64 protein-coding genes (1 of these 64 cut by a window edge) are annotated in these 52492 nt (G+C 68.0%); 23 read left to right on the plus strand and 41 right to left on the minus strand.

The window, feature by feature from the left end; genetic code table 11:
* The 5 genes from VGL85_RS09205 to VGL85_RS09220 form a co-directional block, all read left to right on the plus strand.
* Positions 1-395 (plus strand): hypothetical protein (locus tag VGL85_RS09205; RefSeq protein ID WP_331588321.1); only part of this gene is annotated, 395 nt, incomplete at its 5' end.
* A 335-nt stretch (positions 396-730) separates the two neighbouring features.
* A complete protein-coding gene (locus VGL85_RS09210) occupies positions 731-1624 on the plus strand; it encodes an ABC transporter substrate-binding protein (protein ID WP_331588323.1) in 894 nt (297 codons plus the stop codon).
* Positions 1625-3097 carry a hypothetical protein gene (locus VGL85_RS09215; RefSeq protein WP_331588325.1) on the plus strand — a complete coding sequence of 491 codons (1473 nt, stop codon included), beginning with the start codon at positions 1625-1627 and terminating at the stop codon, positions 3095-3097.
* A complete protein-coding gene (locus tag VGL85_RS22155) occupies positions 3090-3818 on the plus strand; it encodes an ATP-binding cassette domain-containing protein (RefSeq protein WP_414695213.1) in 729 nt (242 codons plus the stop codon). Before VGL85_RS09215 ends, VGL85_RS22155 begins: the two co-directional genes overlap by 8 nt.
* Positions 3809-4648: an ABC transporter permease gene (locus VGL85_RS09220; protein ID WP_331588327.1), complete on the plus strand. Its 840-nt coding sequence runs from the start codon at positions 3809-3811 to the stop codon at positions 4646-4648. The genes VGL85_RS22155 and VGL85_RS09220 overlap by 10 nt, the downstream gene beginning before the upstream one ends.
* Positions 4649-4959: 311 nt before the next feature.
* Here the strand turns inward: VGL85_RS09220 and VGL85_RS09225 are convergent, their stop codons facing one another.
* The 4 genes from VGL85_RS09225 to VGL85_RS09240 all read right to left on the minus strand — a co-directional run bounded on the left by VGL85_RS09225 (position 4960) and on the right by VGL85_RS09240 (position 10347).
* Positions 4960-5859: a plasmid partitioning protein RepB C-terminal domain-containing protein gene (locus VGL85_RS09225; RefSeq protein ID WP_331588329.1), complete on the minus strand. Its 900-nt coding sequence runs from the start codon at positions 5857-5859 to the stop codon at positions 4960-4962.
* Positions 5849-6742, minus strand: coding sequence for a plasmid partitioning protein RepB C-terminal domain-containing protein (locus tag VGL85_RS09230; protein WP_331588331.1), 894 nt, complete (start codon positions 6740-6742; stop codon positions 5849-5851). Before VGL85_RS09230 ends, VGL85_RS09225 begins: the two co-directional genes overlap by 11 nt.
* Complete coding sequence (locus VGL85_RS09235; RefSeq protein WP_331588333.1) at positions 6739-8304, minus strand: recombinase family protein; 1566 nt, start codon at positions 8302-8304, stop codon at positions 6739-6741. Before VGL85_RS09235 ends, VGL85_RS09230 begins: the two co-directional genes overlap by 4 nt.
* A 519-nt stretch (positions 8305-8823) precedes the next feature.
* On the minus strand, positions 8824-10347 hold the full coding sequence (locus tag VGL85_RS09240) for a hypothetical protein (RefSeq protein WP_331588335.1): 1524 nt from the start codon (positions 10345-10347) through the stop codon (positions 8824-8826).
* 322 nt (positions 10348-10669) lie between these two features.
* Here VGL85_RS09240 and VGL85_RS09245 point away from each other — a divergent pair, with 322 nt between their 5' ends.
* The 3 genes from VGL85_RS09245 to VGL85_RS09255 all read left to right on the plus strand — a co-directional run bounded on the left by VGL85_RS09245 (position 10670) and on the right by VGL85_RS09255 (position 12267).
* Positions 10670-11185 (plus strand): phage tail fiber protein, encoded by a 516-nt coding sequence (locus tag VGL85_RS09245; protein WP_331588337.1) that lies wholly within the window; start codon positions 10670-10672, stop codon positions 11183-11185.
* Positions 11186-11672: 487 nt separating this feature from the next.
* On the plus strand, positions 11673-11909 hold the full coding sequence (locus tag VGL85_RS09250) for a hypothetical protein (RefSeq protein ID WP_331588339.1): 237 nt from the start codon (positions 11673-11675) through the stop codon (positions 11907-11909).
* A 91-nt stretch (positions 11910-12000) separates the two neighbouring features.
* On the plus strand, positions 12001-12267 hold the full coding sequence (locus tag VGL85_RS09255) for a hypothetical protein (RefSeq protein ID WP_331588341.1): 267 nt from the start codon (positions 12001-12003) through the stop codon (positions 12265-12267).
* A 10-nt stretch (positions 12268-12277) separates the two neighbouring features.
* On the opposite strand, the gene VGL85_RS09260 is transcribed toward VGL85_RS09255, so the two are convergent.
* Positions 12278-13204 (minus strand): pyridoxal-phosphate dependent enzyme, encoded by a 927-nt coding sequence (locus tag VGL85_RS09260; protein WP_331588343.1) that lies wholly within the window; start codon positions 13202-13204, stop codon positions 12278-12280.
* Positions 13205-13257: 53 nt separating this feature from the next.
* Between VGL85_RS09260 and VGL85_RS09265 the strand changes: the two genes are divergently transcribed.
* From VGL85_RS09265 to VGL85_RS09275, 3 genes are all read left to right on the plus strand, one after another.
* Positions 13258-14331 (plus strand): hypothetical protein, encoded by a 1074-nt coding sequence (locus VGL85_RS09265; RefSeq protein ID WP_331588346.1) that lies wholly within the window; start codon positions 13258-13260, stop codon positions 14329-14331.
* Entirely contained in the window at positions 14321-14788 is a 468-nt protein-coding gene (locus VGL85_RS09270) for an NUDIX domain-containing protein (RefSeq protein WP_331588348.1), read from the plus strand. The genes VGL85_RS09265 and VGL85_RS09270 overlap by 11 nt, the downstream gene beginning before the upstream one ends.
* A gap of 155 nt (positions 14789-14943) precedes the next feature.
* The gene (locus VGL85_RS09275; protein ID WP_331588350.1) at positions 14944-15201 is read left to right on the plus strand and encodes a DUF6356 family protein; all 258 of its coding nucleotides are present in this window, start codon (positions 14944-14946) and stop codon (positions 15199-15201) included.
* A 47-nt stretch (positions 15202-15248) separates the two neighbouring features.
* On the opposite strand, the gene VGL85_RS09280 is transcribed toward VGL85_RS09275, so the two are convergent.
* Both VGL85_RS09280 and VGL85_RS09285 read right to left on the minus strand, forming a co-directional pair.
* Positions 15249-17399: a M13 family metallopeptidase gene (locus VGL85_RS09280; protein WP_331588352.1), complete on the minus strand. Its 2151-nt coding sequence runs from the start codon at positions 17397-17399 to the stop codon at positions 15249-15251.
* 126 nt (positions 17400-17525) lie between these two features.
* Positions 17526-18020, minus strand: a complete 495-nt coding sequence (locus VGL85_RS09285) for a pyridoxamine 5'-phosphate oxidase family protein (RefSeq protein WP_331588354.1) — start codon at positions 18018-18020, stop codon at positions 17526-17528.
* A 293-nt stretch (positions 18021-18313) separates the two neighbouring features.
* Between VGL85_RS09285 and VGL85_RS09290 the strand changes: the two genes are divergently transcribed.
* From VGL85_RS09290 to VGL85_RS09300, 3 genes are all read left to right on the plus strand, one after another.
* Positions 18314-18847, plus strand: coding sequence for a thioredoxin family protein (locus VGL85_RS09290; protein WP_331588356.1), 534 nt, complete (start codon positions 18314-18316; stop codon positions 18845-18847).
* 97 nt (positions 18848-18944) lie between these two features.
* Complete coding sequence (locus tag VGL85_RS09295; RefSeq protein WP_331588358.1) at positions 18945-19145, plus strand: hypothetical protein; 201 nt, start codon at positions 18945-18947, stop codon at positions 19143-19145.
* Positions 19138-19938: a hypothetical protein gene (locus tag VGL85_RS09300; RefSeq protein ID WP_331588359.1), complete on the plus strand. Its 801-nt coding sequence runs from the start codon at positions 19138-19140 to the stop codon at positions 19936-19938. The genes VGL85_RS09295 and VGL85_RS09300 overlap by 8 nt, the downstream gene beginning before the upstream one ends.
* Before the next feature lie 27 nt (positions 19939-19965).
* On the opposite strand, the gene VGL85_RS09305 is transcribed toward VGL85_RS09300, so the two are convergent.
* Genes VGL85_RS09305 through VGL85_RS09315 form a run of 3 tightly spaced genes read right to left on the minus strand, consistent with a single transcriptional unit; the run spans position 19966 to position 21191 of the window.
* Positions 19966-20250 (minus strand): hypothetical protein, encoded by a 285-nt coding sequence (locus VGL85_RS09305; protein ID WP_331588361.1) that lies wholly within the window; start codon positions 20248-20250, stop codon positions 19966-19968.
* A 34-nt stretch (positions 20251-20284) separates the two neighbouring features.
* Complete coding sequence (locus VGL85_RS09310) at positions 20285-20659, minus strand: cupredoxin domain-containing protein (RefSeq protein ID WP_331588363.1); 375 nt, start codon at positions 20657-20659, stop codon at positions 20285-20287.
* Positions 20660-20675: 16 nt separating this feature from the next.
* Entirely contained in the window at positions 20676-21191 is a 516-nt protein-coding gene (locus VGL85_RS09315) for a DUF4142 domain-containing protein (RefSeq protein ID WP_331588365.1), read from the minus strand.
* A 119-nt stretch (positions 21192-21310) separates the two neighbouring features.
* Between VGL85_RS09315 and VGL85_RS09320 the strand changes: the two genes are divergently transcribed.
* Together VGL85_RS09320 and VGL85_RS09325 are read left to right on the plus strand one after the other, a co-directional pair.
* Positions 21311-22012: an RNA polymerase sigma factor gene (locus VGL85_RS09320; RefSeq protein WP_331588367.1), complete on the plus strand. Its 702-nt coding sequence runs from the start codon at positions 21311-21313 to the stop codon at positions 22010-22012.
* A 50-nt stretch (positions 22013-22062) separates the two neighbouring features.
* Entirely contained in the window at positions 22063-22323 is a 261-nt protein-coding gene (locus VGL85_RS09325) for a hypothetical protein (RefSeq protein WP_331588370.1), read from the plus strand.
* A 41-nt stretch (positions 22324-22364) separates the two neighbouring features.
* On the opposite strand, the gene VGL85_RS09330 is transcribed toward VGL85_RS09325, so the two are convergent.
* The 9 genes from VGL85_RS09330 to VGL85_RS09370 form a co-directional block, all read right to left on the minus strand.
* Complete coding sequence (locus VGL85_RS09330) at positions 22365-24032, minus strand: amidohydrolase (RefSeq protein WP_331588372.1); 1668 nt, start codon at positions 24030-24032, stop codon at positions 22365-22367.
* 41 nt (positions 24033-24073) lie between these two features.
* Positions 24074-26608 carry a TonB-dependent receptor domain-containing protein gene (locus VGL85_RS09335; protein WP_331588374.1) on the minus strand — a complete coding sequence of 845 codons (2535 nt, stop codon included), beginning with the start codon at positions 26606-26608 and terminating at the stop codon, positions 24074-24076.
* A gap of 29 nt (positions 26609-26637) precedes the next feature.
* Positions 26638-27276 (minus strand): hypothetical protein, encoded by a 639-nt coding sequence (locus tag VGL85_RS09340; RefSeq protein ID WP_331588376.1) that lies wholly within the window; start codon positions 27274-27276, stop codon positions 26638-26640.
* 1 nt (position 27277) lies between these two features.
* Positions 27278-27601 carry an autorepressor SdpR family transcription factor gene (locus tag VGL85_RS09345; RefSeq protein WP_331588378.1) on the minus strand — a complete coding sequence of 108 codons (324 nt, stop codon included), beginning with the start codon at positions 27599-27601 and terminating at the stop codon, positions 27278-27280.
* Positions 27602-27671: 70 nt separating this feature from the next.
* On the minus strand, positions 27672-29084 hold the full coding sequence (locus tag VGL85_RS09350; RefSeq protein ID WP_331588380.1) for an alpha/beta hydrolase family protein: 1413 nt from the start codon (positions 29082-29084) through the stop codon (positions 27672-27674).
* A gap of 112 nt (positions 29085-29196) precedes the next feature.
* The gene (locus VGL85_RS09355) at positions 29197-30210 is read right to left on the minus strand and encodes an SPFH domain-containing protein (RefSeq protein WP_331588383.1); all 1014 of its coding nucleotides are present in this window, start codon (positions 30208-30210) and stop codon (positions 29197-29199) included.
* Complete coding sequence (locus VGL85_RS09360) at positions 30207-30587, minus strand: GntR family transcriptional regulator (protein ID WP_331588386.1); 381 nt, start codon at positions 30585-30587, stop codon at positions 30207-30209. Before VGL85_RS09360 ends, VGL85_RS09355 begins: the two co-directional genes overlap by 4 nt.
* A gap of 93 nt (positions 30588-30680) precedes the next feature.
* Positions 30681-31604 carry an MBL fold metallo-hydrolase gene (locus tag VGL85_RS09365; protein WP_331588388.1) on the minus strand — a complete coding sequence of 308 codons (924 nt, stop codon included), beginning with the start codon at positions 31602-31604 and terminating at the stop codon, positions 30681-30683.
* A 4-nt stretch (positions 31605-31608) separates the two neighbouring features.
* Positions 31609-32901, minus strand: coding sequence for a hypothetical protein (locus tag VGL85_RS09370; RefSeq protein WP_331588390.1), 1293 nt, complete (start codon positions 32899-32901; stop codon positions 31609-31611).
* 118 nt (positions 32902-33019) lie between these two features.
* Here VGL85_RS09370 and VGL85_RS09375 point away from each other — a divergent pair, with 118 nt between their 5' ends.
* A complete protein-coding gene (locus VGL85_RS09375; RefSeq protein ID WP_331588392.1) occupies positions 33020-33634 on the plus strand; it encodes a hypothetical protein in 615 nt (204 codons plus the stop codon).
* A 119-nt stretch (positions 33635-33753) separates the two neighbouring features.
* On the plus strand, positions 33754-34113 hold the full coding sequence (locus VGL85_RS09380; RefSeq protein ID WP_331588394.1) for a copper resistance protein CopC: 360 nt from the start codon (positions 33754-33756) through the stop codon (positions 34111-34113).
* 4 nt (positions 34114-34117) lie between these two features.
* On the opposite strand, the gene VGL85_RS09385 is transcribed toward VGL85_RS09380, so the two are convergent.
* From VGL85_RS09385 to VGL85_RS09415, 7 genes are all read right to left on the minus strand, one after another.
* A complete protein-coding gene (locus tag VGL85_RS09385; protein WP_331588396.1) occupies positions 34118-34468 on the minus strand; it encodes a DUF3147 family protein in 351 nt (116 codons plus the stop codon).
* Between the two features lie 27 nt (positions 34469-34495).
* Positions 34496-35098, minus strand: coding sequence for a hypothetical protein (locus tag VGL85_RS09390; protein ID WP_331588398.1), 603 nt, complete (start codon positions 35096-35098; stop codon positions 34496-34498).
* An 88-nt stretch (positions 35099-35186) separates the two neighbouring features.
* Entirely contained in the window at positions 35187-35711 is a 525-nt protein-coding gene (locus VGL85_RS09395; RefSeq protein ID WP_331588400.1) for an RcnB family protein, read from the minus strand.
* A 103-nt stretch (positions 35712-35814) separates the two neighbouring features.
* The gene (locus VGL85_RS09400; protein ID WP_331588402.1) at positions 35815-36099 is read right to left on the minus strand and encodes a hypothetical protein; all 285 of its coding nucleotides are present in this window, start codon (positions 36097-36099) and stop codon (positions 35815-35817) included.
* An 11-nt stretch (positions 36100-36110) separates the two neighbouring features.
* The gene (locus tag VGL85_RS09405; RefSeq protein ID WP_331588403.1) at positions 36111-36680 is read right to left on the minus strand and encodes an isoprenylcysteine carboxylmethyltransferase family protein; all 570 of its coding nucleotides are present in this window, start codon (positions 36678-36680) and stop codon (positions 36111-36113) included.
* 4 nt (positions 36681-36684) lie between these two features.
* On the minus strand, positions 36685-37131 hold the full coding sequence (locus tag VGL85_RS09410; protein ID WP_331588405.1) for a VOC family protein: 447 nt from the start codon (positions 37129-37131) through the stop codon (positions 36685-36687).
* A 58-nt stretch (positions 37132-37189) separates the two neighbouring features.
* Positions 37190-37381: a hypothetical protein gene (locus VGL85_RS09415; RefSeq protein WP_331588408.1), complete on the minus strand. Its 192-nt coding sequence runs from the start codon at positions 37379-37381 to the stop codon at positions 37190-37192.
* 151 nt (positions 37382-37532) lie between these two features.
* Here VGL85_RS09415 and VGL85_RS09420 point away from each other — a divergent pair, with 151 nt between their 5' ends.
* Positions 37533-37979: a hypothetical protein gene (locus VGL85_RS09420; RefSeq protein WP_331588410.1), complete on the plus strand. Its 447-nt coding sequence runs from the start codon at positions 37533-37535 to the stop codon at positions 37977-37979.
* A gap of 3 nt (positions 37980-37982) precedes the next feature.
* Here the strand turns inward: VGL85_RS09420 and VGL85_RS09425 are convergent, their stop codons facing one another.
* Complete coding sequence (locus VGL85_RS09425; RefSeq protein ID WP_331588413.1) at positions 37983-38861, minus strand: alpha/beta hydrolase; 879 nt, start codon at positions 38859-38861, stop codon at positions 37983-37985.
* A gap of 21 nt (positions 38862-38882) precedes the next feature.
* A complete protein-coding gene (locus VGL85_RS09430) occupies positions 38883-39671 on the minus strand; it encodes a CPBP family intramembrane glutamic endopeptidase (protein WP_331588415.1) in 789 nt (262 codons plus the stop codon).
* Positions 39672-39888: 217 nt separating this feature from the next.
* Here VGL85_RS09430 and VGL85_RS09435 point away from each other — a divergent pair, with 217 nt between their 5' ends.
* Together VGL85_RS09435 and VGL85_RS09440 are read left to right on the plus strand one after the other, a co-directional pair.
* A complete protein-coding gene (locus VGL85_RS09435) occupies positions 39889-40515 on the plus strand; it encodes a response regulator transcription factor (RefSeq protein WP_331588417.1) in 627 nt (208 codons plus the stop codon).
* 57 nt (positions 40516-40572) lie between these two features.
* Positions 40573-40725 carry a hypothetical protein gene (locus VGL85_RS09440; RefSeq protein ID WP_331588419.1) on the plus strand — a complete coding sequence of 51 codons (153 nt, stop codon included), beginning with the start codon at positions 40573-40575 and terminating at the stop codon, positions 40723-40725.
* Between the two features lie 44 nt (positions 40726-40769).
* Here the strand turns inward: VGL85_RS09440 and VGL85_RS09445 are convergent, their stop codons facing one another.
* The 6 genes from VGL85_RS09445 to VGL85_RS09470 form a co-directional block, all read right to left on the minus strand.
* Entirely contained in the window at positions 40770-41189 is a 420-nt protein-coding gene (locus tag VGL85_RS09445) for a helix-turn-helix domain-containing protein (RefSeq protein WP_331588420.1), read from the minus strand.
* Between the two features lie 74 nt (positions 41190-41263).
* A complete protein-coding gene (locus VGL85_RS09450) occupies positions 41264-43087 on the minus strand; it encodes an ATP-binding protein (RefSeq protein WP_331588423.1) in 1824 nt (607 codons plus the stop codon).
* Complete coding sequence (locus tag VGL85_RS09455) at positions 43084-43683, minus strand: response regulator transcription factor (protein ID WP_331588425.1); 600 nt, start codon at positions 43681-43683, stop codon at positions 43084-43086. Before VGL85_RS09455 ends, VGL85_RS09450 begins: the two co-directional genes overlap by 4 nt.
* 109 nt (positions 43684-43792) lie before the next feature.
* On the minus strand, positions 43793-44839 hold the full coding sequence (locus tag VGL85_RS09460) for an amidohydrolase family protein (protein ID WP_331588427.1): 1047 nt from the start codon (positions 44837-44839) through the stop codon (positions 43793-43795).
* Between the two features lie 405 nt (positions 44840-45244).
* Positions 45245-45403, minus strand: coding sequence for a hypothetical protein (locus VGL85_RS09465; protein WP_331588429.1), 159 nt, complete (start codon positions 45401-45403; stop codon positions 45245-45247).
* A 152-nt stretch (positions 45404-45555) separates the two neighbouring features.
* A complete protein-coding gene (locus VGL85_RS09470) occupies positions 45556-46053 on the minus strand; it encodes an FKBP-type peptidyl-prolyl cis-trans isomerase (protein WP_331588431.1) in 498 nt (165 codons plus the stop codon).
* Positions 46054-46186: 133 nt separating this feature from the next.
* Between VGL85_RS09470 and VGL85_RS09475 the strand changes: the two genes are divergently transcribed.
* On the plus strand, positions 46187-46396 hold the full coding sequence (locus VGL85_RS09475; RefSeq protein ID WP_331588433.1) for a hypothetical protein: 210 nt from the start codon (positions 46187-46189) through the stop codon (positions 46394-46396).
* A 44-nt stretch (positions 46397-46440) separates the two neighbouring features.
* Here the strand turns inward: VGL85_RS09475 and VGL85_RS09480 are convergent, their stop codons facing one another.
* The 3 genes from VGL85_RS09480 to VGL85_RS09490 all read right to left on the minus strand — a co-directional run bounded on the left by VGL85_RS09480 (position 46441) and on the right by VGL85_RS09490 (position 48319).
* Positions 46441-47511 (minus strand): alpha/beta hydrolase, encoded by a 1071-nt coding sequence (locus VGL85_RS09480; protein WP_331588435.1) that lies wholly within the window; start codon positions 47509-47511, stop codon positions 46441-46443.
* A gap of 235 nt (positions 47512-47746) precedes the next feature.
* Complete coding sequence (locus VGL85_RS09485) at positions 47747-47869, minus strand: hypothetical protein (protein ID WP_331588437.1); 123 nt, start codon at positions 47867-47869, stop codon at positions 47747-47749.
* A gap of 246 nt (positions 47870-48115) precedes the next feature.
* Positions 48116-48319 (minus strand): hypothetical protein, encoded by a 204-nt coding sequence (locus tag VGL85_RS09490; protein ID WP_331588439.1) that lies wholly within the window; start codon positions 48317-48319, stop codon positions 48116-48118.
* A gap of 199 nt (positions 48320-48518) precedes the next feature.
* Between VGL85_RS09490 and VGL85_RS09495 the strand changes: the two genes are divergently transcribed.
* The gene (locus VGL85_RS09495; protein WP_331588441.1) at positions 48519-48905 is read left to right on the plus strand and encodes a nuclear transport factor 2 family protein; all 387 of its coding nucleotides are present in this window, start codon (positions 48519-48521) and stop codon (positions 48903-48905) included.
* Between the two features lie 7 nt (positions 48906-48912).
* On the opposite strand, the gene VGL85_RS09500 is transcribed toward VGL85_RS09495, so the two are convergent.
* The 4 genes from VGL85_RS09500 to VGL85_RS09515 form a co-directional block, all read right to left on the minus strand.
* Complete coding sequence (locus VGL85_RS09500) at positions 48913-49557, minus strand: hypothetical protein (protein WP_331588444.1); 645 nt, start codon at positions 49555-49557, stop codon at positions 48913-48915.
* A gap of 91 nt (positions 49558-49648) precedes the next feature.
* Complete coding sequence (locus VGL85_RS09505) at positions 49649-50407, minus strand: hypothetical protein (RefSeq protein ID WP_331588446.1); 759 nt, start codon at positions 50405-50407, stop codon at positions 49649-49651.
* 257 nt (positions 50408-50664) lie between these two features.
* A complete protein-coding gene (locus VGL85_RS09510) occupies positions 50665-51756 on the minus strand; it encodes an acyl-CoA dehydrogenase family protein (RefSeq protein ID WP_331588449.1) in 1092 nt (363 codons plus the stop codon).
* A gap of 146 nt (positions 51757-51902) precedes the next feature.
* A protein-coding gene (locus VGL85_RS09515) for an acyl-CoA dehydrogenase family protein (protein ID WP_331588451.1) crosses the window boundary here: on the minus strand, positions 51903-52492 show its final stretch. It continues 613 nt past the right edge of the window; 590 of the gene's 1203 nt are visible here — the last part of the coding sequence; the start codon falls outside the window, past its right edge; the stop codon is at positions 51903-51905.

Below are 52492 nucleotides of genomic sequence, written 5' to 3' on the forward strand. Positions count from 1 at the left end.
CAATCATCGTGTCGCCTGCGGAGGTTTATGATCGCTGTTTCAACAACCGCCCTGAACAGAAGATCCCAGACATTACGATCTCCTGCCAAGTCGCCGCCGACCTGATCGGCGCCACCCAGCAATTCATCTCGGCTGCTGCAAAGTCAGGCTATCTCGCCGGGCAAGTGGGACCTCGAAATTCCGCGCTCACGCTCGCGGGAGTCCGCGATTTCCTGCGCCTCTATGTTCTGCCGGACGAACTGGGTGAACTGTTGGGTGAGGCCAAATTTGGGGCGGGTCTTCGACTGCAGCGAGACCACGTCACGCCGGCGGTCATCATCAATCGCTGTCGTGTCTGGCTACGATCCGATGTCGAATGCTGGCTTCAGAGCCAACCGGAGCCGTACCAGTCCTAGCTAGTTTCGTTCGCTTGGCGCCGTCTCGATAGTCTTCGCAAAGTCTGCACTGCGCCAGGAACAGTCACTGAGACAACTCTAGCAGCCCAACATTCGGCGAGCGAACGAGGGTCGATGCCGGAGGGCTCGCCCTCTTCCCGCGCAGGTTGCCCGATCGCAAAACTATTCACCTCGGTTTAGTCGTAGCGAACTACCGGGTAAGTCGATAACGTCGCTATGCAACCGTGGGGGTGGGTGCGTTGAAGCCACGTTCAATCGCTATCGTTTGCCTCTTTGCAGGCGCTTTGGCCGCGGGTGCCTGGTGGCTATCGGGACATCGTCAGGCCTCAGCGCAATTGACCACCGTCCGCGTTGCTCAGACGGGTGACTTTCCACTCTACGCCGGCTTGTACGTGGCCAAGGATGCAGGGCTCTTCGCGAAACATGGCCTAGACGTTTCGATCACGAGCACCGGCGGCGACGAGAAGTCGGCTGCGGCCGTGATCTCGCACCATGCCGAGTTCGCGATCGGGGATCCCACGTTCGCCGCCATCGCCAACCAGCGTGGCCAGAATTTGAAGTTCGTCGCCAGTGTCGTCGACGGCGCGCCGTTCTGGGGGATTACCTTCAAGTCCACCGTCGCGGACTCCTACGCACGAAAGGGCCTTGCCGGCTTGCGCGTTGTGACTTTCCCCGCCCCCTCCACCGCCTACGCGCTGCAGCGCGAGATGTTCCTCAGCCAAAAGCTCCAGCCCAACATTCAAGAAGGAGCCTTCGGCAGTGTTGAAGGCGTGTTGGAAGCGGGACGGGCAGACATCGCACTAGAGCTTGAGCCGAACGTGTCCATGGCAACGGCGCGTGGAGGCCGGGTGCTTTATTCCATGGCCCAGAGAGCTGGTCCATTCGCCGTGACCGGCGTGGTTGTGGACGGCAATTGGGCAAGGTCGCACGCCTCGATCATTGGCGCGTTTTGCGCTTCGCTTGACGAAGCATTTCGGATCATCCGGTCCGACCAGGGGCGAACAAACGCCATCCTCGTCAAGAGATTTCCGACCGTTCCCGCGCCTGTGATGCAAGCGGCGCTGTCCCGGTCCGTTTCGGAGGGGGTGATCCCATCCACATCAGCGATCGATTCCGCAGGGTGGGACAACGCGCTCCGCCTGAGGGCCGCCGTCGGCGACGTAGCGAGCGTAAGTGCTGGCCGCGCCGCCGCGGACGCGAGCTATTGCGGCTCCAAGAAGGCCCTCTGAATGCTTACGTTCAAGGTATGGCTGGCGACCGATACGCTTCTCTACCTCCCGATCTACGCCCTCGCCGATTTGGGGATACTTGCCCGCGTTGCCCCCACCGCTGGCCTGGGCACTGAGGTCGCAATCGAGATCCGGACCGCCCCTGGTGAGGGTGACCGGGCAGCCATCAGTCACATGCTCAAGCAAAGCGAGGCCGCTTCAGAATCGGAGATTCACATCGCGGTTTGCGATCCGCTTGCGGCGTGGCACGTCGACAAATCCGGAAAATCCGCGGTGCTGATGGGTGCATTCATCAAGCGTCCGACGTTCTGGGTCCTTGGGCGCGATGTCTCGGCTGGACACGAGAACATCGATCACAAGTGGGTCTACTACGAGGAGAAGTTCGTCACCGGAAACTACCTCGGCAAGATACTTGCCGCGGAACTAGATGAACCCTTCCGCCAGCGTTGCTCGATGGGGGATGAATTCAAGTACTTCCAGGAGGCGGAGGCCGTTCCGGGGACCCTTCGGGTGTTAACCGCCGACATCCATGGGATGGTTCTGTGCCAGCAGGCAGACCCATCGGTACACGTCAAAGACAAATTGATGGACGACCCCCGCTTTTCTCATTTTCTCACAACGGGCATCCTGACTCATCGTCGGCACTACAAGCAGCAAGCGAAGGCAATGTCGGTCTTCATGGAGGCCGTGCGTTCGTCGTGCGTACTGCTACGAACGGCGGAGCAACCTGCCGCTGCGCTAATCCGCCAGTTGCTGGAGCGCGGCTCTGAAACGAAGCCCGCGCTGGACGACGACGTGACTGCAAAAATTTCCAAGGAAACCATTGCTAATCGTGTGGCCGCAAGACTGTTCGACGATCGAGTCTATAGCGAAAGCCTTGACGTGGAATTCCAGGATTGGGCCAACGCCGTACACGCGGGATCGTGGAAAGACAAAAAGGCGGCGCAGAAGCTCTTTTACAAGATCTACGAACCACGAGAGGCCAACCGCCTAACCGGAGAGTGGCTGATCAAATCCTTCAAGGACTACGGGCGGTTCGTCAGAGAGGCACGTGCGCTCCGAGGCGGCGTGGCTGCCGCACTGGCGGCATTGGCGACGTCACAAATCGCGCTCTCAATGATGGAACGGGAGGTGCCGGCGCATAAAGGTCCTCTCGGTGCGACCACTTGGGTCTACCTACTCTCGGTGATGCTGGCGGCCGGCGCTCTCTGTTGGGTCACGGTGAGCATTACGATGGTGAAAAGCCGTTTCCTGCTGCCCCTCCAGCGGTTCCTCTCTGCGGACGAGGACGCAACGCGGGGACTTGTGACATCCGTTGCTATGGGCTTCTTGGCAGTGGTGACGCTGTGGGCGGGAGAGAAATTCTTCAAGCTCCGTATCATGGAAGATCACGTGATCCTTTGGGCGATTCCCATCCTCACGGGAGCTGCAGACTATGTCTACAAGCTGATACGCAAATCCCGGAATGCTTGAGTTTCAGAATATAAATATCGGATACCTTTTGGACTCAGAGTTCTTGCCTGTAATCGCCCAGCTATCGCTGCGCGTTTGCCCAGGAGATGTTGTTGGGCTGATTGGGCCCAGCGGATCAGGTAAGAGCACTGTCTTGAAATGTGCAGCGGGGCTTCTGGTGGCAAACCGGGGCCAAGTCTGTATTTCGGACCAGGTCTGGTACATGCCCCAGGCGCCGGCGCTACTTCCGTTCCGCACTGCACTCCAGAATGTCCTCCTCGGCGTCGAGTTTGACCGAAGATTGCGGGCGGCGGATGTTGAGCGAGGCCGCCAGGCACTATCTGCTGTCGGTCTTCAAGCCAGCCTGGGCCGGAGACCTTCGCAACTATCCGGTGGCATGCGCCGTCGCGTCGCCGTTGTTCAGGCCCTGGTGAGCGGCCGCAAACTCGTCGTACTAGACGAACCCATGGCCGAACTAGACCTTGGGGCTCGTAAGGCGATTGAGATGGCCATCGGTGAAGTCGCAAATGAAGGGCGCGCCTGCCTATTCGCTTCTCACGAAATCGACTCCGTCGCGGCCGTCGCGACGCAGGTCGTTGTTCTCGAAGGAGAGAGACCCGCCAAGGCCGTCCTCCACGATCTAAGCGTGGACTTCCCACCTGGCTTGTCTGCCCTGGAGCGACGCTCGCATCCCCGGTTTACCGATGTCGTTGCCCGACTGCAGCGAGAGGCGTGGCGGTGACCAAAAGCGACCTCAAATGGCGGGTCTTCCTGGTCGCAGCGACGCTCATGTTGATCTTCGCATTCATGGTGTGGTGGGAGTGGTCGAGCAGCCAGTCCAGCAGCGTACGATTCTTCTTTTCATCGCCGACGGCCGTGGCGCGGTCGGCCGCAGAGCGCTGGAGGAGCGGGGAACTCCCCAAGGACTTCTGGTGGAGCGCCAAGGCGACAGTATTGGGTCTGTTGATTGGTGCCATCATCGGCGCGGCGACAGGATCGGTTGGCCTCCTGCTCACCAGGGTGAAACCCATCGTCCGGAGCCTCGTTGCGGCGCTTACTGCGCTTCCGATCCTGGCTGTGTCGCCGATGTTCTTGGTCTGGTTCGGAACGGATTTGGAACTCAAGATCGCGATCGGTGCCATTCTGTCCGGATTGGTTTTTGCGGCCAATGTCCTTGGCGTTGATGATCTCGTGGATCCATCATGGGGGGAATACCTACGGGGCAGTCGGATCCCCAAGATCCCGACGCTCGCAAAGGTCGTCCTCCCGCTTGGGACGGAGCAGGTGTTGGCCGGATTTCCAGCGGCCGCGAACGCGGCATTCCTTGGTGTCTTTGTCGGGGAGTTTGTCGCGGCGGATCACGGGCTGGGCTATCGAATTCTCAAGGAGGGCGGCACGTTCAAGATCGACGTCGTGCTGGCGGAAACCGTCGCGGCCCTGGTGCTTTTGCTTGGGCTTCAGATCATAGTCCACTTGCTTCGCACACTTGTAGTTTGGGTCGTGCAGAGACTGTCCATTGATCCGCTATGCCGGACTCCAATCATCGTTTTCGGCCGGACAATTGGCGTTTAATGCGGCCGGTGGTTCTTGCTGACGCCTCCATCACTTCGCAGCGCCCATGAGTCCGCCGGCTGACCTAGGCAAAGCGCGCTGAGGGGCAGCCCTTCGGGCTCAGCTAGACAGGGACTTGAATTCGCCGTCGTCGGGCTGGCCGTTCCCGGCCAGCCCGCAGTCGGCCTGATGACGGCCGACCTAGCGGGCTCTGAACGGGGTCGCCGCCGTTCCCGCCACCGCCCTTGATCCGCCCCACGCGGCGGCTTCTCCAACGGTCCCGGCGCTTATCGGGTCCCGGTCCCCTTCAACTGTTCCGTAGCTCCGAGATCTCATGCCGCCGCGGCGGTGGTTTGATCCAGCGAGGCAGCGGCTATGACGGATCGAAAGTTGTCCAAGACTTCTGGGTGGTGGTTGGCCAGGAACCTCTCGATCTCTGGCTTGGATACCAGCCGTTCGATGAAACCCGCGGCGATCACGAGCACCAACATGTCATCGCCGTAGGAAGCCTCCAGCTCACGATAGTCGTTGGAGACGGACGCCATTTCTCTCTCCAGCCGCGCCATCTGTTCGGAGGTCAGGCCCGTAGCCTTCTTCAATTCGTCCGGCCGCAAAAGGTCGGCGGGCTTCGTGGTCGCGAGCAGGGCTCGGGCGTAGTTGGAGCTGTAGTTGTTGGCCGACACCATGAGTTCGGCGACCTCCAATTGGCGGATTGGTTTCATCTTCCGCAGGCGTTGCAGGGCGTGGTGGCCGACGGGCTTGTCCTTGAGGAGCTCAGCGACTTCAGGACTGATACCGGCCAGCAGGTGTCGTCGCTGGCGGATGACTTTGACGTCGACATCTAGAGCTCGCGCCAGCTTTTCCTCTGACACGCCGCGATCCAGCGCCCGGACGATCATGTAGTGCTCTTGGATCGTGGCCAGCCGGTTCACCCGCTTGTTGTAGGTGAACCCCTCATCGTCATCGGCGATGAGACATCGGGCCTCCGACGAGCCCTGATCGCGCAGCGCGCTAAAGCGGACGTGACCATCCAAGAGCATGTATGGCCCGCCGGCCTTTGAGCGCGCGACGACCAGCGGCTCGATTAGACCGAGCGCGGCGACCGATGCGGCGATCCGCTTGTATTTGGCGGACTCCTTCAGCGCGGGCGGCAACATCTTCGAGGGAAGGATGTCGTTGAGCCGCAAGATATGAACCTGACGTTCAAATGCGATTTTCACCTCATCGGCCATGGCTCGCCCCGCCCATGCCGATCCGCTCTGCAAGCGCCGTCGGTAGCGACTGCAGGCCTTCCGCTCGCAGCAGGGTCACGAAGTGATCGTCCTCCAGGAGCTTCTTCATCGCGCTCGTGACGAAGAGCAGGCGACTGCGGGTGAGCGAAGCGCGTTTGACGAGCTGGCGTTGGCGCTCGGTTTCTCGCTGATAGGCGCGGATCAGCGCCTCGGACGTCACGCGCCGGGTGGATCGTTGCGGGCCGCCGCGCTGGCGCAAACCCTTACCGCTGGTGTTGCGCTGTTCGATGATCTGCCGGATCGCCAGGACCTGGTTGCCGGGCAGCGCCTTTTCTTCGTAGGCCTGTGCCAAGGCTTGCTGGACTTCCCCCTCCTTTGCCTTGGCGATCTCCATGGCGATCGTGTGGGGGATCACGCCGCGTTCGACGGCGTTGATCAGCTTTTCCTCTCCATTTTCAAGAAGATAGCAAATGGCGTAGACGTACTCTCGGGTGAAATCGACCTTGGCCGCGATGTCACTGTGGCTGTAGCCACGCTCACGAAGGGCGCCGATCGCGCGCACCAGTTCCAGCGGGGAGTGTTGGCGGCGCGCAAGGTTCTCGACCAAGCTCATCACGAAGCAGTCGTCCTCGGTCGCGTCGATGACGATGGCTGGAATCTCGGCTTGTCCGAGAGCGATGAACGCTTCGAGCCGACCTTGCCCACAGGCTAAGTCATAGCGCGCGCGGCCAGGTCTCTGGCTGACCGTGATCGGCTTCTTCAGGCCCAGATGGGCAATGCTGGTCACCAGCTCTTGGAACACCCGCTTGTTGCGGACACGTGGGTTCAGGACGGTGATTGCGTCCACGGGCACCATGCGGATTTCGGGGGCTTCCTGGGTCATGCGGCGCGTAGCCGAGTGCGGCGCGTCAGGTCGAAGAAGGCATCCAAGGTCTCGAACCTGTAGGCGTCGAGCAGGATTCCGTTCTCCGGCGCCAGGCGCAGATTTGGCGACGTCCCGACATCGAGCCAGGGCAGAAGGTAGTAGTCGCGGACGGCGATGTTGTTGCCGTCCATGCGCACGGCGATGGTGATGTCTGGCCTAAGGCCGTTATCCAGCCGCACCTTCCATCGGCGTCCGCCGGCGGGTGTCGTGTGGCAACGCACGATCACCACGGACGCGGAAAACTCTTCATTGATCCGGAGGAGGTCGGAAATCGGATCACGAAGGACCTGTCCGCCCGCAGCGCCGATGTCGGTCACGACCTGATTGACGACCTCGGGATGGAGGGCGCGCAGCGCACGGTTGGTTTCGATGTAGCGAAAGTCTCGGCCAGGGGAGTAGCCAACGAGCTGATAGGCGCGGACCAGGCTGCCGAACCGATGCCGGAACGTCGAGCTCGACGGCATGTCTTCGATCTCGTCGATCACCAGTCCAGACAGCCAGCCCTTCTTCGCGAGCAGGGCCGAGAGATGATCCAGAAGATCCTGGTCACTGAACCGTCGGCTGCGATCCTGGATGATCCGCTGCGCCGCCTCGAAGAAGTCTGGCTCAACGATGCCTTCGAAGGCGCCGTCCGCCCTAACCCAGGCCTTGGGCGCATTCACGACGCGCTTGGTCTTCAGCTTGAATGAGACGCGGTTGTAGACGTTGTTGCCCACGTACTTCTCATTGGTCAGGACTTGATGGACGACACCGCGCGTCCACGGCCGACCAAGATCGCTGAGAACGCCCTCGCCATTTAAGGCCGCGGCGATCTCAGCCTCAGAGCGCTGCTGGACCACGAACATGCGGTAGAGGCGTCGGACGATCTCGATCTCCTGCGGCGGCCCGGGGACCAGGATCACCCGATCGGTCTGCAAGCTCTTGTGCTCGCCGCGGGCCAGCTCGGCTTTTGGCGTGCGATTTTCGTCGACGAGCTGGCGGCGCAGCCCATAGCCAGCAGGCCCGCCTTGTCGGAAGCCTAGGGTGATCAGGCGGCATTGCCCGGTGAAGACCTTGACCGAAAGCTCCCGGCTGTACTCACCAGCCATGGCGCGCTTCAGGCTCTTGATGAGCGTCGCGCCGATGCTGCCATCGTTCTCAAACTGCTCGGCGCAGTAATGGACGTCGATGCCGGCGGCGCGACAGATGAACTCGTAGTGGGCGGGCTCGTCTGCGTCCTGGAAGCGACCCCAACGACTGACGTCATAGACCAGGATGGCGGTGTAGTCGGCTGTGCCGCCGTTGACGTCCGCGATCAATCGCTGAAGCGACTGCCTGCCATCTAAGCGCAGGCCGCTTTTCCCCGCATCTTCGTACGTTCGGACGATCTCAAAACCGCGCTCGGCCGCATACTTAGCGATGACGTCCGCCTGGTTCTCGGTCGAGTATTTTTGATGCTCTGTGCTCATGCGCACGTATTGAGCGGCGCGGATCAATTTCCGCCCGGCGTCACCGCCTTCGATGGGGACGACTGCCTGCATTTGAAACGCCAAGATCGATCTTGGCTGAGGGGCCAAGATGCCAAGGAGCGGTCAGCCTATGGCGACAAAACAGGAAAGTCGTTTCACAAATTGGACTGAACTTTTCAGTCCAAAAAAGGAAAATCTTTTCACGTCGAGCGGGTGAATATTATGCGGCCATTCGCTGAAACGATCGCCACGGCGATGCAAGCCGAGTGGGGTACGACGCCATCGGCTCGAAAGGAGGTAGGTCGGATCACCAAGGCCAACGAACGGGCGGTCCGAAATTGGTTCGAGGGAAAGAATGGTCCAAGCGGAGAGAACCTGGTGCTCCTGATCCGTCACTCCGACGCGGTACTAGAGACGGTCCTGGAGCTCTCAGGGCGCCAGGCGCTGATGCCGGCGGCGCGAATGCTTGGGATTAGGGATCGCCTCAAGGAGGTGGTGGATGCGATCGACGGCCTTCAGCCGCACTAGGATCCGCCTATGTACTTGGCCGCTCGTGCGGCGGCTTCGAAACTGGGCGCGCCGAAAGCGCGTTCACGAGCGCGTATTGGTGAGATGCCTTCCAACATGAGCGACGATAAGCTTGCCTCGCGCCTGATCCGGCAGGAAGTGGATCGAAGCGCAAGTGTCGGCCGCGCCGGCGCCGAGTGTCACGTGCCACTCGAACAAGCGGGGTTCGCCGTCGTAGGTGAAAGTGTAGTCCGCGCCCCACTTTCCCTTTGACGTCTGCGAGATGAAATTGCTGACGCGCTTCCCAAGTCCCGCCTCCTTCAACATCTGGCGTAGGTCCGCACCCCCCTGGTTGCGCCCCCAGACTTCCGCGACCTTGTTCATCATCGAAAGTGCCTCGTAGACTTCGCCCGGCCGCTTGAATGGCGACGCTTCAGCAGAGGACCGGCAGCTATCGAGGAAGAGTAGGCGCGGGCAGTCCTCGATGGCGAATTCCACGGCCTCTGAAACAGTGGTCGGCTGCCTTGCAACCGACACCTCATCCTCGTCTTCTTGCTCCTCCGACTGTGCGGAGAAAGCGAACAGTACGCTCTGATTAGCCCGCAGGTTTTCGTTTTCGGCGTTGAGCGCGTTGAGTTCGGAAAGAGCCGTGTCCAACTTGTCGGACATCTCAAGCGCGTACTGTTCCCAACTAGTGTCGCCTTGCCCCACTGCCTCGTGGGCTCGTTCGGCCCGCAGGGCCGCCTCGCTCCTGGCGATGATCGCGCCGATCCTCGCGTCGGGAGCGAAACGGAAAGCCGCGACCGAGAATATCGAGCGCTCAACCCGGCGCGCAGCGTGCTCGGGGCCGAGCATGGCAATGCGCGAGCCCAGCAACAGGGGATGGCGACGCAGATCGTCGCCCTTCCGAAAGCCGGGCCAGTAGATTCGCACGCCGCCGTGGTAGCAGCCGAGCCGATCGAGCCGCTCGGAAAGAGCCCGAGTCGTGTCCGGAGTGTCTGCCTCTGTGACAATAGCTACGCCGGCTAGGTGGTCAGCGAGCGAGCGGGCATCGAGGTCGCAGGGCTCCCCGTTTGCGAACGGCGTGAGCAGCACTATCGGTAGTCGGCGCTCTTCGGCCTCAAGAAGGCCGACAAACTGATCCACCCCCTCTGCCTGCAACGGGTACACGGCGGCACGCACATGCATGTCGCCGACAAGCACGTCTTGCTGGCAGATGGTACGAACGACCGCCGGAGCGCCCACCGAATAGCCAGCGGGCGTGACCAGATATTCGACCGAGGTGATCTCCACGCGATGCTCGACCGCGCAGCGATCGGCTATCTGAGCCGTACGCACTAAGTTGCGCCAGACAAGACCCTGTTCTCCAGGGAACGACCATTCTATTTCCGTCGCGATGCCATCCGCATCATGCCGGCGTATGGCGAGCAGGTGCCCATCAGGCAGTCGCCCCGAGACCTCCCCCGTGGCTAGGTCGGGGCTGACTGACGTCTGGAAGGACTTGCGATAACGCTCGGAAATCCAGCGCTGATACCGGGACCGAACCGTCGTGTCCCAGGCACCTTGGCCGGGGACATCAAACCTGCATCCGTAGACCAACCGCCCCACGCCGCGTCCCCCTTCCTGGCAGGCTATAGCTGGAGTGCCGGCACGCCAAGCGGGATGCAGCCAGCGCCGGCAAACCGTGTGTTGTCCCGAGCCGCGCCTCGCCCCCGCACTTCGAGTCCCGCCCGCCGACGCCTCAAAACCCCATATTTCTTGACTTTCCAGCCGTCCTGTGGGACATAACAAGTACAGTCATGGCCCGGGGGGTCAGGCTGTTTCCCCGCCCATCTCGACCTAGCGGCTCCGCACCTGCGGACGATCTGTGTCTGAAGGGTTTCCCATCCACCACAGAAGCGCCGGTCACTGCCGGCGATCGGACATCACCATGCTTTTCTATACAGGTTCCGGCCGCGCGGGCGGCGGCGGACCTCACTTGCCCCCTCAAAGCGGTCGACCCACGTATCACCAAATCGGACCGTTCAACGCCATCCTGGCGCCGACGCTTGCACAAAAGACCGCTCCGGAAATTCCGACCAATCTGCAGGTGGCGCTCCTCGTGAAGGCGCCCAATCCCGACGGCGACTTCTACGAGGAGCTCTCGGCCGAGGGCTATGAGCGCCAGCCGATCACGCGCGTCGCCCATGACTCGCAGTTCGACGCCAATGCCGAGGCCGTCGCCTTCAATGTCTCTGGCGGCGCCGAAGTGGGGCACGTCGGCCTCTTCGACCTCGAAGGGAAGCTGCGCTTCTACGGTCGTTTGGTGGGGCAGATGACGCGGACGGCGGTGCCGTGCGATTTCGTCTTCCACTCCAGGAGTCTGAAGCTGAAGCGGATCCAACTCACCCGCACCGACGGCCCGCGGCCGCAGCTAGGCGGTGGGCCCCTCTGGAAGCGGAGTTAGCAAGCCCGCGCGACACGATGTCTGCATGGTCAGGACTGAGCGTCTTCGTCCCGGACGTGCTCGGGGCGAACCGTCGCGTTTCGCCAAGCTAGGCGTTGACCGAGTTCGGAGGCTTGAGGCACGACGTCGTGCAACGCCTTCGGCCTCGTCTTGGAGGGAGATCCCCACCGCGATGGCCGGCGTCAAGGGTGGCAAAATGAACTTCTCAGCGCGCATGAATAGGCCAAAGCTTTCAGGTACTTAGATCAGCACCGGAGTCACGCTTTCGAAATTGGAGTCAAATCGCCCGAAATCGTGAGTCAAATCGGGAATTCCTCCGGAAGAAAAATCCTTACTTTACAGATCCCTAGCGGATCGACTGTGAATCAAGGCTTCCGAAATCCGACAAACAACCCTTAGCTGCAAGCCCGTAGGGATTCGACCCGAATTTCCGGGCTCTCGCCCACGGCCTAGCCTCAGGGTTAACGAACCCCAGGGAGGCTTACCGATGTCCGTCGCTTTCGCCCCGCAACCCGCCCTCGCCCTCGTGTCGCGCACCGAGGTGCGGCCGGGCGCGCCCGCCAGCTATCTGATGCTGTCGCCCACCGGCGCGGCCGGCTGGACCCACGATCCGGCCGCCGCCACGCCCTTCGCCTCCATGCGCGAGGCGATGCGCCAGGCCATGCGCCTGCCGGCTGCGATGAAGGCCTACGGCCTGCCGCATCGCGGGGAGATGCTGCACTAGCGCAACCGGCCCGGGGCAATCGGCCGCCGCCATGGAACCTCCAGGTCCCGAACCCACTATTCTAGGTTGGGGCCAGGGCATGGAGTTCCCGATGAGTAACGATGAAGCCATCATGGCGCCGGATCCCGCGCGCCCGGTGGAGGGCATCGCCGCCAAGCTTGGCCAGTTGTCGGACACCACGGGACAGCCCATCGACGCCGCCGATCGCATCCATTTCGTGCGATGCCCCGACTGCGGCCAAGGCATCGACCGTCGCGACATCAGCCAGTTCATGCATCACGCCCGGCCGGACCACGAGCCGCTGCGCACCTTCAGCCAAGGTGAGCCGCCCCGGCGCGGACAGCGCAAACGCGGCTGAATCCCGACGTCTAGATCCCGAACCGGGCCTTCCAGCCGGCCAGCTTCTCCAGGCTGACCGCCACCCCGCCGCAGGCGATCACCGCCACCCGGCCGAAGGGCTGCAGCGCCGGGTGGTCGTCGTAGGCCACGCTGAGCGCGGCCCCGCAGGCGGGCTCCACCAGGCACTGGTGGTCGTCGGCGAACCTGAGGCAGCCCCGCACGGCGTCGGCGTCGGAGACCACCACCGGGACGATCGGCCGCCGCTTCGCCCAGGCCAGGGCCTCGCCCGTCACCCGCTTGGCGCCCAGGGTGGTGGCGATGGTCTCGATCTTCTTCAGGGTGATGAGCTCGCCTGCCGCCACGGCGCCGGCGAAGGACGCCGCGCCCTCGGTCTCCACCGCGAGGATGACGGTGTCCCTCCAGCCCTGCCGCTCCAGCCCTTCGGCCACGCCGCACAGCAGGCCCGCGCCGCCCACCGCCACCACCACCGCGTCCGGCGCCGGACCTGCGGCCGCGATCTCGTCGATCATGCTGGCGTGGCCCTCCCACAGCAGCGGATGGTCGAACGGCGGCACATAGGCCGCCTGGCCGCGCTCGACGATCTCGCGGGCCAGGGCGTCGGCGTCGTCCCAGGCCGCGCCGTGGGTCAGCACCTCGGCGCCCAGGCCGGCGATCTTGTCGCGCATGTCCTGGGCGGTGGAGGACGGCGTCACCACCGTCACGGGCAGGCCCAGCGCGCGCCCGGCATAGGCCGCCGCATAGCCCGCATTGCCGCCGGACGAGGAGACGAAGGCCGTCGCGCCCTCCGCCGCCAGCCGCTGGCACAGGTGGCCGACACCGCGGATCTTGAACGAGCCGATCGGCTGGTAGGCGTCCATCTTCACCCAGGTTTCGCGCCCGGTTCCCGGCAGGCCCCGGTGCGGCCAATAGGGGGTGACCTGGTGCAGGGGCGACAAGCGGTGGTCCTCGGGTTGGCGCGAAGGCTCAGGCGGTATCAGATACGGGCCGCATGGTCCGCCGACTAGCCCTGCCGCCGATGCTTCGCGCCCTCGCCTTCTGGGCGGTCCTGGCGCCCTGGGCCGCGACGCCGGCCCACGCCCAGGCGCCGCGCAGCGAAGTCCCGATCATCGAGCAGGTGCTGTCCAACGGCGCGCACCGCTACGCCATCCCGGTGCAGGTGGGCGAGACCCGCCTGCTCGCCAGCCTCGACACCGGATCCACCGGCCTGCGCATCCTGCCGGGCGTGCTGAAACGCACCGACGCGCGGCCCAGCGACGACCCGGAGACCTACGGCTACGCCTCCGGCTCTCGCTACGAAGGCGTGGCGACCGAGGCGGTGCTGACCATCGGAGCCTTGAAAGGGACGTCCACCATCCACCTGATCCGCACCATCGGCTGCTATGCCTACCTGCCGCGCTGCCCGGCCTCGCGCACCACGCTGGAGAAGTACGGCATCGCCTCCGACGGCCTGCCGAACGAGGGCTTCAAGGCGATCGTCGGCATCGACATGGCGAGCGGCAAGGTCGGCAACCCGCTGCGCGCGCTGGGCGTGCGCCGCTGGATCGTCGAGCTGCCCCGGCCGGGCGAGGGGACCGGGCGGCTGATCCTCAACCCGGCGGACGAGGAGGCCCAGGGCTTCGCCGTCTCGCCGCTGGCCGCGCCCTACGCCCACGAGCGCGGCGGCGGCCTGCACGACGCGGTGCCCGGCTGCCTGACCCACCGCGAGACGCACGACCGGGCCTGCGGGGTGGTGCTGCTCGACACCGGCTCCTTCTTCATCTCGGTGCTGAACGCGCGGCTGGATGCGCCCTGGCCCGACGGCTCGACGGCGGACCTCGACCTCTTCGACGCCCAGGGCCAGGTGGCGACCCACATCCCCTTCGTGCTGGGCGACCGCGTCCTGGCGACGCGCTTCAACGCGCGGCGCGAAACCCATGCCTACGGCGTGGTGATCCTGGCCGGCGTCGCCCCCTACTTCCGCTATTCGGTGCTCTACGATTCGCGCCGCGCGACGATCGGGCTGAAGCCGCGGCCGCCCTTCGCCGCGCCGGGCCAGGCCGCCAGGGCCTCCGATGGCGGCTGAGATCAGCGCCGGCGTCCTGGCGTGGCGGCGCACGGCCGCGGGCGATGTCGAGTTCCTGCTGGTCCATCCGGGCGGGCCGTTCTGGGCGAAGAAGGACGAAGCCGCCTGGTCGATCCCCAAGGGCCTGGTCGAGGCGGGCGAGGCCGACTGGGACGCCGCGCGCCGCGAGTTCGCCGAGGAAGTGGGCCAGGCGGTGGACGGCGAGGGCCAGCCGCTGACCCCCTGCAAGACCGCCGCGGGCAAGACCGTCATCGCCTTCCTGGTCCAGGCGGACCTCGACGTGAACCTTGTCCGCAGCAACAGCTTTCAGATGGAGTGGCCGCCGCGTTCAGGCCGGATGGCCAGCTTCCCGGAGGTCGACCGCGCCCAGTGGTTCGATCCGAAAACGGCGCTCTGGAAGGTCCACAAGGGCCAGCGGCCGATTCTCTCCGAGGCGATTTCGCAGCTTAAGGCCTAGTTAATACATGCGATCTGGAGAACATGATTCTCCGAATAAGTGGGATTGAGGAATTTTATATTCTCATCGAGCCCCGCGCGTCCGCAATCGGACAATGATTTTCTCCCCGTCTGCGCGATCATCATGGCCGAGTTCCGACGCAGGGGTCCACCGCCATGTTCCGCGCCTTCACCGAGCATCCGGAGTCGGTCGGCGAGACCTATTTCGAGCACATGGGCACGGCCTCCTGGTTCGCCATGAACATGGCGGTGGCCGCCTTCGCCTGCGCGGTCCACGCGATCCTGCCCTTCGCCTTCCAGAAGACCGGCAGCCAGCGGATCAAGCTGCTGCACGAGCGCATGGTCACCAACCGCCACCGCGCTCCGCAACGGCCCGAAGCCCAGGGCTTCCTGGGCTACGCCGAAGGGATCTGAGCTGAACACCCTCTCCGAAATGGGGAGGCCATCTTCGAGCTAGGCGATCACCAGATCCTGACCCGCTGATCCGGCGCCACGTACAGCTTCTCGCCCGGCTTCACGTCGAAGGCCGAATACCAGCCGTCGATGTTGCGGATGGTGCCGTTCACCCGATAGACGGCCGGCGAATGCGGGTCGGTGTGCAGCCGCTGGCGCAGGGTCTCGTCGCGGATCTTCTCGCGCCACACCTGGGCCCAGCCCAGGAAGACCCGCTGGTCGCCGGTCAGGCCGTCGATCACCGGCGCGGGCTTGCCGTGCAGGCTGGCGTGATAGGCGTCGAGCGCCAGGCTGACGCCGCCCATGTCGCCGATGTTCTCGCCCATGGTCAGCTGGCCGATCACATGCTCGCCCGGCAGCGGCGAGAACGCCGAATACTGGGCGTCCAGGCGGTCGGTCTGGACCTTGAATTTCGCCGCGTCGGCCGGGCTCCACCAGTCGGTCAGCACGCCGTCGCCGTTGGACTTGCGGCCCTGGTCGTCGAAGCCGTGGCTGGTCTCATGGCCGATCACGCCGCCAATGCCGCCGTAGTTGATCGCCGCGTCGGCGTTGGGGTCGAAGAACGGCGGCTGCAGGATCGCGGCCGGGAAGACGATCTCGTTGTTCACCGAGTTGTAGTAGGCGTTCACCGTCTGGGGCGTCATGCCCCACTCGGACTTGTCCACCGGCCCGTTCAGGCGCGCGACCTCGCGGCGCCACTCGAAGGCCCCGGACCGCTGGCGGTTGCCGTAGAGATCGTCGGGCTTCAGCACCAGCTTGGAATAGTCGCGCCATTTGGCGGGATAGCCGATCTTCACCGTGAACTTCGACAGCTTCTCCAGCGCCTTGGCGCGGGTGGCGTCGCCCATCCAGTTCAGCTTCTGGATCCGCGCCTCCAGCGCGGTATGGATGTCGCCCACCAGGGCGTCCATCTTCGCCTTGGAGGCGGGCGGGAACCAGCGGGCCACATAGACCCGGCCGACGGACTCGCCGATGGTCTGGTTCGTGAACGCCACCGCCCGCTTCCAGCGCGGCTGCTGCTCGGGCTGGCCGGCCAGGGTCTTGTTGCGGAACTCATAGCGGGCGTCGACGAACGGCTTGGACAGATAGGCCGCGGCGCTGTCGGCCACGTGGAACGCCTGCCAGGCCTTCAGCGTGTCGAGCGGGGTGTCGGCATAGATCTTCGCCACCTTCGGGAAGGCGGTGTTGGTGGAGACGATCACCCGGTTCACGCCCGGCAGGTCGGCGCCCGCCAGGTACTTCGCCCAGCCGACGCCGGGGGCCAGGGTGTCCAGTTCCGCCGGCGTCATGGGGTTGTAGGTCTTGTCGCGGTCGCGCCGCTGCACCCGCGTCCAGGAGGCTTCGGCGAGCTGGGTCTCGAAATCGACCACCGCCTTGGCGTTCTCGGCCGGCTTCGGCCAGCCGGAGAGCGTCAGGAGCTGCGCCACATAGGCCTGGTACTTGGCTTTCTGCGGGGCGAAGGAGGCCTGCAGGTAGTAGTCGCGGTCGGGCAGGCCCAGGCCGCCGTTGGCCGCCTGCACGGCGTATTTCTTTGGGCTCTTGGCGTCGATGGTGATGCCGACCGGGAAGATGGTGTCGAAGCCGGTCTCGTTGGCCTTGGCCATCAGGGCGGTGAACCCCGCCTTGCTCTTCACCGCCTTGATCTGCGCCAGCTCCGGCTGGATCGGCTTGGCGCCCAGCTTGTCGGCGAGCGCCTCGTCCATGAAGGAGGCGTAGGCCGCGCCGATCTTGGCGCCGTCCTTGTCCGCGAGCTTGCCTTGGGCGGCCTCGATGGCGATCTCGTGGACGCGGGCCTCCGACAGCACCGACAGCTTGTCGAAGTTGCCGAAGCGGGTGAGGTCGGACGGGATCTGTGTGCGCGCCGACCATTTGCCGTTGGCGTAGTCGAAGAAGTCGTCGCCGGGCCTGACGGCGGTGTCCATGCCGGTGGTGTCGAAGCCCCAGGTCCCATAGTGCGGCGGGGCCAGGTCGGTGGCGGGAACCGGCGCTTCGCCCGTGCCGTGCGGCCGCGTCGCCTGGGTCGTGGTGCGCATGTGGGTCTTGGCCGGATCCGGCTTCTGGCTCGCGCCGACGGCTTGCCCGGCGACAAGGGCCGGCCCCACGCAAAGCGCGCAGACCGCGGCGGCGGACAGCAGGATGTTTCGGCGAGCGGGGGTCATGGACGTCTCTCTGATGCACGAATAGGGGCGGGCAGGTTCGATCCTGCTCTGGCATCGCAAGAAACGGGCAATTCTGTTGCCGCGCAAGGGCGCGTGGCGGTTTGGCGCGGACCGTCCGCTCGCGGCCTAATGCAGGGTGGCGTGCCGCCCGCCGCCGACGTCCATCACCTGCGGCGCGCCGGCCGTCCAGGCGATCTCCCAGGCGATCTTGGTCAGGCCCACGCCGGCGACCCAGACCTCGGCGTCGACGCAGTCCATCCGCACGAGGGTGAGCTTGGGGTCGTGCAGGCCCTCGGGCAGCCAGGCGGCCGTCATCGGGTTCCACAGCCGCGACATCCGCCGCCGGTCGTCGACCAGGTGCAGGGCCCCGGAGATCGAGGCCATCATCTCGTCGTCCTGGAAGACGAAGGCGCAGCTCGCGCCCTCGCCCACCTCGCGGACCAGGTCGTTCTCGCGGCTGGCGATGAACCACAGCCGTTTGCGGCGGCGCTCGACGGAGGCAAGCATCGGCTGGGCGTGCAGGCCTGATTTCGTGAGGCTGAGCATGCCCGCGCGGCGGCGTTCGATGGCGTCCCACAGCTGCCGCTGCGTGGCGTCCAGATCGATCCAGACCTTGCTCATGGCTCCCCCCGAAGTCCAAAGCCCCGCCCGGACCGCCTCTCCGCGTCCCGGAACGTCCCCCATCCGGCGCCGGACGTATCGGAAGGCGTGTCGCCACACCTTCTGGCACGTTCAACGCCAGAATTGGCGCGCAACCTAGACCCCTCGTGGCGAGGCTTCAAACACAGTCGCTTAAGGGGCGAGAACCACTGAACATGTTCTGTGAAATGACGATCTCGCGGCTGGGCTTGAGCCGGGTCGGAAGGGCCCGTAAGTCTGGCCTGGGCCGCTGAAACCGCTGAGGGATTCCGCCGATGATCCGCCCGTTTCCCCTGCTGTCCGGCGCCCTGCTGTCCGGCGCCGTGCTGGGAATGGCCCTGTTCGCTGCGCCGGCCTCGGCCGCCCAGGCCCCGAAGCTCACCATCGAGAGCTTCGCCGAACTCAAGGGCCCGATCGTCTATCCCTATGACGAGACCGCCGACGCCAACAAGGCGGTGGCCCGCGCCAAGGCCCGGGCGAGGGCGCGCCATAAGCTGCTGCTGGTCGACCTGGGCGGCAACTGGTGCGCCGACTGCCTGTCGATGACCATCGACCAGCAACCGGCGCTGAAGGCGTTCATCGACCGGCGATACGAGGTGGTGCTGGTGGACGTCGGCCGCTTCGACCGGAACCTGCAGATTCCGGCCCACTGGGGCGTCACCGAGCGGCTGGATGGCGTGCCGGCTTTCCTGGTGGTCGACCCGCGGACCGACAGGCTGCTCGACAAGGGCCATGTCTCGGCGATCGAGGACGTCCGTCACATGACGCCGCAGGCGATGGCCGACTGGCTGGCGCAATGGCCGAAGTAGCCCGCGCCCGCCGCGCTCGTCTGTAGGCAAGCCTGCTTGCCCGTCCAGGCGCCCTGTGTCGTGATGTCGAAGACCATCGAGGTGGAGGGATGCGGGCATGAAGCGACCCCTGCGACCCAATGAGCGCGGCATCCTCATCATCGGCGCCGTCGTCGTGCTGGTGGGCGCGCTGCGCCTCAGCGTGCGCGCGCCGGACCCGCTGATGGAGATCGCCGTCTTCCTGGGCGCGGGCCTGCTGCTGCTCGCCGGCTTCGCCTGGGCCTGGACCCATGGACTGTTCGGAGGCTCCGATGATTGAGTTCAGCGATGTCCGCAGCGAGGACGGCGTCACCCGCCGCTCGTTCAGCATCGACGTGGCCGGCGAGACCGTGCCGGCGGTGCTCTGGGCGCCGGACGGCGCGGAAGGCCCGCGGCCATTGGTGCTGATGGGCCACGGCGGCTCGCAGCACAAGAAGACGCCCGGCATCCGCGCCCGAGCGGCGCAGTACGCCCAGCGCCTCGGCTACGCGACCCTCGCCGTCGACGCCCCGGGGCACGGGGACCGCATCAGCCGCGAGGAGGCTGAGGCCAATATGCGTGAGGTCGGCGCCCGGGTCACCGGCCAGGTCGCGAGCCCCTGGACGCCGGAGCGCCTGGCTCTGATGGCCGAGCGGACCCGCCAGGCCGTGCTGGAATGGAAGGCCGCGCTGGACGCCGTCCAGACCCTGGACTTCATCGGCGACGCCGGCCCGGTCGGCTACTGGGGCGTCTCGATGGGCACGGCCATCGGCGTGCCGTTCGTGGCCGCCGAGCCGCGCATCGGCTGCGCCGTCCTGGGCCTGGCCGGCCTGCGCCCCGGCGCGCGCGAGATGGAGGCCGCGGCGAACGCCATCACCTGCCCGGTGGAGTTCGTCTTCCAGTGGGAGGACGCCGTGGCGTCGCGTGAGCATGGCCTGGCGTTGTTCAACGCCCTGGGCTCGAGGGAAAAGACCCTGCACGCCAATCCCGGCGGCCACATGGAGATTCCCAACTTCGAGGGTGCGAGCTGGGAGCGGTTCTTCAAGCGCCACCTGAGCGACGGGGCCAGGGCCGAGGCGCTCGCCGCCGCCTGACCCAGAACCCAACTCGCGCGGCCGCGATCAGCCGGTCAGCCAGCGGCGGGGATGACGCCAGCCCAGTTCGCGCACCTCGCCGGCCGCGAGGCCCAGAATCCGCATCTTCATCGGTGTCAGGGCGCGGATCGCCGCGACCGGCTCCTGGCCCTCGATCGGGCTTTCCGCCACCCGCCCGGCGCGGCCCGCCCAGTCGACGGCGGTCCATTCGCACTTGCCCTGGTCCTCGTGGCCGACGGCGAAGTAGTGGCGCAGCGGCCTGGGCTCGCCTGGCGGCTGCACCATCACCGCGATCAACCAGCCGCCCGCCATCCGCGCCTCCGTCTGCGCGGCAGGCTTAGCGGGCCTATTTGCTGACGACCAGGGTCCCGGTCATTCCGGGATGATAGCGGCAGTAGAAGGGGAAGACGCCCGGCCGGATGAAGGTCATGCGCATCCGCGCCTTGGGCTTCAGCTCGACGTTGAAGCTGGTGTCCCTGGCGGTAGCCGAGTGCAGGAAGATGTCGTTGTTGTCCCACTCGATGGTGTCGCCGACCTTCACGTGGGCCGGCGCCGGGCCGAACTTCATGTTGTCGAGGGTGATCACATAAAGGGCCGGCTTCCCGGCCGCGGCGGCGTGTGGCTTGGCCAGGGGCGCGGCGGCCGGAGCGGTGGCTAGGGCCGCTCCGGCCAGGATGGCCACCGCAACCCTGTTGCAGAAGGGGCGGGTGCTGGAGGTCATCCTATTCGCGTCCGCCCTACTTCAGGGTCGCGGCCAGATGCTCGGCGTGCATCTGGTGTTCCTTGAACAGCGTCAGGCCGGTCTGCAGCAGGCTCTTCAGCTCGGCGTTCTTGGCGTTGGGGATCAGGGTGTTCGCCAGGGCGCCGTTGACCGTCTTGTGGTAGGCGACCTCGTTGGCGACATAGGCCTTGTCGAAGGCCTTGCCGTTCAGGGCCGAGAGTTCCTTCAGCTTCGCGGCGGCGGCCTTGGAAAGGCTCTGGCTGGTGGGGTTGTCCTGCGGGGTCACGCCCAGCTTCTTCACCAGCGCCAGCGCCTTGTCGTTCACCGCGGTGTGGTCGCGCACCATCTCGTTGGCGAAGTCGAGCACCGCCTTGTCGTGCGACTTGGCGATCGCCTGCTTGCCGGCGGCGATGTCGATGTTGCCGGCCGTGTAGGCGATGTGGGCGATCTGGGCGTCGTTCGGCGCCTGGGCCAGCGCAGCGCCGGCGACGCTCAGGCTGAGCGCGGCGGCGAAGGCGAGGGTCTTCAGCATGGTCTTTCCTCCCGTTGAGACTGCCCTTTGGATGAGTCTCGCCCGCCGAGGTTCCCGTGCGTAACCGGGAACCTCGCATCGCCCCGGCCATCCAAGGGATGTAGGATCGGAAGGACGCCATGGCCGCGCTGCACGCCCTAGATCATCAGAGGCTTCCGGAAGCCCGGCTCGTGGAGCTGGCGCGCGGCGGCGACCGCGACGCCTTCCGCGCCATCATGACCCGCTGCAACCAGCGCCTGTTCCGCGTCGCGCGCGCCGTGGTGCGCGACGAGGCCGAGGCCGAGGACGTGCTGCAGGAAGCCTATGCCCGGGCCTTCGCCGCCATCGCCGGCTTCCGCGGCGAGGCGGGGGTGGCCACCTGGCTCACCCGCATCGTGCTCAACGAGGCCCACGGCCGCCTGCGCAAGCGCCGCCCCGTGGTCGACCTCGAGGCGCTGGAGACCGGCGGGGCCGAGGTGCTGGCCTTTCCGGGCCTGGTCCGGCGCGAGGACCCCGAGGCCGACGCCGCCCGCGCCCAGATCCGCCGCCTGCTGGAACGCGCCGTCGACGACCTGCCCGAGCCGTTCCGCCTGGTGTTCATCCTGCGCGAGATCGAGGAGCTCAGCGTCGAGGAGACCGCCCGCCACCTGGGCGTCAAGGTCGATACGGTGAAGACCCGTCTGCATCGCGCCCGGCTGCGCCTGCGCCAGGCGTTGGACGCCCAGCTCGCCGACGTCATGGTCGGCGCCTATCCCTTCCTGGGCGCCCGCTGCGCGCGCATCACCGAGGCGGTGCTGGCCAGGCTCGACGCTTGCGGCGCGCTTCCGCCTGCGGGAGGTTGAAGGCGGGCCGCTCTGTCCTTAGGCTAGCGGTCTGTTTTTAGGAGCACCCAATGGCTGACGAAACCGACGGCCCGCGCGCCAAGCCGCACCAGAAGGACAAGGGCACGGTCGTGAACACCGCCTTTGGCGAGAAGATGACCGGTCACCTCTCCGACATCGCCGACGGCGACGACGTCCGCAGCCGGGCGCCCGCCGCCCACGACGGCACGGCCCGGCCGGGCCAGGTCGACAAGGGCAAGGTCGTCAACACCGCCTTCGGTGAAAAGATGACCGGCCACCTCTCCGACATCGCCGACGGCGACGACAAGTAAGAACGGACGCCCTTCTTCTCCCGCAGGGGGAGAAGGGGGGCTCACCGCTTATCGTAGACCACCTGGCCGTCGACCACGGTCAGCACCGCGTGGCCCTTGGGGATCTCCGCCTCGGGCGCGGTCATCAGGTCCACCGAGAACCCAGAGAGGTCGGCGCGCTTGCCGACGCTGATCGTCCCCAGGTCGTTTTCCGCGAACCGCGCATAGGCCGCCGAGGCGGTGAACAGCTTCAGCGCCTGGGCGCGGGAAAGCTTCTCCTCCGGATGCCAGTCGGCGTCGGAATAGCCCTTCAGGTCCTTGCGCGCGACGGCGGCGTAGAACTCGATCAGCGGCGCGCCACGTTCCACCGGCGCGTCGGAGCCGCCCACCACCACCGCCCCCGATTTCAGCAGGCTCTGCCAGGCGTAGGCCCCCTTCAGCCGCGCCGCGCCCAGGCGCGCCTTGGCGAAGTGGAAGTCGCCGATGGCGTGGCTGGGCTGCATGGAGGCGATCACGTGGTCGGCGTGGAAGCGCGGGATGTCGACGGGCCGCAGGATCTGGGCGTGCTCGATCCGCCAGCGGGCCGCCGCGCCTTTCGCGGGGTCGGCCTTGAACGCCTCCTCATAGAGGTCGAGCGCGGTGGCGTTGCCGCGGTCGCCGATGGCGTGGGTCGAGACCTGGAGGCCCGCCGCCAGCGCCTTCTTCAGCGCCTCGCGCATCACCGCCGGCTGGGTGATGAGGGTGCCGGTGATGGTGGGCGCGTCGGAATAGGGCGCGAACAACGCAGCCCCGCGGCTGCCCAGCGCGCCGTCCATGTAGAGCTTGATGCCGCGGGTGGTGATCCGCCCGTCCGCCGTCTGCCTGGGTCCGGAGGCGAACAGCGGCCCGGCGCCGGCGTAGTCCACCATGTTGTAGACCCGAAGCGTAGCCTCGCCGGCCTTGTCCATCTCTTCCAGCAGCGGCACGTCGGCCATGTTGACGCTCATGGAATGGACGCCGGTCCAGCCATAGGCGGTCTCGACCTTGAAGGCGGCGCGGAAGCGGGCGAGGCGGGACTCCCGCGTGGGCTTGGGCTCCAGCGCGCCGACCAGGGCCTTGGCGTTGTCCACCAGCATGCCGGTGGGCTGGCCGTCGGCGCCCTTCAGCACCTGGCCGCCGAACGGGTCCTTGGTTGAGGCGTCGATGTGGGCGGCCTTCAGCGCCGCGGAATTGGCGGTCAGCGCGTGGCCGTCGGCGCGGGTCAGGATCACCGGCTGGTCGGGGGCGACCTTGTCGATGTCCTCCTTCTGCAGGAAGCGATGCTCCGGCCAGCCGGTCTCGATCCAGCCGCGCCCGACGATGGTCCCGCTCGGATGGTGCTCGGCGATGTAGGCCTTGAGCCGCTCGCTTACCTCGGCCGCCGACTTCGAGCCCTCCAGGTTGAGCGTCAGCTCCCGGCCGCCGATGCCGTCCAGGTGGGCGTGGCTGTCGGTGAAGCCGGGGAACAGGGCCGCGCCCTTCAGGTCGACGACCTTGGTCTTGGGGCCGACCATCGCCTGGGCGCCCGCCTTTGCGCCCACATAGGCGATGCGCCCGGCCCGCACGGCGACCGCCTCGACCTTCGGCCGGGCGTCGACGGCCGTGTAGATCGGCCCGCCCCAGAGCACCAGGTCGGCGGGGGCCGTCGCGCCGGAGGCGGTGAGGGGCGCGGTGAGGACGAGGGCGGCGCAGAGGGGGAGCGTGAGCTTCATGCGGCCTAGCTAGCGCGCCGGCGGTTGCGCCGCCAACCCCACTATCGCGGCGCGGCGGCCGCCCCGGCCCCGTAGTCGAAGCCCGGATCGCGCCGCCGGCCGCCGCCGAAGCTGTAGGCGAAGCCCACGAACACCGCGCGCACGTGCGCGTCGGTCTCCATCCGGTCCTTCAGCGCCGGGGTGTCGATCACCAGCACGCTTTTGATCGAAGCCAGGGCGTCGCGGGTGACCACGAACAGCGACCAGTCGTCGTTGAACTTGCGGCGGTAGCCCAGGTTCACGATCCCCGAGGGCTCGTAATAGCCCTGCGGCGTCAGGCGCTTGGCGGTCATCGCGCCCTGGATCTGGAACAGGTCCTTGGGCGTGACCTGCCAGTTGATCACCCCGCGCACGCTGGGGGTGAAGGCCGAGCGGGTGGCGGTGAAGCCGAGCGCGGCGCCGTCGATCTCCGTCCAGCCCAGGTCGCCGCTCACATTGACGGTCACGTTCTTGATCACCTGGCCGGCGGCCACCAGCTCCAGGCCACCGCTGCGGCTGCTCGACAGGTTCTCCTTGGTGGTCAGCAGGACGCCTCCGCCCAGGTCCTCCACCACGTCGGTCACTCCACGGCGATTGTCGCGGAAATAGGCGGTGGCCAGGTAGATCGTGGCGCCGGCGCGATACTGCCAGCCGGCCTCGTAGGACCAGGTCTGCTGCGGCTTCAGGTCGGGGTTGCCGGACCGGAAGTTGAAGGGGTCCACAAAGATTCGGAACGGGTCGTAGTCGCTGGGCTGCGGTCGCTGGATGCGTTCGCTGACGCTGGCGGTGAACTGCTGGGCGTCGCTGACCTTCCAGGCCAGATGCAGCGACGGATAGAGATGGGTGTCGCCGTTCCGGCCCTTGAAGGCGCTGGTCACGTCGTGGAGGTCGATGCGGGTGTCCTCGACCCGCAGGCCGGCGAGCGCCGTCACCGCGCCGAACGGGCGCTGGTAGGTGACGTAGGCGCCGTTCACCGCCTGTTTGAACTTGAAGGCGTCGACCAGCGCCGGGTTGATCACCTCGCCGGCCGCGGTCGGGCCCTGCAGGCCGGCATTGTCGAAGACGTCGCCGTCGACCTGCAGCTCGTAGCCGGCCTTCAGCTTGGCGTCGCCGGGCAGCGGGCGGCTGTAGTCGACCTTCATGTGGCTCACATCGGCGGTGATGTCGGCGCGGATGTCCTCCGCCAGACTCGGGATCAGCGGCGTGGTTCCGGTGAGCGTGTCGTCGCGCGTGCGACGGTCGGTGCTGCGGTCCTGGGTGAAGCTCGCGGAAAGCTCGTGGCCGTCGCCTTCGAACTTGCGCCGCCAGCTGCCGGTGGCGGCGATGTCCAGCCGATCGAGGCTGGTGGTCCCCAGGCGGGTGAAACCCTCCGGCGCGAGGGTTCCCGGCGTCTCGCCGGCGAACAGGCTGTCGTCGCGCGACTTGAAGCCGATGCCCGTGCCGCGCAGCTCGGCGCTCCAGTGGGTCTTGGCGTCGGGGTCGTAGTCGATGGCGCCGCGCAGGATGGCGACGTTGGCCTTGGCGTCGGTCTCGGTGGTCTGGCTGGAGTCGAGGGCCTGGCCGCTGATCGGGTCCGGCGTCTCGCGGTGGTCCTTGGTGGTGGCGCTCTGCGGATCGTGGGCGATGACCGCGTCGCCCGACAGGGTGACCGTCTTGCCGGCCGAATAGCCGGAGAGGCCCAGCTGGTCGCGGCCCGCGCCGCCGACGTTCACCCGCACCGAGCCGGAGGTCCCCAGCGCCTTCGCCGACTTGGGGATCAGGTTGATGATCCCGGCCGAGCCGTCCGGCCGGAAGGCGGCGGAGGGGTTGGTCATCACCTCCACCCGCTCGAAGGCGCTGGCCGGCAGGTTCTGCAGCACCTGGCCGCGCGACGGGCCGTTGAACAGGCTGGAGGGCTTGCCGTCGATCATGATGGTGACGTTCGGGTCGCCGCGCAGGGAGACGTTGCCCTGCACGTCCACCTGCACCGAAGGCACGTTGCGCAGCACGTCGGCGACCGAGCCGGTGGTCGTCTGCAGGTCCTTGGTGATGTCGTAGCTGCGCCGGTCGATGTCGGTCCGGATCGCCTGCGACTGGCCGGTGACCGTGACGCCCTCGACGGTCTTGGTCGGCGGCGCCACAAGCGGCTTCGCCGCCGCGGCCGGGGCCTGCGCCGGGGTGGGAGGCGCGGCCGGGAATTCGCCCTTGTCCAGCACCAGGGGCAGGCTCGCGCCCTGCTTGAACTGGCCGCTCCAGGCGCTCTTGGCGGCGTCCCACTGGCCGTCGAAGCTGATCTGGGCGGCCGGAATCGCGAAGCTGAAATGGCCGTTCGCCAGCTTTATGTCGGAGAGCGGGATGCCGCGCGGGCTCTGGTCCAGGCTGACCATCTCGCCAGAGAACCCGCCCTTGCCGTCGTCCTTCACCCGGACCACGATCCGCAGGACGTTGGCGCCGACCACCAGCACCCCGTGCCAGGACCCGACGACCTCCTGGGCTTGGGCGCAGGGCGCCGTGGCCATGGCCAAGACGAACAGGGACGCGACAGCCGCCAGGCGGACGCGGCGCTTGGAACACAACATCTAGGAAGCTCCCCCGAAAACTCTGGACGTCAGGCTGTCGCCCGCGGTCCCGGCCCGCCGCGCAGCAGCCGTCGCTGCTCGAGGGCGAAGAAGACAGCCACCGGCAGGACCGTCAGGACGACGATCGCGCGCGGGACGCTCGGCGCGAAGGCGGCGGCCATGATAGCGAGCCCCGACAGCACGGTCGCCCAGCCGTTCCGCAGGCTGGCGCGGATCCAGGCGCCTGGGTCGGGCGCGGCCGGACCTGTGGGCGGCGCGAACTTCGCCGAGGCGTTGCCGAACACCACCAGCAGGGCGCCGCCGACCAGCAGGCCCACCGGCTGCGGCGAGGCGTTGAGCAGCATCTGGTGCTTGGCGAAGATCGCCGCGAACCAGGTGTCCATGCCGGCCATCAGCGGACAGATCACGGCGTACCCGACCTCGGTCATCCGGCGATGGGCCATCGAAAGCACCATGCCCTGCGGATTGAGCCGCCGCTCGACTCGGGTGAGGCCGTAGGCCGCCCAGACTGGGAAGAAGGCCAGGGCGAAGACGATCCGCCACCCGAACAGGCTGATCACCTGGGGATGGTGGATGATGTCCGTCCAGCGGGCTGCGACGGCGGCGATCCCCACCGCGATCATTTCGACGATCGCCAGCCAGCAGACCAGCTTCGCAACGCGGTTCATGTCACGCCTTTCTCGAGCTTGGGCGTCGTTTCATGGGTGAGGCCATCGACAGCTCCGCCGCCGGGAAGCCGATCCCGAAGCTGTCGGCGAAGGCCAGCAGCGCGTCCTCCAGCACCGACAGCCGCAACTGGTAGATAATGGTCGCGCCCTGCTTGTCGGCGGCGATCAGGTCGGCTTCCCTGAGCACGGCGAAGTGGCCGGACAGCGTCGCCTTGGAGACGGGGAAATGGTCGGCGAGCTCGCCGGCTGTCATCGGCCGCTCGCGCAGGAGCTGCAGCACGCGACGGCGCGTAGGATCGGCGAGGGCTTTGAACACCAGGTTCATATTCGGTATTTAGGCAAATACCGAAAGATGTGTCCAGACCCCATTTGCACCCGCCCATCGCCACTCTCCTTCAGTGCGCCGTGTGCTTGACGATCCAGTCGGTCATCAGGTCCAGGGCCTTGGGCGACACGGTCTCCTCGATCTTGGCGTACTCGGCCGGCGCGCCGGTCCCGGCGGTCTGGAAGAGATGGTTCAGGCCGTCCAGCTCGACGATGGTCACGTCCTTGTTGGCCTTGGTCGCCTCGCGGATCGCCGGCAGGTTCTGGCTCGCCACCACCTGCACGTCCTTGGTGCCGTCCAGCGCCAGGATCGGGACCTTCACCTTGGCGAGCGTCGGGCGCGGGTCATAGGCGATGAACCAGCGGTACCAGGGCGTCGTGACCGCCGCCAACTGGCCGTCGATCATCGCCTGCGGTGCGTTCGGATAGGCCCTCCGGGCGACGCTCTCCGCCGCGGCCTTGGCGCTGGCGGTGTCGGCCGCCTTGATCACCACGGCGTTGATCTGGTCGAGCAGCGCCTCGTTCTTGGCCACCGCGGCGGGATCGACGCCGCTCGTCCTGGCGATGGCGGCGCGCTGGGCCGCCATCAGCTGGGCGGTCGGGACGCCGGGTCCGGCCATCAGCACGATGAAGGCGATCCTTGGGTCGGTTGCGGCCACCATCGGCGCGATCATCCCGCCCTCGGAATGGCCGATCAGGCCCACATGCTTCGCATCGATTCCCGCCCGCGCGCGCAGCCAGGCGGCTTCGGCCTCGGTGTCCTTGGCGAAGTCGGGGCTGGTGGCGGCGGCGAAGTCGCCGGTGGACCTGGCGAAGCCGCGGTCGTCGCAGCGCAGCACCGAAATCCCGTGGCGGGTCAGGTGGTCGGAAATCACCAGGAACGGCCGGTGGCCGGCCAGGGCCTCGTCGCGGTCCTGGGCGCCGGAGCCGGTGATCATCACCACGCCCGGGAACGGCCCCTTGCCGGCCGGGGTGGTCAGCGAGCAGGCGAGGGTGACGCCGGGCGCGCTTTGAACGCTCACGTCCTCTTCCCTGTAGGGGTAGGGCTTGGCGGGGAGCTGCGGGCGGCGCAGCGCCGTCACCGCTCCCTTCGCCAGGGACAGCTTGAGCTGCACGCCCTGGTTCCAGGTTCCTTCCCAGGCCTGGGCCGCGGCGTTCCAGGTCGCGTCGTAGTGGGCGCGGATTTCGGGGACGTCGAAGGCCAGCTTGCCGTCCGCGGCGGTGACATTGGCCACCGGGATCGGGTCCGGCGTCTGGTCGGGGCTGGTGATCGCCCCGGTCAGCTGGCCGGAGGTCTCGCGCGTCAGGGACAGGCCGAGGCGCAGGTCGCCGGCTGGGGTGGCGACCGCCCCGTGCCAGTCGCCGGCCGGGTCGGGCGCTGCGCCCTGTGCATGCGCCGCCCCGGCCAGCACCACGGCCATCATCAGGATCCCGATCGTCATGCAGGCGACCCAGATCGTCACCCTACGGATCATCGTCGTCATCTTCCTCTCCAGCCACGCGTCCGCCGGGCGGCCTCGCCCGCGGTCTTCAGGGAGATAGTCGAGGGATCGGCGCGGACCTTACGCCCGCGCCGCTTCCGGATCGGACCCGGGCCTAGCGCTTGCGCTTCGGCGTGGCCCGGGGGCCGGTCGCCGCGGGCAGGGGCTTCGGCGCCGCCGACGCCTTGGGCTCATCGTCCGGCCGGGCCGTCTGCGACGCCGCCAGGCCCGCCAGCGCCACGACGCCGCCGGGGTTCATGGCGTCCACCATGGCCGTGGGCATCAGGATGGTCGCCCCGCGCTCCTTGGTGGTCTCGTAGATGATGTTCATGGCGCGCAGCTGCAGCGCCGCCGGGCTCTGGGCGTAGATTTCCGCGGCCTCGACAAACTTCTGCGCCACCTGCTGTTCGGCCTGGCCCAGATGGATCCGCGCGGCGGCCTCGCGCTGCGCCTGGGCCTCGCGGCTCATGGCGTCCTGCAGGGCGGTGGGCACGCCGATGTCGCGGATCTCCACCGAGATGGCGGTGACGCCCCAGTCGGCGGTCTTGCGGCCGATTTCCTCGCGCAGCAGCTCGTCGCCGCGTTTGCGGTCGGAGAGCAGGGTCGACAGGAGCGACGAGCCCACCATCTCGCGCAGCGAGGTCTGCGAGACCCGCGCGATGGCGCTGCGGTAGTCGGTGATCTCCAGGGCGGCGCGCTCGGCGTCGTGGATCTGCCAGAACACGACGGCGTCCACATCCACCGGCACGGTGTCCTTGGAAAGCGCCTGCTCGGCGTTGAACTCGGTGGTCTGGATGCGCTGGTCGAGCCAGCTCGACACCTCGTCGATCACCGGCACGATGAAGAACACGCCCGGGCCCTGGATCGACTGCAGCTTGCCCAGCCGCAGCACCACCGCCCGTTCCCACTGGTTGGCGACCTTCAGCGACAGCGGGGTGAGCAGGCCCAGCAGGACAAGCAGGACGCCCAGCCCATAGAGCGGGAAAATCCCCTCCCGGGCCCCTTCCTCGAAGCTCAGCGCACCCAGGGCGAAGAACACCACGGCGAGCAAGGTCGCCGGGCCGTTCGCCGTGCGGGCGCGATAGCCCGACAGGTTGAAGGTCACGCCTGGATTGTAGGCGTTGCTCATTTTCCATCTCCTTTGTCGACGGCCAGGGCCGCGATCCGTTTGGCCAGCGCCTGGGGATCGACCCCCAGGGCCAGCGCGGCGGCCAGGGTCTGGCGCGCCAGGTTGTCGGTGTCTCGTTCGTGCTCGTAACCGGCCTTGGCGGGCGGCGGCTCGGCGACGAAGCTGCCGCGGCCGCGGACCAGCGTCAGCGCGCCCAGGCGCTCCAGCTCGTCATAGGCGCGGCGCACGGTGTTCAGGTCGACCTTCAAGGCCACGGCCACCTGGCGCATGGTCGGCATCTGGTCGCCGGGCGAGAGCAGCCCCGCTCCGATCGCCCGCAGGAACTGTTCGCGCAGCTGCACATAGATCGGGACCCCGGTCTTTTCGCCCAGCCTCAAGGCGGCGAGGATTTGATCCTGTGTATGCATACACTCATACAATATGAGCGTGGCTGTGAATGTCAAGATGGCCGAACGCGGATCGCCGGCTGGCTAGAGTGCGAGCAGGTCGCGGCCCACGACGATCCGCCCGGCGAAGTGCGGGCGCACCGCCGCCAGCCAGGTCTCGTCGGGGATGGCCGGCAGGCCGCCGGGCACGAAGTGCGACAGGACCAGGGTCTTCACGCCGGCTTCGGTGGCGATGCGCCCGACCTCATCGGCCGTGGTGTGGGCGGCAAGCAGGTGCGCCTTCAGGGTCTTGGCGTTGGGCTCGGCGGCGGCGATCTTGTCGACCGCCGGCCCGTACATCACCTCGTGCACCAGCACGTCGGCGCCCTTGGCCAGCCTGACCAGGTCCTCCGAGGGCCGGGTGTCGCCGCTGATCACGATCGAGCGGTCCGGGCAGTCGAAGCGATAGGCGAAGGCGGGCTCGACCGGCGGGTGCTGCACGCGCGCGCAACTCACCCTGACCCGGCTGTCCTGCATGACCGGGCCGGCCCGCGTCACCTCGTGGACGTCGATCAGCTTGGAAAGGTCCGGCCGGCCCTCGTCGGCGATCCGGGTCTTGATGTCATAGGCGTCCATCTGCAGGAACAGCCGGGTCATCTCGGCCAGCGGCGGCGGGCCGTAGGTGTCGACCTTGGTCGCCAGGTTCGCCGCCCAGGCCAGCAGCAGCAGGTTGCCGTAGTCGGCGTTGTGGTCCGAATGCTGGTGGGTGATGAACACCGAGCGGATCGCCTTCAGCGACAGCCCGGCCAGCACCATCTGCCGCGCCACCCCGTTTCCGCAGTCGATCACATAGACCGCCCCGTCGACAACGATCGCCTGGGCCGGCGCGGAGCGGTTGGGCTTGGGCGTGGGCCCGCCGCCGGTGCCCAGCAGGATCAGCCGCGAGCGCCCGGCCTGCGCGGCGGCGGGCGTGGCCAGGGCCGCGCCGCCGGCGGCGAGGAGGCTTCGACGGTTCAGGGCGCCCGCCAACCGCCTATCCCACCGGGAAGCTGAGGTTCGGCTGGGCCGTCCAGGGGTCGGTCTTGGTGCGGGGGCTGGCGACCACCAGCCGCCCGCCCAGGCTCGCGCGGCCCAGGCCCTGGACCTCGTAGAGCGCCTCGAAGTTGTCCCCGGGGGCGGCGCTCTTGCCGAGCGCCTTCAGCGCGTCGGGGCTGGCCATGGCCTCGGCCGCCTGCTGCAGGCCCATGTCACGGTCGCCGGCGATGATCACGATGCGGTTGCCCGACGGCCCGCGGAACGCCGCCACATAGCCGTAGTCGCGCCGCGTCGCGTCGCCCTGGGCCGGTCCGCCCTCCTGGCTGCGGTAGGTGTGGCGGCTGACGTTGTCGACCAGCTCGTCATAGGTGTCGCCGACGCTGAACCGCGAGCCCGCGAAGACCGGGTTGCGCAGCACGCCAAGGCCGCTGACGTAGCCCAGGTAGACGATGTTGTTGCGCTTCAGCATTTCGGGCGTGAGGTCCGAGGCCATCATCACGCGCACGGTCTCGCCGCGCGCCGCGCCGTGGCTCAGGATCGGCACGATGTTGCGCAGCGCGAAGGCCGCCCCCACCGGCAGGTAATAGAGGTCCAGGTCGCGATAGCGGCCCATGGCCCTGGGGTTGTCCATCAGCCAGTCGTCGAGGTCGGAGGCGGAGTTGATCGAGTACTGGCGGATCAGCCGGTCGACCCCGGCCTGCTCGTCGATCTCGCCGAAGATGTAGTAGTCGCCCAGCACCAGCAGCGTCGGCGCGCCGTCCTTCAACAGGCCGCTCCACGGCGCGCTCGCCTGGGCGCGGGCCACCGGCCGGTCGGGGTCGTGCATGGTCCAGAAGACCGCCCAGACCGCCAGGTTCGCCACGACCAGCGCCACGGCCGCGCCCAGCGCCCAGGCCCGCCAGCGGCGCGGCAGGGCCGCCGCGGTGGGCGCGCCATCGGCCGGCGCGTCGGCCCGGCTTTCGGCGATCATGCGGTACTCGCCCTTGGGGATGCAGAGCCGCATCGGCTCGTCGCGGCCGGGGCCGGCGTAGAAGTCGTCCAGCTTCCTGCGCAGGCGATGCACGGCCACCCGCACCGAGGCGTCCTGCGCCCCGTCGAAGGCCGAGGAACGCCCGAACACCGCTGCGGCGACCTCGAACTCCTTGGGGCGCATCCCCGCCGCCGCGCAGTCCACCAGATAGTCGAACAGCCGGTTCAGGCCGTCCGAACGGCCGAGCGCCTGGCGCGCGCGCACGCCCGCGGCCAGCTCGGCGATCTGGTCGCCCGTCTCGGTCCTGGCCCCGTCCGCCAAAGCTTTCTGTAACCTTCTGTAACCCCCCGGAGACCGTATTTAACCGGACAGACGACCAAATGGCAAAGTATGGGTAGGCTGACTGAATCCCAGGCCCGAATTTTTGGGGGAAACGATCTTGAAGCGCATTCTCATCGCCGCCGTCTGCGTGGCCGCGCCGCTGTCGCTGCTCTTGGCCTGCCAGCCCAAGGCGCCGCCTTCGCCGGCGAAGTACAATACCGACGCCCTGGACCTCAAGGCGTTCATGGCGAACGTCGTGGACCCGAACTCAGACGCCCTTTGGGCCGCTTCCGGCACGGATGAAACGGCCGCGGGCGTCAAGGACAACACGCCGACCACCGAGGCCGGCTGGGCGGCGATGCGCTCCCAGGCTGCGGTGCTGATCGAGGCCGGCAACATGCTGCAGCTGCCGGGCCGTCCGCGCGAGCCCGAGGCCGACTTCGACAAGTTCGCCCAGCAGCTCACCGCACAAGCGATCCTGGTGAAGGCCGCGGTGGACAAGCGCGACAAGCAAGCCATCTACGATGAGGGTGCGAAGCTCTATCTGATCTGCACGGCATGTCACACCAAGTACCTGATCAATCCGCTCATCAAGGCGGGCGGACGTCCCCAGGGGACCCTGCCGAATTGGCCGGCCGATATCGCCGCCAAGCAGAAGCAGTACGTGGCCATCCACGGACCCGCGCCAGAGCCCGCGAAAGTCCCGCAACCGGACGACCCCACCAAGAAGTGACCTGACGGTCTTCCGGGCGGTGTAGGCGGCCGGGGAGGGGCGCCGCCGCCTTCTTCCGCGGCCATGACTTCGCCCAGTTTCGAAGGCGCCTGCTACACTGACCCGGAAGGAGATTCTCGATGCGCAACACCATCCTCGTCCTGGCGAGCGCCGCGGCCCTCGCCGCCGCCGGCGCCGCCAGCGCCCACGCGCGCCTGATCATGAGTTCGCCCAAGGCCGGCGAGAGCATCGCCGCGCCCAAGGGCCTGGCCCTGCACTACAGCGAGAGCATCGTGACCGCCGGCTCGTCGGTGAACGTCACCGGCCCGGGCGGCGCCGTGGTCGCCACCAGCCCGCTGGCGGTGGGCGCGAAGGACAAGCGCCTGGTCAACGTCAACTTCACCGGCCCGGTGGCCCACGGCGCCTACAAGGTCCACTGGCACATGAAGACCGAGGACGGCCACGAGACCGAAGGCGACTTCGGCTTCACGGTGAAATAGGCCGCTACAGCTTGAGGCCGAACCGCGGGCCCGCCGCCGTCATGCCCAGGTAGAGGGCGATCGTCAGCGCGCAGCCCGCGGCCAGCGCCGCCCAGAACGGCGCCCCGCGCTTCATCAGCGCCGGGACCAGCAGGAACATCGGCAGCGACGGCAGCACGAACCAGAAGGTCGCGCCCACGTGCTGCTCCATGCGCACGGGGTCATGGGTGTCGCGCCACAGCCAGATCATGCCCAGGATCGACACCAGGGGCAGGGATGCGATCAGCGCGCCCAGCCCCGGCCAGCGCTTGGCGGTCTCCGAGACGATGGCGATGATCACGCCCGAGATCGCCGCCTTTAGGATGAGGTAGAGCATGGCGACGGGCGGGCTGCCTGGAGCCGCTCAGTGCGACGGCTTGCCGGCGGCCTCGAAATCCTTGTCGATATTGTGCTTGTAGAGGCTGTCCTTCGGTCGCTGGATATATTTGCCGTGGCAGTTGAAGCAGGCGTCGTACATGGCGCTGCCGGCGTCGAAGGTCTTGGTGACGTCCTTGGAGTTGACCGCGGTCATGGCGGACAGCCCGGCGTTGGTCAGGGCCACTGCATACTTGTTCCAGGGGCCGTTCGGATCGCGGGCGCGGCCGTCCATGCGCAGCAGGTTGCCCGCCTCCACCAGCTGGGCGGCGCTGTCCAGCGAGACCTTCCAGTTGGCCTCGTCCGCCGCCGTGGGCGTGCGGTCGTGGGCGCCGGAGGCGTCGTCGATCTCGCCGCTTCGCGCCCAATAGGCTTCGGCGGCCGGATTGACGATGTGGCGCATCACGTCCTTCACCGAAAGCAGCACCGCGCCGCTGGGCGCCGAGATGGTGGTGACGGTCGCGGCGGACGCGCCGGGCTTGGCGGCCGCCGGAGCGGGCTTGGCCGGCGCCTTTGCCGCTGGCGATTGCGCCAGGGCGGGCAGGGCCGCGGCCAGGACCAGGCCCGTGAGCAGAAGTGGCAGCCGGCGCATCGCATCCCCCTGATGTCGTTTGGGGCAGCTTAGCGCGACGCGGCAGCGGCGTAAGCCCTCTCCCTGCAGGGAGAGGGCGACGCAGGGCCTAGTAGGCGTTCAGCACGATGTCGGCGATCAGGCCGGTGGCCGCGGCCATCAGCACGAAATTGCCGTCGGCGTAGATCCAGCGATAGCCGGGCGGCGGCGGACGCAGGCCATAGAAGCCCCAGTCCTGCACATAGAAGCCGCGGTAGGCCACCGGCACATAGACGCCGCGCCGCCAGCCGAAATGGCTGATCGGGCGATAGCCGAAGCCCGGCGCGTACCAGAACCCCGGCCGCGCGCCGTGATAATCACGCCACTCGGCGCGGCCGGCCCAGCTCTGGGCGCGGGCGCGGTCGAAGTGCAGGTCGCGGCGATCCTGGACCACCTCGCGATGGTCGCGGTTCAGCCGTTGCTGTTCGCCGCGGGTGACCACGCCGTCGCGCTCGGCGGCCCGGTGGTCCTGATGCTGGTCGCGGCGGTCTTCGTTCAGTTCGCGCCGGTCGTCCTGGCGCTCGGTCTGAGCCGAAGCTGCGATCGGGGCGGCCACGGCAGCCAGGGCCACGGCGGCGTAGAGCAGGTGTTTCATCGCGGTCTCTCCTGTCTCAGCTCAGGGGGGAGGCTGAGTTCGATGGAGGGACTGTGACGCAAGGCCGCTGAACCCCGTCCGGACCGCGCTGTTCAGCTTTCCGTCAGGGTCGCCAGACCACCGCGGCCAGGGTCGCCAGGCCGCAAATCCCGACCGCGCCGGCCGCCAGCAGCGGCATCAGGCGCAGCCTGGAGCGTCGCCGCTGGGCGCCCGCCGGGGCCGGCGCGGCGTCCCAGTCGGTCTGGGAATCGAAGAACACCAGCCCGTCTTGCGCCGTCGCCTCCGCCGTGCGGCCGCGGCTCGGGACCGCCATCGGCGTCTGCGGCATCGGCGGCCAGAGGCGCTCGCGGAAGAACGGGTTCTGGGCGTCGTTGCGGTACGGGGTCATCGCCGGGGCGCCTACCAGACGAACGGGATGAGCCGCCGGGTGCGCCGCATATAGGCGCGATAGGGCTCGCCGATGCCCTCGGCCAGGGCCTTCTCCTCGATCACGATGCGGATCAGGTAGCCGACCAGGTTGGTCAGGCCCAGGATGGCCGGCGCCCAGGCGTAGCGCAGCGAAATCCCGATCCCCACCGCGACCAGCAGGCCGCCGGCGTAGGACGGGTGGCGCAGCAGGCGATAGGGGCCGGCCTCCACCACCTTCTGGTCCGGGCTCACCTTGACCGTGTAGGTGAAGTATTGGCCCAGGGTCATCACGCTCCAGAGCCGCAGCGCCATCCCGCTCAGCGAAACCGCCGCCCCGACCCAGAGCGCCCAGGTCCCGAGGTGCGGCGGCGGGGCCTTGTTCTGCGTCCACAGGCCGAAGGCCAGGCCATAGCCGCCGCCGATGAACAGGATGATCGCCAGCAGGCTGCCGCGGTCGCCGGACCGGGCGTCGTCGCGGCGCAGGCGGCTGGCGTAGGCCTCCACGACCCCCAGCCCGCCCACCAGGGCCATGGGGACGATCTGGCTCGGACCCCAGGTCATGACCCTATTTCTTCGGCGCGGTGTAGAGCTCCACCGGATTGCCTTCCGGGTCTCGGATGAAATAGGCGACGTTGGGGATCACCTCGCGGCTTTGCACCCCTTGGGTCTTCAGCCAGTCGGCCAGGCCCTTGGCGTTGGGAACCGCCAGGATCACCCGCGAGAAGGCGTTCGGCCCCGCCGGCCGCTGGGCGCTCTGGGCCAGCGCCATGATCGCCCGGTCCGATCCGCCGCCGAAAGTCATGATGTATTCGAACGGCTTGTCGCCGCGTTTCATGGTGTCGCGGACGCTCATGCCGAGCTTGTCCATGTACCAGGCCCTCTGCGCCTCCAGGTCGGTGACATAGACGCCCGGCCCGTCCACGCCGGTGGGCTTCAGGTCGGCCGGCGGTGCGGCCGAGGCCACGGTTGCGGTGGCGCAGAGCGCGAGCGCGGCGGCGAATAGCAGCTTCATGGGGTCCCCTCCGGATCCTCTTCTCCCGCGGGAGAGGGCCTAGAATGAGGTTTAAGCGCTAGCTGTCCAGCTTGTCGCGGTCGGCCATGATGTGGCGATAGACGGCCGTGGCCATGCCGCGCAGGTTGCGCGAGGCGGTGGTTACCGCCGCATTGCCCACCAGCGAGGCGCCGCGCACGGCGATCTCGTCCAGCTCGTCCGCCATTTCAGTGAGCTTCTGATAGACGGCGATGTCGGACGCCTCGGCCATGCCCGATGTCCTAACGCCGAAGGCTCGGGATCGCAAAGCCCCACAACCTGGAGGCGGCGCCGGTTCAGGTCTCGCTAACCACGAAAATTCACCCTGAATTGAGAGCCGGCCGCTTAGAGGAATGACGTCGCGAATCTTGGGGAAAGCTCTGGTGATTCTGAATCTTCGCCACAGTCTTGTGCGTCTGGTCTGCGCGCTCGTCGTGCTGGTCTGCGCCGTGGCGCTGGTGCTGCCGCTTTCGCTGCGGCCGTCCATCCTGCCGCACGGCATGACGACGGACGCGGTGATCTTCTACGGCGTCACCGCCGGGGCCTATGGCCTGCTGCCCTTCGTGCGCCGCGGCGACGTGGTGATGGTGGCCATGTGGCTGGTGCTGGGCGTCGGCGTCGCCCCCTGCTTCCTGGGCCAGGAGCTTTCGGCCCCACGGATGTTCGCCGACATGGCCGGCGTGCTGGCCGCCGCCGGGCCGGTCTACATCGCCCGCTTCCGCCAGGTCGCCCAGGGCGACGTGCGCCCCTTCCGCCGCCGCGAGGCCGAGACCAGCGAGACCCTGCCGGAGTTCGAGCCGGCCGCCGACGGCCGCGCCGTCGGGGCCTGACCCCTACTTCAAGGCCTGCAGCCAGCGGATCACCGCCGCTTCCAGCGCGATGCGCTTGCCGCTGTAGCTGTGGTCGGTGGCGATGTGCTGCATCTCGACCCGCCCGCCGTCGGCCTTCACCGCCGCCGCCAGCTTCTCGTTCGTGGGCGCCAGCCCATCGTCGGAGGTGACGATCAGCAGCGGCTTGCCGGACAGCCCCCTGGCCACCTCGGCGGTGAATGATAGCCGGGGCGACATGGCGATGACTTCGTCGGCCATCTTCTCCGGGGAGGTTCCGGCCAGGGTCTCCATGTCGGTCGCCATGGTCTTGGCGATCGCCGGCTTGGCGGCTGCGCTCGCGCCGCGCCCGCCCATGTCGGCGGCCGAGATCAGGATCGCCCCGGCGAGGCCATGGTCCTGCGCCGCGGTGAGCGCCGTCACCCAGCCGCCCATGGAATGGCCGGCGACCACCAGCCGGCCGGTGTCGACGCCCAGGGCCTTGGCGTGCGCCGCGTCGCGCAGATAGGCCAGCACCGCCTTGGCGTCGGCCAGATTGCCTTCGAACGAGAAGGTCCCGGGGCTGCCCCAGGAGCCGCGGTAGTTGAAGGTGATCGCGTTCCAGCCCGCCCGGCGCACCGCCTGGGCCAGGTCGAGGTTCTTCTCGTTGCCCGGCAGGCCGTGCAGCAGGACCAGGGTCGGATGGACGCCTGCGCCCGCGGCCAGATAGGCCACGCCGTTGATCTCCACCCCGCCGCTCGGGATGTGCAGCACCTCCATGCGCGGCGGATGGGCCGCATCGGCCGGCGGGTCGGTGAAGACCGCCTTCGGGATCGGCGCGGCGGCGGCCATGGCGCCGCCGGCCAGGATCAGGGTGGCGGCCAGTCCGGCCAGGATCGCACGCATGGAAAACCCCCTCCGCAATGGTCAGCTCGCGACGTCGGCGCCTTGCAAGGCCGCCGACCCGGACGGCGCGCGCCGATCCCTGGCCAGGACGATCGCGGCGAAGGCCCCGGAAAGGCCGAACGCCAGGGCCAGGCCTGCGAAATAGCGCACGCTGCCGTCACCGTCCGAGAACAGGAACAAGGTCGCCATGTTGAGCAGGAAATGCAGCAGGGTCGCGATGGCGATCCTCGCGCCCAGGGACCGGCCGACCGTCGCCAGCGCCAGGATCATCGACATGCCGAGCGCCGACACCAGGAACAGCGCGAAGGCGGCCGGCGGCACGGCGAACGCCAGATAGAAATGGCCGAGGCCGAACAGGGCGCCGGTCACCAGGGCCGAGATCCAGGCGGCGAGCCGGGTCTCCAGCAACGGCTGCACCAGGCCCCGCCAGCCCACCTCTTCGGCCGCGGCGCCGAGCACCTGCACGGCCAGGACCACGCCCAGCGGCGCGCCCAGCGCGCTCGCGTTCGGCGGGCCCCAGGGCGCGTGTTCGATCTTCGCCAACGCCAAGGCGATCGCCACGCCCGCCAGGCCGGCGGCCACCGCCAGGGCCAGGGCCTTGTCGAACCGCGATGTGGTCACCGCCGGGTGGGGCAGGCCCTTGCGCCAGATCGCCCACACGACGACGACGCCCACGGCGGTTGAGAAGACCGTCAGCCGCAGGATGTTCGGGTCGAGGCCGGTCAGGTCCTGCGCCTTCGCCAGCAAGGGCGAGGCGATGGCTGAGACGACGAGGAAAGCTGCGATCGGAAGGGCGACAGGTCGGGTCATGCGCCAACATGTCAGCCCAGGGCCAAGGTGTCCTCGACTTTGCGTCCAACGGCGCCGCGCCCGGCGAAGGTCTCATCCGATGGGGCGGCCGCGGCCTGTTCCGACGCCCGCGGCGGGGTGGCCCAAATTGGGCGCCCAGAGGCTTGTCAGGCCGCGGTGCTACTCGAAGAATGGCTTGGATTCCAGAAGCTTAGCTGTTTGTGGCCCTGAAGGTATCATGGCGTATTCGAACATCGTCCCGAGCACGAATTCTCGCGAAAAGACGGCGATCTTTACGATCGGATGCGCGAAGGGCTTCGTGGATTCCTTGATGCTCTGGGGCCGTGAGCACTGGGTCTCCATCCAGTCATACGAGGATCCGGAGGCCTTCCTGCGGGACGCTTCAGGCCTGCCTTACGGGTGCGTCGTGGTGGAGCAGGCCCTGGGCGACCGGCGCGGCGTCGATCTGTTGCGCCGTCTCCGTCACGATGGGTTGGCCTTCGAAGTCATTCTGATCGCGGCCGAAGCGGAGAGCGACGTCGCCCTCGCGGTCGAGGCGATGAAGGAAGGCGCCCGGGAAGTTCTGCGCGAGCCCGTGGTCCCCGAAGCCCTGCTGGTTCTGGCGGAAGGGGTGCTGCGCGCGAGATCGCGTCCGGCCGCCGACAACCCGATCCATCGGTTGACGCTCCGGGAGCGGGAGGTCCTGAAAGCCATCGTCGACGGCGAGACCAATCGCCAGATCGCCCAGGCCCTGGGGATCAGCGCGCGCACGGTGGAGTTCCACCGCTCCAGCCTGATGGCGAAGATGGGGGCCGCATCCACCGCGGCGCTCGTCCGCCTCGCGCTCGCCTCCTGGTCTCGCTGAGCCGCGCCGACAGCGATCTCAGCGATGACGGACGCCCAGCCGAAGATTCGATTTGTCGTGGAACGGACGCTTTCCGGATGGGTCGTCCAGGGTCCCGGTCGCCCCTTTGGCCCCTTCCACGGCAAGGCGAACGCGCTCGATCTGGCCGAGGGCATGGCCAGGGCGATCCGGGCCGGCGGCGGCGAGGTCGATGTCGTGGTGAAGGACTAGGCGTCGCGCTCGCGCACCGCGCCCCACGCATTGCGCCCGGGCGCTCACTTCGTCCGCTGCGCCACGAGGTCATGGAACTTGAGCGCAAGGCTCATCAGTTCCTCCCGCGCTGGCGTCAGGGCCCGATAGGCCGTGGGCGTCAGGTGGAGGCTGTCCGGGGTGCGGGTGATCCACCCGCGGCGTTCCAGGTTGGCCACCTTGCGGCGCACCGTCTCGCGCGGAATCCCGGTGGAGTCGGCGATTGAGCGGATGTTGACGCCACGGGTCGGGAATGGCTGCTCATGCGGCTGCATCCGCTCGTCCATGCTCATGTCGCGGAAGCCGGGATGGGCGATGGTTCGCTCGGCGATCGCCAGCAGGATGATGTTCAGTTCCAGGTCACCGCCGCAGGCGGCGCGCAGCGCCTGCAGGAGTTGAAGGGTCGGCGAGACGAGTTCGTCCGCCAGGGAGGCCGGCTGTTCCATTCCGCCTCTGTCCTCTTCGGTCAGGGGCTGAGGCTACGCCGGATGGGAAAGATTTCAATGTTACGCGAAATGGCTCACGCCACCGCCTGCCGCGCGCCGGACGCCAGGTGGTTCAGGAGCGCGCGCAGGCGCGCCGGGTGCAGGGGCTTGTGGATGATCGGGACCTGGGCGGCGTCGGCGGCGGCCAGCACCTCTGCGCCCATGTCGCCGGTGACCAGGCAGAAGGCGGCGGGCGCGTCCGGCCGGGCCGAGAGCCGGGCGATCACGCCCAGGCCGTCGACCGCGCCGGGCAGGCGGAAGTCGGCGATGCAGACGTCGAACCGCGCGCCCGTCGCTTCAACCGTCTGGCCGATCAACGCCTCCGCTTCGGCCAGGTCCGCCGCCAGGGCGACGTCCACGCCCCACTGGCGCAGCAACCGCTCCGCGCCCTCGCGGACCATGGCGTCGTCGTCGATCAGCAGCAGGCGCAGGCCGGCCATCAGGTCCGGCTGGACCGCGGCCTTGGCGACCTTGGCCGGCGCGGCGCGCGGCAGGTCGAAGGAGAACCGCGAACCCTTGCCCTCGGCCGAGCGGATCTCGATGCGGCTGTCGAGGATGGCGGCCAGCCGCTGGGCGATGGAAAGGCCCAGGCCCAGGCCCTTGCCCCGGTCGCGCTCGGGGTTCCCGATCTGGACGAACTCCTCGAAGATTCGGGCCTGGTCGGCGGGCGCGATACCGATGCCGGTGTCCGCCACCGCGATCGAGACCCGCCCGCCGAGCCTGCGGGCCGCCACCAGGATTCCGCCGGTCCGGGTGTAGCGCAGGGCGTTGGTCACCAGGTTCACGCAGATCTGTTCGGTCAGTGTCGGGTCGGCGTCGACCCACAGGTCGGTGTCGCGGAAGCGCAGGTCCAGGCCCTGCTGCTCGGCCACCGGGTCGAAATAGCCGGCCAGCCGGTCGAACAGGTCCTGGCAGCTCATCGGCTCGCGGTGGCTCTGCACCACGCCCGCCTCCAGGCGCGAGATGTCCAGCAGGCCGTTGAACAGCTTCTCCATGGCCGCCACGTTCGACTGGATGCGGCTCGCCACATCCTTGGCCTCCTCGTCCAGCGCCAGCGACTGCAGCGAGCCGGAGAACAGCGACAGCGCATGCAGCGGCTGGCGCAGGTCGTGGCTGGCGGCGGCCAAGAGCTGCGACTTGGCCAGGTTCGCCTTCTCCGCCCGGCCGCGCGCCGCCTCCGCCTCGGCCTTCTCCACCGCCAGTTCGGCCAGCAGGCGGCGGTTCTCGAAGCGGATCGCGAAGCCCTCCTGCAATTCGCGGTTCTGCACGCGGCAGAACCCGAACAGGATCGCCGAATAGCCGACCGAGGCCGCGCCCAGCACGTCGTAGGCGTACTGGCCGACCAGCAGGAAGCGGATCATCACCAGGCCGAAGATCGCGCCCACGAAGGCATAGAGGCCGGCGGGGTTGTAGGCGTTGCCCGGCACGCTGCCGCCGGAAATGCCGTAGAGGCCGCACAGGGTGAGCGCCACGGTGATCGGCTGGGCGAGGTCCATGAACAGGAAGGCGGTCGAGCCCCAGACGCAGCCGGCGATCGCCATGTAGAGGGTGTTGAGCGAGGCCGCCCGCTCCAGCCGCCTGCCGTCGTCGTCGGCCGGAATCCGGCGATAGCGCGCCACCAGCCACAGGCGCAGCAGCTGGGTGGAAAGCTGCACCGCGAGCCAGGCGGCGATCTCGGTCCACGGATGGAATGGCGCCTGGGTGGCGCACATGTAGACGGTCACCACGCCGGCGGCGGCGAAGCTGTTGCGGATCTGCTGGAACAGGGTGCGGATGCACTCGGCGCGCACCGGCTCGATGACCAGGCCCCCGCCGTTGGCCGCCAGCGGCGCCAGCGCCACCCGCTCGGCCGTGCTCATCCGATCAGCCCGAGCTGCCGCGCCTTCAGGATCGCCTGCATCCGTCCGTCGACCTCCAGCAGGCGGAAGATCTCGGTCAGGTGGGCGCGCACGGTGCGCGGCGCGATGTTCATCCGCCGCTCGATGACCTTGTTGGAATGGCCGTCGGCCAGCAGGCTCAGCACCTCGAGCTGTCGAACGGTCATCGCCTCGCCCGCGTGGGCGGTCTGCGGCGTGTCGAAGGCGACGCCGCCGGCCAGCACCGTCTCCAGCATCTCCAGGATGCGCTCCGGCGCCCAGCCCTTGGAGATGAAGCCGCTGGCGCCGCAGTCGCGGCTCCGCAGCCGCGCCGCCCCGTCCTCGCGCCCGGAGATTATCACCCGGCTCACCAGCGGCGCGAGCTCGCCGATGGCGCGGGCGGCGGCGAAGCCGTCGGTGTCGGGCAACAGGATGTCGATGATCGCCAGGTCGGGCGCCGGCCGCCCGGCTAGGGCCTCCAGCGCCTCGGCGCCGGTGTTGGCCATGTTCAACGTCCACGCTGGGCGATGCGTGCGCAGCATCGCCGCGAAGCCGTCGCGGAACAGCGGATGGTCATCGACCAGCAACAGCGCCGTCATCGCGTAGGCTCCGCCCTCCGCGACCAGCGCCCTCCAAGCGTCGGTCGGTGACTCTCGTTCTCCAGAGTCGGCGACCCGCCCAAATAGGCAATAGCCTAAATAGGCGCCCCTAGAGCTGCAGCCCGTAGACCCGCTTGGCCGTGCCGGAGAACAGCGCGGTCTTCTCCTCGGCGCTCGCGCCCGCCGCGATGCGCTTGAAGGCGTTCCACAGCGTGGCGTAGTCGCAGGTGCCCATGTCCACCGGGAAGTTCGACTCGAACATGCAGCGCTCGGCCCCGAACGCCTCGATGCAGGTCTCGATATAGGGCCGCCACTCGTCGGCGAGCTGGGTCGACGGCGCCCGCGGCTTAGCCAGGAACGAGGGGAAGTTGCAGAAGCACATGGCCAGGCCGCCCAGCTTGACGTTCACCTTCGCAGACTTGGCGAGCTCGCGGATGTTGTCGCGCCAGATCCCGAACCGCTCCGGCAGCCTGCCCGCGTAGACGCCGGAGCCCAGCGGCGTGCCGACGTGGTCCAGCACGATGGTCTGATCCGGGAAGGCGCGCGCCAGGTCGATCAGCTCCGGAAGCTGCGGCTCCAGCAGCCAGGCGTCGAAGCTGAGGCCGAGCGGCGCCAGGTGCGCGAAGCCCTTGCGGAAGTCGTCGGACAGGTAGAGCCCCGGCCCCAGCCGGTTCAGCGGCCCCAGCACGTCCGGGTCGGCGTCGTAGGAGGCGGAGTTGCGGATGCCGCGGAAGCGTCCGCCGCCGGCCGCCACATGGGCCTCCAGCACCGGCTTCACGCCATCGCCCAGCATCAGGTCCGCGCGAGAGACGATTCCCGCGCAGGGCCGCCAGTCGCCATACAGGCCGCTGGCGCCCATGGCCGCCACGCCGTTCACGAACTCGGTCTCGCCGATCCCCTGGTAGGCCTCCGGCCCGCCGGCCTTGTAGAAGGCGCGACACTCCACGAACACCGTGGCGACGACGTTGTGGCCGCCGCCGCGCGTATCGGCCATCAGCTCGTCCAGCAGGTAGCGCTGGGCGTCCTCGATGGCGGTCAGGAAGGGATGCACGGGCGCCTGCGGGGTGGCGTAGCTGCGCCGGTCCCACAGATGGTGATGCGGATCCACGATCGGCAGATCGGGCTCCAGGATGGGCTCGGCCCCTAGCGTAGCCATGGATCGTTCTCCCCGGAATTGGTGCGGGGCGATCCTGGCCTATCGGACCCTAGGGCGGCAACCGAGCGTCACCGCTTTCGGCGTCGTCAGGCCTCCGCCGGCATGGCGAACGCCTTGAGGCCCGACGGCAGCCGAAGCGCGGCCCGCGTGGCTTCACGCAGGTTCTCGAACTTGGCGGCGGTCTGCGAACTCATATTCCACTCGTCCCGCCCCTTGGCGGACTCGACGAGATACTCCATCCCCTGAGGGCTGGTACGCGCGACAACTGCGGCATATGCCATCGTCTGTCTCCGGCGCTTATGAGCCACTGTTCTGTTACGGCTCGACAGGAAGCGCGGCTTCAAACGGCGTGCCAGTTTCGCGTGAGAGGGGTTTCACCGGCCGGTTGAACCGGCCGCGCGGCGCTCAATGGTGGCGCGCGGCGACCTTCAGGATCAGGCCCAGCACCGCGAGTGCGATGAACGCCCACATGGCGATGGAGAAGCCCACGGCCGCCAAGAGGCCGAACACGCGGTTCGACCTGGGCGGGGGAGGCCGCTCGCGGTCGATCTCGGGTGGTTCCATCGATGTCCCGTCCACGCCGCCCCGCCTGCCTCTTACCTGTGGACGCGCAGGTTCGGATGACTCGCGTCGGTGGCAGTCTGACGCAAAAGGGCCACGTCCGCGCGCGCTGCGCAAGGGTTCAGCGGCGCCGCGTTATGCGGCGAACCCCGGGCTCAGGGCGCCTTGGGCGGGGCGATCGCCTCCAGCCAGACCTCGAAGACCAGGGTGGCGTTGGGCGGGATGCCGCGGTGCTGCACCGTCTGGCCCGCCGCCGCGGCCGACGGCGGGGGCGTGTTCAGCGGCCGGCCCGGGCCATAGGCCAGATAGGGCGGCATGGTGATCACCCAGTGGTCGCCCGGGCGCATCAGCTGCAGGGCCGCGTTCATGCCCGGGATCAGCTGGCCCACCGGGAAGGTCGACAGCCCCTTGCCCTCGTCGGGCGAGGTCGAGAACACCTCGCCGTCCGTCAGCTTGCCCACATAGCGCATCTGCACGGTGTCGCTGCGCTTGGGATGCGCGCCGCCCGCCGGCCCCGAGCCCAGCACCTGGTAGCTCAGGCCCGGCAGGGTGACGGTCTTTCCTCCGCCCGCCTTTCCCGGGGTCTGCGCCACGGCGGGCGCGGCGGCGGCGAGGAGGGTGAGCGCGGCGCAGAGCGCGAGGGGTCCGGTCATGGCGGCGACTATAGCCATGGTTGCGCCCATCTCCACAGCTGCCGCGGTCTGGATTACCGTCCGCATGCGTGAGTCGGCGTCCGGTGACTGGGCGCGGTCGCGCGTGGGAAGCGAACAACAGGGGCTACATCAGATGAAACTCAGGACCCTCGGCCTGGCGCTGGTCGCCATGGCGTTCATGACGGGCGAGGCGCTGGCCCAGGCCGGCACCATGCAGCCGATCCCCAATCCGCCCGAAAAGCACAAGACGATGAAGCACAAGAAGAAGGCCGCCAAGAAGGCCGACGCCACCGCCGACGCCGGCGCGAAGGCCGACGCCAAGGCCGACGCGAAGAAGAAGTAAGCTCGGCGCCCCGCCTTCGCCGCGCGCGCAGGCGGGGTCGCCCTTCAGCGGCCCTTCCGTGCGGCCGCGACCACCTCCGCCACCGCGTCGACCACCAGCTGGGGCCGGACGTCGTGGATGTAGTGGGTGGCCCCCGGCACGATCCGGTTCGACCCGCGCGCCGACAGGGCGGCGATCTGGTCGTGCATCGCGTTCCAAAGCCTCTCCATGGCCACGCCCTCCTCGGCGGTCATCCCCGGCGCGGGGTGGGATGTGGCCGTCAGCACCACCAGCGGGGTGTCGCCCAGCGGCGGGCGGCCTTTCGCCTTCGCCGCCAGCGCCTCGCGTGCGCCCGTGAGCTCGCGGGTGTCCGCCGCGTCAGCGCCCTGGAACGCGTCCAGCTCGCCCAGCATGGCCTGGAAATAGGCCGGTCCGCGCGCCTGCGCCTTCATCCAGGCCTGGGCCGCCGGCGGCAGGCCCGAGGTCGGGATCAGGCCGCACAGCCTGTCCGCCGCCTCGGTGCGGGGCGTCGCCGCGCACATCTTGTAGGGCGCGGTGGCGTTGGCCTGCGCGGCGGCGACCGTCGGGGCCACCGCCGCCATCCGCTCCATCTGGCCCTCGTAGGAGGGGTCGATCAGCACCAGCCCCGCCACGTCCTTCGGGTGGGTCAGCGCGAACTCACGCACGTCCAGGCTGGCGATCGAGTGGCCCACCACCACATAGGGGCCGGCCTCGCCCGAGGCCTTCAGCATGGCGAACAGGTCGTCCGCCAGCGCCTTGGAATCCCGCGGCATGGGCCCGGGCGAGCTCGTCCCGTACCCCGCCCGATCGTAGGAACAGACCCGGCTGGTCCTGGCGATCGCATCCTGCACGCCGGCGAAGCTCCAGGCCCCGTCGCCGAGCCCGGCGTCCAGCACCACCACCGGCCCGCCGGACCCCTCGCAATAGAGGTGCATCCTGCGCCCGTCGGGCAGGGCGACCAGCCGCCCGTTCGCCAGGTAGCCGTCCCACCAGGCCGCGCGGACCGCCAGCGCCTCGGCGGAGGGCGGCGCGGGCAACTGGGCGTGGGCCGCGAAAGGAAGAATGGCCACCGCCGCCGCCGCCAGCGTCGCCAGCCGCCTTCCGGGTTTCCGCACGAAAGCACCTCCAGCCTTGAATCTCATGTTGGAGCGTGTGCTCTGGCTTCGGGCTTGGTCAAGGACGAGGGCCCCGGCTGGTCGCCAGCGGCGCGGCCAGCTTCATCTGCGACCGGCTGCCCTGGGGCGAATACTCTACCAAGAACTTGATTCTATTATGTTACGTCATGGCCGGGACAAGCCCGGCCATGACGGTTGGACGGTGATTGGGTCATCGCCCGAGGGCGCCCAGACCTCACCAGAACGGTGAGAAATCGCCCGACAGCAGGATCGCCGCGGCCACGGTGAAGGCGCTCGCCGCCCACAACAGCGCCACCGCCCAGGCGGAAGGACCAACCGGCTCCGCAGGTTTCCGCATGGCGTACGCTCCTCCAGCACTGAACAGCGCCGCCACCCTCGCCCCAGCCGCTTGAACGGCGCCTGAACGGACGTGAACCGAATTCGGAAACCATGTCGGGCGGATCGCCCCGGCGGCCGATTGGCCGGCCCCCAGGTTGGTTACTCAACCAATGATCTGATTTTGTTATGTGACGTCATGGCCGGGACAAGCCCGGCCATGACGGTTGGAAAGTGATTGAGTCATCGCCCTAGCGGCCCAGGCCGCTCACAGCAGCAGCACCACGACTCCGGCGATCAGGGCCAGCCCGCCGACCGCGAGCCAGCCGATCATCCCCTTCAGCACGCTGCGCCAGTTCTGCGTCACCCACAGCGGCTCCTGCATGAACTGGCGGCGCACCCCGTCCAGCGTCCCGCCGAGGACCAGCAGGCCGAACAGGATCAAGCCGATGGGCAGCGGGCGAAGGTGCATGCCGCTATTGCTACGCTTGCGGCCGGCGCGATCAAGACCGGCGTTACGCTTCCGGTCCTGGTCAAGGACCAGCCTGCCGCCGGCCGCGCCGCAGCGCGCCAGGGGCGCGTCCTTGACGAAGCCCGGCGCCAGAGCTCCAGTCTGGCCATGAGGTTTGAGGGAAAGCCTGCCCCGACGGGCCTCCAAGGAAGCCATCCCGATGCCCGCCAGTTCGCCGCAAGCCTGCGCCGCAGACTTCACCGCCGCTCTGGTCCGCCGGGACATGGAGGCCGCCCTGGCCCTGCTCGCGGACGACGCCGTGCTCTTCTACAGCAACGGAACCACCATCACGGGAAAGGACGCCTTTTCCGCCGTGATGTCCGCGAGCTGGAAGGTGGTGGAGGACTATGAATACGCAACGACGGACGCCGCCTGGATCGCCCAATCCGACACCGTCGCGGCCGTGATCTACAGCTTCGCCTGGTCCGGCGTGGCGCGGGGCGAAAAGGTCAGCGGCGGCGGCCGCGCCACTCGCGTCTTCCGCAAGGACGCGGCGGGCTGGGTGGTCGCCCACGAACATCTGAGCGTTGGCGCCGGGCCAACCTAGGCGCCCTTCACCAGTCCAGCTCCCGCACCCGATAGACCTTCGGCCGCAGCCGCCCGATCCGCCCCTCCAGCGCCGCCACCTCGCGCTTGGCGCGGGCGAGCGTGAAGGGGTTGGCGTTCAGCGCCCGATCCTCGATCTCCAGCCGCAGCATGAAGGCGCGCTCCGAACAGGCGTCCATATAGGCCTCGCGGAACTCCGGCCGCGTGCGCACCCAGGTGTAGAACACCTTGAACGACGGCATCCCCGGCGTCGCCACGACCGCGCTCAGCGAGGCGCCCTCGCGGATCGCCTCCAGCACCGCCGCCGCCCGCTCGGGCGTGAAGCTGCTCTTCGGCCCGGATTTCCAATGCCGCGGCGCCTTGCCCTTCGCCTCGGCCCGCGCCGCCGCCTGCGCGGCCTTGATCCCGGCCCGCGCCGCCCGCCGCGCGTCGCCCTCCTGCCGCGCCACCTGCGCGATCACCAGCCGCACCGCCCGGTACTGCGCCCCGAAGTCCTCATGCACCTGCACCCAGCGGAACACCGTGGCGTAGGACGGCATGGCCGGGTCGGCGGTGATCTGGCGCATCGTCTCCCGCTCGCCCATCCGCTGCAGGATCAGGCGCCCCATCGCCCAGCTGAAGGCCGACGGCTTATAGCCGGGCTCGTGATCCATGGGCGGGATGGGCCACGTGCGGGCGGGTTGGGACGGCATGGTGGGAGGATAGCGGAAATCAGAACAAAAAGCGAACAAAGCGACAGTGATCTCAGCCGTCCTTCTTGCCCGCATCCTCAGCGGGTCCGAAGTCGATCTCCACGCCTCTTGCGCTCACAGTCATCTTCACCTGCGGCAACCTCGGCTGGCATGCGGCGACCGCCACGTTGTAGGAATTCGAGATATCCTTGAGGGCCTCCCGGTCGGCGTCGGTCATACGACCCTCAAGCTTGGCCTGGCGCATGATCATCGCCGATCGCGTCTCAAGCAGCGCGGCCGCCTCGGCTCGACACTGCGGGGAGTCCGCCTGCTGGGCGATGTCGACCCCGCCGAAAACCACCGAAAGCCAGATCATCGCCGCCGCCGAACCCCCCGCGATGAGCTTGAAGACCCACGGGTTTTCACGGAAGAACTCGACCACGGTGACGCGGAGGGTTTCGCTGTCCGACGCGAGATAGGCGCCGTTTCTCCGCAAGCGCAGATAGCGGTCGAACAGGTAGCTGTACTTGGCCCGCTCGTCCGCGCTGAAGTCCAGGAAGCTCAGCTCGCGACCGCGCAACTCATGGAGGATGTCGGCTTCGAACTGCCGAAGGACGTCTGGCGAATAGGTCGGGCCGGCGGCGCCGTTCAGCTTGAACTCGCTGTAGCAAAAGATGAATTCGGCGACGCCGGCTGTGAACAGGATGGGTTCGAGCGCCCGCACGGCCTGATGAAGCGGAAGGTCCTTGCCGCCCTGGTGGACCCTGGCGAAAACCGGCAGCGCGCCCTGCTCGCCGATCAGGGCAAGGGATCGCTCCCAGACATCCGACATTTCAGCCCCCGAAGATTGCCCCAGCCCGCCCTAAACTCATGGTTGATTGCGAGCCTGTCGGTCGGGCGTGTCAAGGACCAGGCAGACCTCCCCTGTCGCGAAGACGACGGGGAGGGGGACCGCGAAGCGGTGGAAGGGGCGTCGCGCCGAGTTCCCGTTGCCTCGAGTTCCCGTTGCCTATCGGCCAAGAAAAAACCCCTCCGACGTCTCCGCCGAAGGGGCTTCCTGAACCTCGGTCCGTAGGGTTCTGACGCCCCCTAGTACCCCTGGATACGCGCGTAGCGGTCCCGGTGGAACGCCTGGTTGCCGAACGCCGCCTCGGCCGCGCGCGCCCGCTTCAGGTAGAAGCCCGCGTCGTGGGCGTCGGTCATGCCGATGCCGCCGTGCATCTGGACCATCTCGTTCGACACCAGGTGGAAGGTGTCGCCCATCTTGGCCTTGGCCAGGCTGACCAGCTCCGGAACATCGGGGCTGTCGTTGTCGATGGCGGCCAGCGCGGCCTCGACGGTGGAGCGCGCCAGCTCCAGGTCGGTGAACATCTTGGCCGCGCGGTGCTGCAGGGCCTGGAAGGAGCCGATCACCTGGCCGAACTGCACGCGGGTCTTCAGGTACTCCAGCGTGGTCTCGAAGGCCTGGTTGGCGGACCCCAGCATCTCGGCGGCGATGCCGGCGCGAGCGCGGTCGAGCACCTTTTCCAGCAGGGCCGGACCGCCCGAGAGCGGCTCGGCGGCCGCGCCGGCGAACTCGATGTTGGCGGCGCCGCGGCTGTCGGCCAGCGCCAGGCGGGTGCGCTTCACGCCCTTGTCGTCGCCCTTCACCAGGAAGAGGCCGACCTGGCCGTCCTCGCCCTTGGCCGAGACCACCAGCACATCGGCGGCCATGCCTTCCAGCACGAAGGCCTTCTTGCCGGTGAGCTTGCCGCCCTTGACGCTCGCCTCGACCTTGGCCGGGTTGTGGTGCGGGCCTTCGTCGATGGCCAGCGCGCCGACCGCGGTCCCCTCGGCGATCTTCGGCAGCCATTCGGACTTCTGGGCGTCGGAGCCGCCCAGCACCAGGGCCGAGGCCGCGGCCAGGCCCGAGGCCAGCAGCGGCGAGGCGGTGAGCGTGCGGCCCAGCTCCTCCAGGATCAGGCCCAGGCTCAGGTAGCCGAAGTTCGAGCCGCCGTATTCCTCCGGGATGATCACGCCTGCCCAGCCCATCTCGGCCATCTCGTTCCAGGCGGCGACGTCATAGCCCAGCTCGGCGCCTGAATCGCGCATCTTGCGGAAGGCGCTGACGGGGGATTTCTCCTGCACCCAGCTCTTCGCCGCGTCGCGCAGCATGGATTGTTCTTCGCTCAGGACGGCCATTTCTCTTTCCTCTCAATCCCTTCTTTCCGCTCGTCCCGGCGAAAGCCGGGATCCAAGCTGAGTTCAAATTTCGTCCCCAACCGCCTGCCCAAGCCCGCTAACGCCGCCTGGGTCCCGGCTTTCGCCGGGATGAGCGGAGAGGATGGCTAGTGGTTCTGCGTCAGGTCGGGCAGGCCCAGGATGCGCTTGGAGATGATGTTCGACTGCACCTCCTGGGAGCCGCCGTAGATCGTGGTGGCCTTGCCGCCCAGCCAGGAGCGCACGGCTTCCTTCTCCTCCTTGGAGAACTCCTCGCCGGTCCAGCCCAGGCCCTGGGCGCCCATGATCTCCAGCGTCAGCTCGGCGCGGGTCTGCAGCGTCGAGGTGGCGGCGTTCTTCATGATCGAGGTCGCCGCCGACGGCCCGGAATTGCCCTTGGCCTCGGCCATGGCGCGCATGGCGGTCTGCTGGAAGGCGCGCCAGTCCATGTCGTTCTGGATGATGCGGGCGCGCAGGTCGGCGTCGGCGATGCGGCCGGCCTCGTCCGTACCGATGTATTCCTTGGCCATGTTGTCCAGGCTGCGGCCCATGCCGAACATGCCGCCGCCGCCCGACAGGCCGGAGCGCTCGTGCTGCAGCAGGCGCTTGCCGATCGTCCAGCCGCCGTTCAGCGGCCCGACCAGGTTCTTCTTCTCGGCGCGGGCGTCGGTGAAGAAGGTCTCGCAGAAGGGCGAGGTGCCATTGATCAGCTTGATCG

The organism is Phenylobacterium sp., assembly GCF_036501465.1.
Lineage (GTDB): Bacteria > Pseudomonadota > Alphaproteobacteria > Caulobacterales > Caulobacteraceae > Phenylobacterium.

Excerpts from the sequence above, each read along its gene's own strand:
- VGL85_RS09445 (WP_331588420.1), bottom strand. The coding sequence starts at position 41,189 with ATGGAACAGCCGGCCTCCCTGGCGGACGAACTCGTCTCGCCGACCCTT.
- VGL85_RS09395 (WP_331588400.1), bottom strand. The coding sequence starts at position 35,711 with ATGAAACACCTGCTCTACGCCGCCGTGGCCCTGGCTGCCGTGGCCGCC.
- VGL85_RS09485 (WP_331588437.1), bottom strand. The coding sequence starts at position 47,869 with ATGCGGAAACCTGCGGAGCCGGTTGGTCCTTCCGCCTGGGCGGTGGCG.
- VGL85_RS09455 (WP_331588425.1), bottom strand. The coding sequence starts at position 43,683 with ATGACGGCGCTGTTGCTGGTCGATGACCATCCGCTGTTCCGCGACGGC.
- VGL85_RS09330 (WP_331588372.1), bottom strand. The coding sequence starts at position 24,032 with ATGAAGCTCACGCTCCCCCTCTGCGCCGCCCTCGTCCTCACCGCGCCC.
- VGL85_RS09410 (WP_331588405.1), bottom strand. The coding sequence starts at position 37,131 with ATGAAGCTGCTATTCGCCGCCGCGCTCGCGCTCTGCGCCACCGCAACC.
- VGL85_RS09380 (WP_331588394.1), top strand. The coding sequence starts at position 33,754 with ATGCGCAACACCATCCTCGTCCTGGCGAGCGCCGCGGCCCTCGCCGCC.
- VGL85_RS09295 (WP_331588358.1), top strand. The coding sequence starts at position 18,945 with ATGAAGCGACCCCTGCGACCCAATGAGCGCGGCATCCTCATCATCGGC.
- VGL85_RS09345 (WP_331588378.1), bottom strand. The coding sequence starts at position 27,601 with ATGAACCTGGTGTTCAAAGCCCTCGCCGATCCTACGCGCCGTCGCGTG.
- VGL85_RS09310 (WP_331588363.1), bottom strand. The coding sequence starts at position 20,659 with ATGACCTCCAGCACCCGCCCCTTCTGCAACAGGGTTGCGGTGGCCATC.
- VGL85_RS09500 (WP_331588444.1), bottom strand. The coding sequence starts at position 49,557 with ATGGATCACGAGCCCGGCTATAAGCCGTCGGCCTTCAGCTGGGCGATG.
- VGL85_RS09470 (WP_331588431.1), bottom strand. The coding sequence starts at position 46,053 with ATGACCGGACCCCTCGCGCTCTGCGCCGCGCTCACCCTCCTCGCCGCC.
- VGL85_RS09450 (WP_331588423.1), bottom strand. The coding sequence starts at position 43,087 with ATGAGCACGGCCGAGCGGGTGGCGCTGGCGCCGCTGGCGGCCAACGGC.
- VGL85_RS09465 (WP_331588429.1), bottom strand. The coding sequence starts at position 45,403 with ATGGAACCACCCGAGATCGACCGCGAGCGGCCTCCCCCGCCCAGGTCG.
- VGL85_RS09215 (WP_331588325.1), top strand. The coding sequence starts at position 1,625 with ATGCTTACGTTCAAGGTATGGCTGGCGACCGATACGCTTCTCTACCTC.
- VGL85_RS09325 (WP_331588370.1), top strand. The coding sequence starts at position 22,063 with ATGGCTGACGAAACCGACGGCCCGCGCGCCAAGCCGCACCAGAAGGAC.
- VGL85_RS09250 (WP_331588339.1), top strand. The coding sequence starts at position 11,673 with ATGTCCGTCGCTTTCGCCCCGCAACCCGCCCTCGCCCTCGTGTCGCGC.
- VGL85_RS09320 (WP_331588367.1), top strand. The coding sequence starts at position 21,311 with ATGGCCGCGCTGCACGCCCTAGATCATCAGAGGCTTCCGGAAGCCCGG.
- VGL85_RS09385 (WP_331588396.1), bottom strand. The coding sequence starts at position 34,468 with ATGCTCTACCTCATCCTAAAGGCGGCGATCTCGGGCGTGATCATCGCC.
- VGL85_RS09390 (WP_331588398.1), bottom strand. The coding sequence starts at position 35,098 with ATGCGCCGGCTGCCACTTCTGCTCACGGGCCTGGTCCTGGCCGCGGCC.
- VGL85_RS09245 (WP_331588337.1), top strand. The coding sequence starts at position 10,670 with ATGCTTTTCTATACAGGTTCCGGCCGCGCGGGCGGCGGCGGACCTCAC.
- VGL85_RS09460 (WP_331588427.1), bottom strand. The coding sequence starts at position 44,839 with ATGGCTACGCTAGGGGCCGAGCCCATCCTGGAGCCCGATCTGCCGATC.
- VGL85_RS09435 (WP_331588417.1), top strand. The coding sequence starts at position 39,889 with ATGGCGTATTCGAACATCGTCCCGAGCACGAATTCTCGCGAAAAGACG.
- VGL85_RS09490 (WP_331588439.1), bottom strand. The coding sequence starts at position 48,319 with ATGCACCTTCGCCCGCTGCCCATCGGCTTGATCCTGTTCGGCCTGCTG.
- VGL85_RS09225 (WP_331588329.1), bottom strand. The coding sequence starts at position 5,859 with ATGGCCGATGAGGTGAAAATCGCATTTGAACGTCAGGTTCATATCTTG.
- VGL85_RS22155 (WP_414695213.1), top strand. The coding sequence starts at position 3,090 with ATGCTTGAGTTTCAGAATATAAATATCGGATACCTTTTGGACTCAGAG.
- VGL85_RS09275 (WP_331588350.1), top strand. The coding sequence starts at position 14,944 with ATGTTCCGCGCCTTCACCGAGCATCCGGAGTCGGTCGGCGAGACCTAT.
- VGL85_RS09230 (WP_331588331.1), bottom strand. The coding sequence starts at position 6,742 with ATGACCCAGGAAGCCCCCGAAATCCGCATGGTGCCCGTGGACGCAATC.
- VGL85_RS09305 (WP_331588361.1), bottom strand. The coding sequence starts at position 20,250 with ATGGCGGGCGGCTGGTTGATCGCGGTGATGGTGCAGCCGCCAGGCGAG.
- VGL85_RS09270 (WP_331588348.1), top strand. The coding sequence starts at position 14,321 with ATGGCGGCTGAGATCAGCGCCGGCGTCCTGGCGTGGCGGCGCACGGCC.
- VGL85_RS09300 (WP_331588359.1), top strand. The coding sequence starts at position 19,138 with ATGATTGAGTTCAGCGATGTCCGCAGCGAGGACGGCGTCACCCGCCGC.
- VGL85_RS09505 (WP_331588446.1), bottom strand. The coding sequence starts at position 50,407 with ATGTCGGATGTCTGGGAGCGATCCCTTGCCCTGATCGGCGAGCAGGGC.
- VGL85_RS09255 (WP_331588341.1), top strand. The coding sequence starts at position 12,001 with ATGAGTAACGATGAAGCCATCATGGCGCCGGATCCCGCGCGCCCGGTG.
- VGL85_RS09430 (WP_331588415.1), bottom strand. The coding sequence starts at position 39,671 with ATGACCCGACCTGTCGCCCTTCCGATCGCAGCTTTCCTCGTCGTCTCA.
- VGL85_RS09290 (WP_331588356.1), top strand. The coding sequence starts at position 18,314 with ATGATCCGCCCGTTTCCCCTGCTGTCCGGCGCCCTGCTGTCCGGCGCC.
- VGL85_RS09415 (WP_331588408.1), bottom strand. The coding sequence starts at position 37,381 with ATGGCCGAGGCGTCCGACATCGCCGTCTATCAGAAGCTCACTGAAATG.
- VGL85_RS09315 (WP_331588365.1), bottom strand. The coding sequence starts at position 21,191 with ATGCTGAAGACCCTCGCCTTCGCCGCCGCGCTCAGCCTGAGCGTCGCC.
- VGL85_RS09425 (WP_331588413.1), bottom strand. The coding sequence starts at position 38,861 with ATGCGTGCGATCCTGGCCGGACTGGCCGCCACCCTGATCCTGGCCGGC.
- VGL85_RS09400 (WP_331588402.1), bottom strand. The coding sequence starts at position 36,099 with ATGACCCCGTACCGCAACGACGCCCAGAACCCGTTCTTCCGCGAGCGC.
- VGL85_RS09285 (WP_331588354.1), bottom strand. The coding sequence starts at position 18,020 with ATGAGCAAGGTCTGGATCGATCTGGACGCCACGCAGCGGCAGCTGTGG.
- VGL85_RS09350 (WP_331588380.1), bottom strand. The coding sequence starts at position 29,084 with ATGACGACGATGATCCGTAGGGTGACGATCTGGGTCGCCTGCATGACG.
- VGL85_RS09355 (WP_331588383.1), bottom strand. The coding sequence starts at position 30,210 with ATGAGCAACGCCTACAATCCAGGCGTGACCTTCAACCTGTCGGGCTAT.
- VGL85_RS09495 (WP_331588441.1), top strand. The coding sequence starts at position 48,519 with ATGCCCGCCAGTTCGCCGCAAGCCTGCGCCGCAGACTTCACCGCCGCT.
- VGL85_RS09280 (WP_331588352.1), bottom strand. The coding sequence starts at position 17,399 with ATGACCCCCGCTCGCCGAAACATCCTGCTGTCCGCCGCCGCGGTCTGC.
- VGL85_RS09475 (WP_331588433.1), top strand. The coding sequence starts at position 46,187 with ATGAAACTCAGGACCCTCGGCCTGGCGCTGGTCGCCATGGCGTTCATG.
- VGL85_RS09510 (WP_331588449.1), bottom strand. The coding sequence starts at position 51,756 with ATGGCCGTCCTGAGCGAAGAACAATCCATGCTGCGCGACGCGGCGAAG.
- VGL85_RS09340 (WP_331588376.1), bottom strand. The coding sequence starts at position 27,276 with ATGAACCGCGTTGCGAAGCTGGTCTGCTGGCTGGCGATCGTCGAAATG.
- VGL85_RS09265 (WP_331588346.1), top strand. The coding sequence starts at position 13,258 with ATGGTCCGCCGACTAGCCCTGCCGCCGATGCTTCGCGCCCTCGCCTTC.
- VGL85_RS09235 (WP_331588333.1), bottom strand. The coding sequence starts at position 8,304 with ATGCAGGCAGTCGTCCCCATCGAAGGCGGTGACGCCGGGCGGAAATTG.
- VGL85_RS09405 (WP_331588403.1), bottom strand. The coding sequence starts at position 36,680 with ATGACCTGGGGTCCGAGCCAGATCGTCCCCATGGCCCTGGTGGGCGGG.
- VGL85_RS09335 (WP_331588374.1), bottom strand. The coding sequence starts at position 26,608 with ATGTTGTGTTCCAAGCGCCGCGTCCGCCTGGCGGCTGTCGCGTCCCTG.